We start from the raw sequence: 51,831 nt of genomic DNA on the forward strand, positions 1-51,831 counted from the left end.
CCCGAGCAAGTGACAGCCACCGGTCCCGAGCAGGTCTGGGTGGCAGACATCACCTACTTGCCCACCCAGCAAAGCGTCGCGTATGTGAGCCTGGTGACCGATGCTTACTCTCGAAAAATAGTTGGTCATCACGTGCATGAAACCTTGCATGCCGACTCGGTTGCCCAGGCAATGCGCAAGGCATTGAGGGATAGAAAAACAGATCAGGTGCTTGTGCATCACTCTGATCGTGGCTCGCAATACTGCTCGGATCTGTATCAGAAGCTGCACGCCAGGCACGGGGTGAGGTGTTCGATGACGGATGGTTATGACTGCTACCAGAACGCGCTGGCAGAGCGGGTGAACGGCATATTGAAGACAGAGTTTCTGCTACATCGCCCGAGAGACCTGGCCGAAGCCAAGCGTATGGTCGACGAATCGGTGGATATTTATAACCGCAAGCGGCCACATCAGGCCTTGAAATACAAAACGCCCGATGCGGTGCATCGAGCGCTTTGAGGGCGAAACAGGCGTAAACCTATTTCAGGACTAGACACGATTAGCCTCTTCACGGTTGAAGTGAGCCGTGAGTGAAGATCGCAGAGTGAATTTAGGTCAGCCTAGGAGACCGAGAGCAGGTCGTGTGAAATGTCTGCTTCTGACCGATTTTTACCCTTCGTGGGCGGAGGCTTCGGGTGAAGGTGAGCAAGCCCCAAGATCAAGTCCGACGCGCCCATGCTGTCGGCCATCGCAGCCTGATCGGTGAGCGCAGTTTGTAGGGACAGAGATGATCATAAATAAAAAGGGGTCGCGAGATAAAATCTCGCAACCCCTTGAATTATATGGTCGGGACGGAGTGATTCGAACACTCGACCCCTAGCACCCCATGCTTGGGTCTCATGACACGCAACCTATTGAAATTACTGCGCTATCTACCTTTTCATGGCCTGCAAATCACGGCGTTTTCTGTGCTTTTGCAAACGAAAAGACGCGGCCTCCAGAGGAGGTTTTGCGCACCTTAATCCGGAGTCATCAGCGTGGCTGCACCCTGTAAAGCAATCGAAATGGCAATCAACGCCGCCGCCCACCGGATAAGTGAACCATATCGCTTTGCATCGTTTTCACCATCAAGCTTGTGGTATTTTTTCTCCTCCTCACTTTCAGTTCTCGGCTTGCCGTCTCGCGCAGATTCATACACCTCTACGAGATAATTGGCGGGCAAATCTTCCTCGGCCCGGCTAAGGGCAAGCGCCTTCAAATCAATTCGGGTTGCAAGTAAAAGCGCGAGGAGCTGCAATGCGTAGGACGTAAGATTCAGAGTTTTTACGACGGTCATTTAACAATCTCGACTGGGATTTCGTGAGTATATTGCCACCCTCTCCGGCGTCTTGCCGTCATTCATCCTCCCCCTTTAGTTGCACTTCACAGTCCATAACTGATCCAGCCGCGTGGTGAAGCTCTGGCTCATCAGCTCGCGCCGCATGGCCCACTCTGGATTCGCCGGCACGCTGGCCGCCCGTAGCGTCCCCCTCCCCCAGCGACCATTGATCTCATCCAGCACTCCCATCACCTTCCCTGCGGCAACCGGCTGGGCCTGGGCAAACAGGTCGTCGGTGAACTCGCCTGGCTGCCGAAGATCCATCAGCAGCACCTCGGCTTTGCTGTATTTGAAGCCGGGTCGGAACAGTCGATTGACGGCTTCGGTTGCAGCCTTGGTCATCAGCCGCACGTCGTTCGTTGGATACGGCAGTTCGACGAGCGCGCCGTTGGCATACTTCGCCTCTTCCGGATTGAACATCCCCGTCCGGATGCTCACCCTGATCTTTTTGCACATTGATCCCTGTGCCCGCAGCTTTTCGGCGGCGCGCTGGGTGTATGTGGCCACGGCCTCTTTGATCGGCTCGATGTCGGTCAGACGGCTGCCGAACATCCGGCTACAGCAGATTTCTTGCTTCGGCGGATCAGCCTCGCCCAATTCAAGGCATGGAGTCCCAGCCAGCTCGCGCGCGGTCTTCTCGATCACCACGCTGAATTTCTGCCTCAACGTCCAGGCATCTGCTTTAGCCAGATCCATCGCGGTCTTGATACCCATGAATTCCAGATGCGCTTTCATCCGCTTGCCCACGCCCCACACCTCCCCGACCTCTGTATTGCGCAGTGTCCAGTCACGTTGTTTAGGGTTACAGATGTCGACCACGCCGCCGGTATGCGACAGCAGGCGTTTCGCAGTGTGGTTTGCGAGCTTGGCAAGGGTCTTGGTTCGGGCGATACCGACGCCGACCGGGATGCCGGTCTCTTTGAAGATTCGCGTGCGGATCTCCCGGCCAAACCGCGTAAGGTCGCCCGGGATACCCGTCAGGTCCGCAAAGCACTCGTCAATCGAATAGACCTCAGTCGCCGGAACCATGGCCTCAATGATCGTCATCACTCGTTCGCTGATGTCGCCGTACAGCGCGTAGTTGCTGCTGAAGGCCACCACACCGTTGCGCCGGAGATGATCGCGGATTTGGAAGTACGGTTGCCCCATCTTCACAAAAGGCTTTGCGTCGTAACTGCGCGCGATCACGCAGCCGTCGTTGTTCGACAGCACGACAATCGGCGTTTTCGCCAGATCGGGCCTAAATACGCGCTCACAGCTCGCGTAGAAGCTGTTGCAGTCGATCAGCGCGAAAACCGGATCAGGCTTTGTCATGATCACGAACGCTGTATTTCACAACGCCCCATATGACCAATTCATCTCCTTCCATGACGTGCCGCGCCGGAAACTTAGGATTCTCCGACTGCAGGATGATCTCGTTCCCCCGCATGTGCAGCCGCTTGCAAACCGGCTCAGTGTTGAGCGCGGCAATAACGATGTCGCCGTGTTCGGCGTAAACGCTCCGGTCCACAATGACCAGGTCGCCGCAGTAGATTCCGGCGCCCTGCATCGAATCCCCCTCTATTTTGCAGAGGTAAACGTGTGGCGCACGGATATCGAACAGCTCGTCTAGGGAGATGTGCTTCTCGATGTGATCCGCCGCCGGAGAAGGGAAGCCCGCGGGCACATGGAAAGAATATAGGGGCAACCGCTCGCCGCCCGCCGCGACCGGGCCGATTATGGAAACGCTCATGATGCATGCCTTTGGTAATTTAACTGTATGCATATACAGTTAACGTTCTGGATCGCTTGCGGTCAATCTGATGTGTAGGAAATTTCGACGGGTGACAGCATGTGCGGACGTTATTCGATCTACGAATCGATGGACCATTACCTCAAGGAGCTTGCGCCAAAGCAGTTGGTGATCAATGGCTATGACCTTTGGCCGATTGAGCGCTACAACGTCGCGCCGTCGACGCGCGCTGAGATCATCCGACCGGTTGCGGGCGGCCTGAGCGTCGACAAGGTGAAATGGGGCTGGTCGCCGTTCTGGGCTAAAGGAGAAGGCAAACGCCCGGCGCCGATCAATGCCAGGGTCGAAACGGTGATGACAGGGAAGTTTTTCAAACAGCTTTGGCCGAACGGCCGAGCACTCGCCCCTGCCAATGGCTGGTTCGAGTGGGTGAAGGACCCTGACGATCCCAGAAGGAAGCAGCCGTATTTCATCCGGCTGAAGGAGGAAGGACCGATGTTCTTCGCCGCGCTGGCTGAAGTGCATCAGGGGTTGGAGCCAGACCCGCAGGACGGGTTTGTGATAATCACTGCGGATTCAGATGAAGGGATGGTGGACATCCACGACCGGCGGCCCGTGGTGCTGAGTCCAGAGCACGCACGTGAATGGGTTGATCCAGATACGACGCCGGAGCGCGCCGCAGAGATCGCGAAAGAATGCTGCAGGCTGACTGAGGAATTCACTTGGTTCGAGGTGAGCAAAGATGTGGGTAATGTGCGGAATCAGGGGAATGAACTGATTAAGCCTCTGAGGATTGCCGAGAGCGGAGAAGGCTAACTTCCGCCCACTTTAGATCGCTTAGTTAGGTGTACAAGTACAGGGTTCACATCCTATTGAGCCACAGGGAGTACCTGACGCATCAGTAGATTGAGTACACCTAGCCTGAGCTCTGGTTTTTCGGTATCCGGCGCCGCACTCTCCACAATTTACATAGGTGACTTTGGTGCCAACGCCGCATGATGTCGCGGACGCTGATACCTGAAGCTGGTCCAATACCAAACCAGGCCTTGGCTGAAATTTCTCGATGAGACTTTCAGCTGTGGTCACTCCAGATGTTGAGTCAGAGGCAATCCCTACTTCTGAGACAAAGAGGAGCCCAAGCAGTATGACGGCCATTCCTTTCATGCGAACCTCCATTACGGTTAAGTGTGGAGTATGAACGCTAGATCATGGCACGGAGCCTCGTTACAACCAATTATAATAGCTTGGTGTTTTCTTATTCTAAGCGTCGAGACAGGCTAATCCTCAGAACGCTGGGTTACGCGAGTTGACCTGTGAGTTTGTAATGCTTGGTAAGATCGCTCGCACGCCAGACCGGCTATTCTGGCTTGGTCATAAGCTCTTGCCAGCTCTCCCGCTCTTTTGTCAGCGCGCTGGAACAGGTCGGAGAGCACCATGGCGGCGCGGGTGGCTGACGCGCCTCGCTCGGCAATTCCGGAATCGCCGGGGGTGCAGCTTGCTCCGGCAGCCAGTTTTCCTGCTTGGTCGCGCACCCGCTCACCAGCAGCGTCAGCGCTAGAAGCATCAGCGGCCACAGCCGCGTGTTGTTGTCTTGCATCGCTTGCCACCTCGTTGACCGCCAATTGGCGGCGCTTTTCTTCGATTCGGTTTGCGGTGGTAGCCGCTGCCAGTGCTTTTGCCTGGAGCGCCTGCTGATCCGACCACTTGGCGTTCCAGCGCAGGTCGGCAGCCGCATCTCCGCGACTGTAGGCACTCGACAACGCCCACCACGCGAGACCTATTGCGGAGATCATTGCCAGCCCATAGGCCAGCAGCTTGATGCGGGCATCTGTCACGCCAGCGCCCTCTGCACACCCTCGGCAATCACGGACGCTGCGTACGGCACGCTGCCATTTTCGTGCTGGATGATCCCGGTGGTGATGGCGATCAGCGTGCGGAAGTTGCGCAAATCGATAGGCTGATTCGGCGCAACTCCCACGCCAGCGGCCACCGCTTTGATATAGGACTCGGTGTCGTTCTCGACGCCCGGCGCCCAGCGATTGATCACCTCCCGTACCGTATCGATGCCAGTGCCACCGACGCCCGGCATTCCGTCCTTTCCCCGGTACGCCAGCACCAGCTTGGCCAGCGCGCGAATACCGTTCTCGGCAGTGTCGAAACGGGCGAAGCGCTTCTCGATCGTGGGATCTGGCGGTAGCTGACCCTGCCACGGGTTGCGGGGGTTGTAGTCGATATTGCCGGGGTTGTTGTTGCGTACCCCTCGGGTGACTGTTGGCATTCACTTTTCTCCAGACGTAAAAAACCCCGAACTTGTCGGGGTCGTTGTGTAATGTTTGGCACCACCTATTCGCACGCCTGCCCAGAAGAGCCAAGCTCGCCATCGGGCGACACCTTCAGCACGCAGGGCGCGGTAGAGAACGGCGTCGGCACGCTTCCGGCTGAACTGCCCGGTGGTGTACAGCCAGTCATGCACGGGCGCCGCGTAGTTGCCGTAGCCGGAGACCAGGGCGAACAGAACGAAGAGGAAGGCGTTGTGCAGCACCTTGATGCTTGCGAAGTCCGTGCTGAAACCGGCGGGCACGGTGATGACCTGCTCGTCATCGTCCGCCAACACTAGGTCATCGAGCAGCACATGCGTCCACTTGCCGATCTGCTCAGTTTTCAACGTTGTGATAAACCGGCTCATGCTGGGAGCTCCAGCACCGGAAGGCTATCAAGGAAGGTCTCAAGAGTCGGCTGCGTCTTCTGGCCCGACAGCACCAGCTCAAGCTGCTCATTTGCGTAGGCCCAGACATTGCTGCGCCACGCCCGAAAGGCTTTTCCCTCTTCCTGGAACTTTGCAACGGCTGGCTCTTCGGCGTAGCTGATGGCAGTCATCAGGCCGTCGTAGCCCGCTGCCTGTGCCTTGCCGTCCATGAATGCCTGGGTGGCCTTCTCAAACTGGCCTCTAAGAGCGGCATTCGCAGCCTGAGCCTTCATCTGCGCGGTGATCTGCTTTGAGAAGTCAATCATGCCGCGAATGCCTCAGTAATATCTGTAGCAGGCAAAGGCTGCGGTAGTGCTACCGGGCCATCAGGAACATCAATCAGATCCGCTGGGAATGCTTGCTCGGGGCTGTAATTGGCAGGCAACGGAAGCAGCAGCGTTACCACCAGTTCACCATTGATGCGCTCTATGTCACCACAGAACCAATGGATATCAACCGCCTCGGCAGGCAGGCTTGCGCCGTCGGGGAGCGGAGAGAAATCGAAATCAAACCCGTTGATGGTGAGCATGTCGCCGTTCTTAATGATCTTGATATTGTCGTTGCGACGCTGAGGAGAGAGTGTGATGCGCATTTAAAACCACCGCCCTATTCCAGTTATCGTGAGAGTACCACCGGTCGCTGTATTGTCGGTTGCCAAACCGCGCCAAGAACCCGCACTACTCAAGTTCCAGGCGACCCAGCACAGAGGCCATTTATTATTGCCCGCCTGCGAAGGGGCCAAACCGGCAGAGACGCGCAAGGTGCCAGCGACAAAGTTTGCGGGCCAATTAGCTGCATACGCATCGCTGCCGAAAACGTTGCCAACTGCGTAAGTTCCTGTACTGTTAATCGAAAGCTGAACAGTGCATATCTGAGTGCCGTCAGCAAACCTAACGTACTCGCCATTAGCGTTTGACCCACGCTCTATAACTGCACCGGTCGGAATCCCGTTAGCTTGACCCACTGTACCAACGATATTTCTCGAATCAAAAACCACTGCCCAAGGTCTAGTTACAGTCCCAGTGCTGCCGGACATGGAAACAAGCTGATGCCATATCAGCCCTTCAACACCGTAGTAAGTTTGATGAACTACGCCACCATTCCATACTGCTGATACTTGGATAATGTCTCCATTTCGAGCAGCGCCGTATGGTGTTCCCGTATTTCCGGTATCAAGTCTATAGGCTCCGACAGTACCTAAGTCCTTTACGTTTGCTTGCGTGCTGGCTGGAGATACTTGTGATCCGGGGCCGCCGAAATCACCAACCTTCATAAGGCGACCGGCAGTATTGTCAGTGGCCGAGCTAGTCACCTTCAGTAGAGACATCGCATCAGCAGCAGTGAAATACGGAATACTCCCCGCAGACCCCGAGACACCTGCCAGCGCGTTGATAGACGCCGCGGCCGCAAGGGTGCCGAACTTGTTGACGAGTATCCGTAGCTGATCGGCTGAGTCTTTGACATAGCCCTGCATCGGTGCCAGCGCATACGTGCCTGAGGCATTCGCCCCTTGATAAGCGGGCAGAATTGAGATCACCGTATCGCTCGCGATATTAGCGACTTCGTACCAGTTGCCATCGGGACCAAGAAACGCATCGCCGACGCGGGAATTGGCGGCGAATGCGGTATTCGTGCCCGTGACCGTGGTCGAATTTTGGACGACAGAAACCGTCCCGGCTTTGTACCAGGGCATGTGTGACTCCTTTGGGTTTGGAAAGGTTAAGCGACGAGTCTTGCAAACAATGCTGGCACGTAGAACCCGCGAGAGTTTGCCGAGGACGTTGTCACTGCATACAGGATGCCATTGGGAAAATCCCACAGACTGGAGATAAGACTCCCACTATTAGAACCACCGATAACATTCATACTGTAGTTATTGATCAGCATATAGTCAGTTTCGTTGAGCGGTTTCGGATTGGTAAAGAAGTTACTGACGCCGATGTCTAGAGTTTGTGTGAACGCATACGTCCAGTTCTGATATGCAACAGTGAAGACAGCGCATGGATTGCCACTGTCAAAGAGTAAATTCGCAGATCCGTCCCAAATCTGCATACCATACGTGCTGACTGCCTGAGCTTTGAAAGCGGCGGTGAACCAGCGCCCGCGTGGCTGCAAGTAATTATTAGATCTCGACCGAATACTGAAGCCTGTCCAGGCACCGGGGGAGCCGTAGATAATCACGCTTGAGATCGCGGAAATCCCGTTCTCTGTCGTTGGACGAGCGAAGATCAGGGGAGGCTCTTGGGACATGATGACTCTGGAGAAATTGACAACCGCGTTAATTCCGCCATCAGAGTTCGGCACATAGTTTCCACTCTCAAGCACCACCATTCTGGCAAACTCGGAATCAAGCGTGACAACATTGCTGTTGTTCACAAACTGGAAGCCGAACGACATTACGAAGTCCTCACAACAATTAGACGCATAGATGACACAGTCGCCGGACCTGATCCCTCACGCGCGCGATTGTAATTATAAATCCTTACGACATCAGTCAGAACCTCCGTCTCAAACTGAGTAGTAGTGCCCGTGAAATTTGCGATTGGGAGAACGGTTGCAATGGCGTTAGAGCTGTTAATGCCCGGGCAGCTGATGTCTTTATAGCCGGATCCGTATGTACTATTCACGATAGTCCAGCCAGTATTATCTACAAGCGCTGAAAGGACTACGCGAACAGTGAAAGAGTTCTCATCCATGCGTAAAACACCATTGGCGTCCCACACTCTCATCCCGTAGCTCATGCCAGATTTCCCAACTTCACGCGCATGACACCATTGCCGTCATACACAGCGACGTACTGGTTGTTCACGACCAGACGCCCCTGTCCTGCCACGGCCCCATTGATCTCAAGCGTGCCGTCCTTGTTCAGGCGCCAGCCCGTCTGCCCGGAGACATAGTTCGTCGAGCTGATGAAGCTGCCGATCTTGGCATTGGTGATGGTGCCGTCTTGGATGTAGGCCTGATTGAGAAAGACTTGGCCGCCCTGCACGGCAAACGGGACAGAAATCGCCCCGCCTGCAGGAGTGTTCACGATGGCGAACCGGTCCGCCGATACAAGGAACTGACTTTGCAATCCGGCCGGGCCGTTCTCGATGCCCAGCCCGATGCCCGCCGCCACATATTGGCCGTTGGCGTTGAGCTGCATCTTCACAGCCCACATCGTCGACAGCTTGCCGTCAGTGCTGGCTTGCGCCTGCGAAACTTGCTGAACGAGCGCTGTGTTGTCACCGACCGAGGCCTGCAGCGTGTCGGTTACTGTGACAAGCGCCTGATCTTGAGTGGCACGCACGACCACCTCACGGCTGTATGCCGCCTGGGTGTCCCACATCTTCAAGGCGTCTTGTAGATCTCCCTCCCCGCTATCATCCCGGTACGCTGCCCGAAGGGTATGTGTGCTGCTCACCTCTGATTTGAGGTCGTCAACATCGGCTTTGGTTTGATCCAACTCCTGTGCCAGACCATTGGCCGTTTCTACGCTCTGGCCGACGTCAACCCAGTGAGAGGGGTCGGGTGGCGGCGTGTTGACTGGTACGTCGCCAGAGGCCTGATAGATCCTGCCATCCTCGATTACCATCTGGCCATCGGTGTAGGTCTGGTCGGGGTCGTACCCCTTCAGCCCGTCCAAGGCGTCTATCTGATCCTGCAGGCCGTCAATCTTGTCCTTAAGGTCCTGCCCCAGTTCGGTTTCGCCGATCTGCCCGGCAATCATGTCGAGGATCGGCCCAGCCTCAGAACTGCTCTGCCCCATTACGCCAATGCCCACCGGGTACCACGGCCCGATGTTGCCCGTCCGGTCGACCAGCCGCGCCCAGAAGAAGAACGTCACGCCAGCCAAAAGGCCCTGCATGTTGTACTCGGACTGCGGATAGGCCAGATCGCTGAGCTTCGTTGCGGCTTCGAGATCCGTTGTCGGGCCGTACCAGATTTCAGTCCGCTGGGTGTCTTCCGCACCTGGTGGGAAAGTCCATTTCAGGTTGATGCCGAAGATCAGCGGCGTGGCCACAAGCGAGGTGACTGCCGGTGGCAGGCCTTCTTTGCCGTTGAGCTGGGTCAGGATCGAGGTGCGCCAGATCGACGAAATATCGTAGGCACTGACCGCCCGGACGCGAGCCAGATAGGCCCCCGCGTAAATGCCCTCGATGTCCACGCTCGTCGCGCCAGTGCGCTGCACCTTGATCCAGTTGCCGTTGTCCTTGCGCCACTCCACGTCGTAGCCGACGGCGCCGGTGACCGCAGGCCAACTGATCGTCATGGTGGTGACGGCAAGGCCCTGCGCGATCGCTGTGTTCGAAGTCAGCGTGACGCTTGCCGGTGCGAGAACGACGGTGATCGGGATTACGCTGATCGGGCGCTCTTCCAGGCGCGCGCCGGTGTCGATGTAAGGGAACTTGCTCGGCTCGAACTGGATCGCTGCGATCTCGTAGTTTCCCTCAGTGGTGCGCTTGGTGCTCAGCACGCGGTACAGCGGAATCGCGAGGTCGTCAGCATCCAACGCCCACTGCAACTGCTCCGATGGTGTTTCGCTGTAGGCTGTGGTGACCGTAATTGCACGCCCGGCGACAGACTGCACCGTACGCCCCTCGGCCTTGCCGCTGGGCAGATTGATGATCAGGCGATCGCCCGCCTTGGCCTGGGTGTCACGGTCCAGCGTCACGACACGCCCGGCGGCGTCAGAAATACGACCGCCTACCTCACGCCCGGCCAGCAGCGAGTCGGCCACCGGAATGATGTAGCCCGGCAGCGGGATCGCGCCTTCCATACCGGTTTTGAAGGTGACAGTCCGGTCCTGGTTGTTGCTAATCACAACCCATTTGCCGCGCCGCTGAGCTTCTGATGCACGGGTACAGGCGATTGCACTGAGCTCGACTGGCTTGTCGCCAAAGCGGCGTTGCAGGTCAGGATCTGAAAAGGCGGTGACATCGGTGTCGTAGTTGTTCGCCGGGTTGTCGTAGCTGACGATTGCACGGGTATAGCGGGTCTTAGTCGACGCACTGCCGTAGGAGAACTTGCCATCGATAACGTTTGCGCGGGTAAAGACGTAGTCGAAGTCCTGCGCACGCGGCATATCGGCTTGAGCAACCAGCTGGCCTTGCGCCCAATACGTCATGCCCCGGTAAATCGCCGAGATGTCGCGCAACAGGGTCCACGCGTCGGCCTTGCCTTGCAGGTTCATGTCGCAGAGAAAACGAGGCTCCTGCCCGCCAGCACCGTTGCTGACCAGTTGATCGCAGTACTGGGCGATGCGGTACAGCTCCCATTTGTCGACCATGAAGGGCTTGATGCGCTTGCCCAAGCCGAACCGGTCCACCGTGCAGATGCCGTAGGTGGTCCACGCCGGGTTGTTGGTCCACGCCTGCTTGAAGGTCCCATCCCAGACTCCGGTATAGCTGCGCGTCACCGGGTCATAGTTGCTAGGGACTTGCCACTTGCGCCCGTTGCAATCCACGGTCACCGCCGGGATGTTGGTGAATTGCTCGGCGTCGAACTCGATGTAGAGCAGTGCGGTGTTGGGGTACCGCAACTTCGCGTCGATCACCTCGGTGTAGCCGGCGATCAGCATGGTGTCGGCGGTCTTGTTGCTGTTTTGATTCGGCGTCAGGCGGCGAACACGGATCTGCCAGCCTGTGGTTGCGGCAGGAAGATCGATGCGGCGCGAGCGTTCATAACGCGTGGTCGTCTTGCCGTCGACAGCTTCAGTGAGAATCTGCTGATAAGCGCTACCGTCAGTGGCCACGTCCACCGCATACTCGATGCGGTAGCCGCCGACGTTGCCATTGTCGTCCTGCTGTTGGAGCGCGGGCCACGCAAAGCGCAAGCGCACGGCTGAAATCTGGGTATTGGTCAACGAGCGCACCCACGCTGTGTCGCTGCGTAGCTCGACGTTGACGGAGGTTTCGTTCTCAACCGATGGAATGCCCGGGATGTAGGACTGATCGACCGCGCCGGTACGCCATTCCCATTTCACGTTTGGGAAGTTCACGTTGCCGCTGGCATCGTTGATCGGCGTGTTGTCCAAGTAGATGTTCTGCGCACTGGGCACGCCGTCGAATTCGCCCTCGCCCACCGCGATCAGGATCTTGGCCAGGTTAGTCGAGCGCAGGCTGTCGGCAGCTTCGATTGGCTGTTTAGGGCTGCTGCTGCCGCCCTTGGCGCCGGTAATGTCGATTCGTTCAACTGCGCCCATGCTTTTCTCCAGGCGAAAAAAAACCGCCCGGAGGCGGCCTGTTTGATCGGTACGTTTAGACAGCGATGTCCGTTTGAATGTAGGTGGCTTGTTGTGAGTGGTCGTAATGCCACTGGAAGATGCTTCCGACGAGTTTCGCAAAGATGACGAGTAAATCGACAGACTCTGGCACTTCCAGCCGGTTCGGATCGGGATCAAGCACGCAGATAGACCCAAATAGGCTGTCGTCTCTCAGGAAGATCGGAATGGAGATTGAGCTTTCAAAGCCGTACCGTCCTGCAGCAATATTGCCTTTGTGCATGAAGTGCCCGCTCACACAGTCCACGACTAGAGCGGTCGGATTCGTCAACAGGTTGCTGCACATGGAGTACTCAAGCGGGAAGTTCTCACCGTTCTTTATGCCCAAACAAATCTCATCATTCACACAGCACGCAACCCAATCTTCCTCACAAAACTTTACGATGGCTGCGAAGCGCAATCCTGTAACGCGGACGATAAGCTTGAGAATGTTGGTGGTTGCCTCGATTTCGGCAATAGCGTTGAGCTCCTCCAGCGTGAGCTGGGTATTTTGCGTTTTTTTCATGTTGATGACCTCGACCACATAAAGCCGTCTCGATGTATTGACAGCTATGGCGCCGGTATACCAGAAGCAGTATCTACTGGCAACGAGCCATCATCATGAAGGGATGACCGGTCTAGACCTTGTCCTCCGCATAAATGCTTGCGGAAATGATCGCTCCGCCCCAGCGACGGCGGCCGATGCAGATCGGGACCGGGTTGCCGCTGGCCGTGGTGTTTTTTGCGCTGCCAAAGGCGTAGGACGGGAGGTTTTCAGGTGCAGCGCTCTGTTTAAGGCCAGAGGCTTGAGGGCTGAGCATTTGGATGACGCCGCCTGCGACCAACCCGATACCAGCACCAATCAAGGGGGTCCCAAAAGGCGTAGCCGATAAAAATACGCCAGCAACGATAAGCACAGCACCGACTATCGTCTGAAGAACGCCACCCCGTTTGCTTCCTCCGATGATGGGAACGATCCGTAGCTCCGACGTACCACCCAAGTCGAATTCCTTTTCGTCCACGTTCTTGCGATTTCTGAAAATGGCAAAACGCATTCCCAACCCGTCTAATCGTTTGATCTCTTCCGCAAAGCCGTCGAGCGTTGCTTTAAGCGCTTTGAAAGCCTCCCATGCCTGACCAGAGTCAAGGAGCCGGTAATGAGTTCTCCCAAATTTGGAGGCTAGAGATCCTGAAAGTTTTATAGTGGTCATTGGTTGCATGACTTCTCCGGACAACAAAAAACCGCCCGAAGGCGGCTTAAGATAAAAGAATCACTGATAATCGACGTATGGTCCGATAAAGAATCCGCTCATATCTCCACTGATGCGGAGAAGGCTTTCTTTCCCACTAGAAACATTCGCTGAGATGGTCCGAATCGCGGCTCCGGCACACAGACCGGAGCCTGCGAGACCAGCACCAACATTAGTGGTACCTGGCGGAAGATAGAACGAGGCTCTCTGCGAAGTGCCGACTTTCGCTGCCCTGCGACCGTCGATGTAGACGACTATGTCGCAGCCAGAGCCTACCATTCCAGAATCCCGCACTACAGTGAGCTTACCGCTATCGCCCTTTGGCTTTACTTGGAAAGCGTAAAGTTCGTCTGGTGGCACAGGGTCTGCTTGGTTTACAGGTATCGCGGTTGAAGCACACCCCGCCAGCAGCGCAACTGCAAGCGCCCCTATCAAAATTCGCATGATGATCCCTCATTGAGAAAGGGCCGAGGGTAGCATTATGCTCAGATGCGCAAATAGCCCAGCTCTGAGCATTCCCCTCACCAGATAACATATCGGAGACGTCACCAGTGAATGAGCAGCTCAAAAAAGGCGACTGGGTCAAACTGACTCACATCGAGCCGACTGCAACGAGCCGAGTTGACTGGATGAACACCAGAGAAGCGGTACCTGGTGACGTTGCCATCGTTGAGGAGCTGTACGAACACCATGCTCAGCTACTTTGTGAGCCGAATCCCGGCTTCTTGGAGTGGAGGACCTTGTTTATGATCGACGGGCTGTCTTACGTGGTTATAGCTGCACTCGAGATCTGAAGCAAAAAGCCCAGCGCGGGGCTGGGCGATCAGGATCTAAAGGGATGGTTCTACCCCTTGGACGCTTCGGTCTTTCGCAAAAAATAGAGGAGACTGCCGGCGCCACCGTCATAGATCATGTCGTCATAGAGCATGGTCGACTCACGATAATGACCATTAAGCAACTCAAGCACATCACAAATTGACGTCAAACTCGCTGTGATGCTTTGGCGTGTTGCAGAGGGCAGTGGATTCGCGGGGCGGTTTTGAATGTGGACCAAATCGTTGTGCGCAATGCGTTTGTTGCGATGCGTGCGAGCGAACTCGGCAGTCGCCTTGGCTGCATTAATAGCAGCCTGCACTCGCGCTCTCAGGTTTTGATCAATTACCAAGGGCGGAAGCGCACGGATTGTGAGGGTCTTCTTGCCAGCACTTAAAGGGGGATCAGTCAGCCGAGAGATGCCGAGCATGACGCTATCCCACAACTGCTGCTGAATGACGCCGAAAAATAAAGGGGCTGTGTTGTTCAGCAGCTTCACTGTGCTCTCGTCCGCACCGAAGAGCTGCTCGAACTGCTTCCAAAGCAGAATGATGTCGAGCAAGTGATCGTTGAGATCGCAATACATCGAGCCTAATTCTGGTCCCATGTCTTGGATGCAAAGATCTCTCTTTTCTTTCGCGCTTATCACATTCAATCCTCTCCCTTGATGCTAGAGCCTGCCACGCAGCATGCATGCATACAAGCGCTGTCCAGCCATTCAGCATGGACAAACGATCAGTAACGAACCTGATACACGGCGTAGTAGCGTTGCGCCTCCAATGAACCGCCTCGGTCCGTTGCCTGCAAGCCCATGGACCGGGGCAATTTGACCTAGGAGGTCAGTGTGAGCAATGGAGCTTCTGGAAAGTGGGGATACCGAGCAGGCCCCAGTGACGAAATGAAACAGGAAATCGGCCAGATCGTCGTCAACCACGCGCACTGCGATCAGCCCCTTTTGGATCTCTTCGTAGCGCTCTCAGGCGTAACTTCCGGAACTGCCAACATTCTGGTGCAGTCCCTTAATTTGAAAGCCGGAAGCATGACCAAGGCCATTCTTGATATGGCCAAGATGCGGGGAACGGGGCTTCATCCGGATATTTTGGGCCGACTAACGACAGCTATCAGCGACTACCGCAAACTCTCCCTCCTACGAAACGAGGTTGCTCATTGGCAGTGGAGTCCATCGCCAGACGGTACTCAAGCGGCGGAAGTGTCCAATATCATGCGGAGGGACGCCGACGGCTCAGTAGTTTCAAAGGAATTTACCCTACACCAGCTTAAGCAGCTTTCAGTTGGTCTAATTGCGACGTTCTCAGCGTTGGACCTATGCGCGAGGCTAACCCCGTATTCGGATTTTCCCGAGCAGGCAATGAAGCAGGTGTTTGCCAACCTCGACAATGTTTCTACAAAAGTGAAGGACGCCCTGCTGGCTCTGCCAGAACCTTCGGCTGAAGAACTGCCATGATACGGAACACCTCTTCCAAGAGGTGTGTCGAAAGCAGCGGGTCATACATGCTTTGGATGTAGGCCATCGCCGCCTCAGTCATCGTCTCAGTCACGATGACCTGTTTAAGCTCCGTCGGTGGCCTGCCTGCGAATCTGGCGAGTTCAGCAAGGCTTTGCTCTTGCAACCAATCGAAAGTGCCGCCCATTCCGCGCTCCTGCGGCCTTGCCGCTCATTGTTTCGCGTCTTTGTGCCTGAGGATCAGGCGTGTTCTGTCATGCCATGGACCGCCAAAGACGATGATCTCTGATGGTTTCCCGTACATGTGGTGCAGCAGAAAGGGACCGGCGCCGTGCACTGCCGGTGGCTCTCCGGGCAACTGCGGATCAGCACCAAGGTAGATGCCCGCATGGTTCGGGTGCTTGGTGCGCCCTACTTCCATGACGATCATGTCGCCGCGCTGCGGGGTGCCAACGCGCTCGAAGCCTGCAGCCTCGTAAGCCTGCTCATACAGACTCGGCCCGTCGGCCTCCTCCCACCAACCGTCCTCGCGTTTGAAGGCATCGAACTCCAGCCCCCATTCGCGCTTGTACCAGTCTGCGCAGACCTGCCAGCAGTCCCAGGCGCCGTGCACGAACGGCCGACCCAGCAGCGGTGTATTGCCGGTGGGCAGGATGGTTCGCAGATCACCCTCCGGCCAACTCAGGATGTGCCAAGGCAGTTCGGTCGCCTCACACATGGCCAGATCACGCGGGGACGGCCGACTGGTGGCGTCAGGATGCGAATGAACAATGCCAATCACTTCACCCAGGTCCTCGGCCGCTGCGTAATCCTCCGGGGAGATGCGAAACTCCTCGTTCGGCTCGGTCGCGGTGTTGGCGCACGGGATGTACTGCTGCTTCCGACCGATGCTGATCAGCAACCCGCAGCACTCGCGCGGATACACGGCTGCTGCATGCGCCTGCACAGCCTTGAGGATGTGTTTCAGCATGGTCAGCTCCGGGCAATCAGTGAAACAGCGGGGAATCCACCGAATGGAAGTTCGTTGTTCGCTCCCCAACGCGGCTCGCAGCCGGTGGTGAGCAGGCCGTTGCATTCGTCCAGTTCGGGGTTGTCGGTGGGGTTTCCGTCCTTGTCGAAGTACGGCCCGGTGTAGCCGCAGTTCGGCCCGCGATAGCCACCGGTGAGGCACCAGTGGCACAGCGTGGTCATCTGGCGCCCTATGCTCTCCCCGCCCACATCACCCGGACTGGCCAGCTCCCACGAAACAGTCTCGCCGTCCTCGTTGGTCTTCTGGTCCAGATACCAGACTTCGATGGATTCTTGCGTCGGATCGGCCTCGGCGTTACCGCTTGAGAAGTTCTCTGCATCCAAATACTTTCCAAGCGTGTGCCGCATGGTCAGTTTGAACTCCAGCAGATCCTCAAACGCCAAGCAGAGTGCGGTGATCCGGCCGTTCACGTTACCGACTGACAGCGTTGGGCGGACAGCGGTACCGTCGCCATTCGCCTCGATGCCCTCGATCTGCATAGGCCAGGCACCGTACTCCTCGCCCTGCCACCAGATCGATTTCGCGGGCAACTGATCGGCATCGACGCCAGCGGCCAGTAGCTCCTCCGGCGTATGCGGAATTGCATGGCCGTGGAAACGCAGGATATCGGCACCATAGTCGCTGCCATCCAACTCAAACAGCAGCACCTCGCTACCCGGCTCCAGCACCATCAAGTCGTTAATCAGAGGCACTACCGACTCCTTGTGGATGGAAAGCTTGGTTGAAGGTGGCTGTCAGCTTGAACTGCCCACCGCCAATGGGAGTGGGCACGGGCTTCTCGCAGGTGTAGAGCCCCAAAACGCCAAGTGGAGTGGTCCAGAGGAAGGCTTTGGCACCGGCGTGGCGATCGATGAACGCCATGATCTCCAGTACCTTGGCCTTCGTGCCGGTGTAGGTGATCGGGTACGAGCCTTCTTTGTTGTTCGGACCGTCCGCGACAATCTGCTTGTAGCCGTCACCGAACTGAGAGGTTCGCGTCCGATAAGTGATATCGGGCGAGTCGCCAGTTTGAGTTGGCCAATTGAAGGTTTCGATCGCCATATCAGGTCCTTGTCTGTCGGAAACTCACGCCGCCCGGTCGCCATGAATCGGCAACAGCTTTCTCAGCCGCTTGCTTGATTTGGGCTTGCAGGTTTTGCGCGAGGGCTGTTTGATCCAGTTGCATGCCTTCAGAGCTGCGATCCTCGAAAGTGATGCTCACCGGCGCACTGATCTGAACGCTTGATCCACCTGCGCTCGCTCCGGCGCTTCCTATAAGCGAGGAATAACCAGAACTCAGCGGCGTCACGCTGCCTCCATCAGCACCGGTCATCAGGTACGACTTACCGCCCTGACTGAAGAGCTCCGGGCCGTTTTCGTTCACTTGATACAAAGTGTTTGGGTCGACCGGCCCGCCGGATGCGCGCCCGCCGCCGTAGCTGATGCCGGATGTATCGAGCTGAGGGTTGAAGGTGTAGCTATCAGATCCAACACTGGTTGTAGTGGTAGAGGTCGTACCGCCGCCTGCGAAGTAGCTAAGCCCAGCACCGAACAGCGAACTGAGTAGCGACGACGAGGCCTGACGCGTGGCAATCCGCGCCATGTCTGCCAAGATCGATTTCGCGAAGTCGGAGAAGCTCAGTTTGCCGGTCATCGCGAAATTGACGATCGCATCCTCCATACTGCTGAAGGCATTGGTGAACAGACTTTTGGTCTGCCCGGCGATATCGCGCGCGCTGTCGAGGTAGTTCTCCCAAGCAGCGCTTGCACCCTTCGTCCAGTCGCCTTGGGCGGTCTGCACGTCGGCGTAGTTCTGCCGGATCTGGTCGGTTGCCTTTTTGTTGGCATCTGCCAGCGCCTGAGACTTCTTGGAGAACTCTTCTTCCGACATGTTCCGCGACGGGTCGGACTTCTGATTCGCTAGGTCCAGCGTCTGCTGGGCGAACCGATCCTGCTGCGCGTTCAGTTGAGCATCTAGCGCGTTCTGACGATCACCGCGACCAACACCCAATACAGCGCGCTGCCCTGCCAGCTCCAGCGCCTTCTGCTGCTGATCCAGCGCTTGGATGTACTGGGCAATCGAGCGGGTCTGTTTGTCGATCCGGCCTTTTTCGTTGTTGGCCAGCACTTCCAGTTGGGTGTCGGCATCTTTCTGCGCTTTGACCATGCTGGTTCGGGCGTCAGCGATCTTCTGGTCGAGCTGGATGCGCTGCTGCCCGGTGGTCGAAGACTTGTCGCGAATAGCCTTAAGGGCTGCGATCTCAGCCTCGTAGGCAGCAGTGACGTCGCCCTTCTCCTGCTCGACGATAGCAACACGCTGGCTGCTGTAAGACTCAGCCGATACCAGACCAGCTTTCTGCGCTGAATCTAGTTCCTTTTCCAGGTTTTGGTAGTAGCCGGTGATCGACTTCAGATTGTTCTGGGCGTCGTTGAACCCGGTCAGATCAAGCTGATTGGCGGGGCCCTTCGGATCCTTGAACTTGTCGTTGATGTTGGCGATGTTCTTGTCGACAGTCGCCTGATTGAGCCGGGAATCATTCGGATCGGTCTTCCGGATGTCGTCCAGCCATTTCTTGTATTCCTTAATAGCGTCAACGCGCTTTAGTTCGTTTGTCCATGACGACTTTTCTAGAGCATCGACCTTGCCCATGGCCTCGATCGAGTCTTGCTCTGCCTTGACCCGGTCACCGACGTACTTGGTCCTTGACGCCTCAGCATCGCGCTGAAGGAGAAGGAAGTTGAGCCTGGACTGGTCCTCTTCTTTGGTCGTGCCGGTTTTCGTTAGATCGGGATTGTCCTCGCCGATGATGGGAAGCGTTGAATAATTTGACTCGTTCCCAAGGCGCTTCTGAAGCTGCTCGATCTGCTGCTGTAGCGTCTGCTCACGACCAACGTTAAGAGTGGCATCCAGCGCGCCCGCAGCGGCGCCCTCAATCGCATTCCAGCCACGCTCAATCAGTCCAAGGTTTTTGGTGATCTCACCAGCGCGCGTTGAAACCGTCTCTGCGTAGGTGTCAGTGATCAGCTTGGTCGCGCCGATAGTGTCGCCCTGCTCCTTCAGCGCGACGATCTGCGAATAAACCGAAGCGGTCAGAAAATGGTACTGATCGTTAAGCGATTTAGCCGCTGCTACCGGGTCTTCCGCGATCTTCACAAACTCGGCGATGGTGGAATCGACCGACTTACCGGTTGCCTTCTCCATCTCCAATGCGGCTTCCGCAATTTCCTGAAAGCCGCCACTGGCCACTTTTCCGGTGCTCGCCAATTGAGCGAGCGCAGAGGCAGCAGCGCCAGTGGTGCCCACGGTCGCACTGACTTGGCGGGCGACATCCGCAAGTTGTGTAGCACTGGTGCCCGCATAATTGCCGGTAAGGATGAGTTGCTTGTTGTATTCAGCCGCTTCACCAGCACCTTTCTCGTAGGCGACAGCCAAGCCGATCACCCCGGCTGCTACCAGAGCGACTGGCGCAGCAATGGCTGCAATACGCAGTGCTGAACTGCCCGCGCTCGCGCCGATCTCCAGCAGGTTGTGCGCGGCTACGCGGAAGTTGCCTTCAGCAAGCGCATTGCCAAGCTGCAGAACGTTTTCACGCGCACCCTTGGTGCTCAGACTGAACTTCGATGTGTCGTCGTCCAGGCCTTTAACCTTTTGCCGGGCACTGTCGATACCGGCGGAATAGGTTTTGTAGTCGTCGTCGCTGATGTTTCCGGCCGCACGATGCTTGTTCAGCAGTCCCTGCTGCTCATCAAGCTTCTGCAAAGCGGCAAGAGCCGGACTGATCTTACCCAGTAGCGCCTGCAAGCCCTCCGCCTGCACGCCGGTGGCCGCTGCGGCATCCTTGGCGGCCTTGGCCTCATCCTGCATGGTGCCGACGAGCGCGTCAGATTCCGCCTGCATGCGCTTTTGCAGAGCCAGCAGGCTGGCGGTTGAATCCCGGTTGACGTCCATTGCGCCGGCAGTGCTGGTAACGCTGCTGGTCAGCCGCTGGTAATACTCACTGTTCTTCAGAGAGGTCTGGGCAGTCTCCAGCAGCCGCGCCTTGGCATCTTCGGTTGCCTGGGCTGCTTTGGCCTCGGCTTCAGCCAGTTTCTCAGCCGCGTCAGCGGTCTTTTTGAAGCCAGTGGACACACCGTCCGCAGCTTTTTCAGCCTTTTCACCTACATCGGCCAGCTTATCGAGATCAGTAGAGGCCTTCGCAACGTCCGACGTATCGATGCTGATGCCGAGCGATGCGATATCCATTGATTCACCTTGGTTCGCCGCTACGGGCTGGTTTCTCTACCTTCAGCCATGACAGCCAAGGCCTCGGCTTCCATCACCCTAAGGTCACGGAACACCTGATTTCTGGTTTTTTTGGGGATGTCGACGAGAGACATGACAGAGGGCACGACGGCATAGTCCAGCCCTGTGGCGCCACCCATACCGGCGCGCCACTGGGTGCCCATCGCCTCCAGGACGAGGAATGCTGGCCAATTATCTGGAAGCACCTCGACGGTATCGTCCATGTCCGCAGAGGAAATGCCGAAACGGGCAAGCTGATCTGGCGGTGGCGGAGGCAGATACAGCGCCTGCGCCACCTCTTTCAGTTTCCCGTCCGTACCACCGAGAAAGCGTTCTGGTAGGCCTTTACGATTGCATCACCGGCACCCGCAGAGGTTTCGACCAAGGCTCGGATCGACTCAGGCGACAACTTGTCGTCGAAGCCCCATCCCACCACAAGCTCCGACACCTGCTTGATTTGATGCTCAATATGCGCATCGGTGATGTCGACAATGGTGATGTCACTGCCCTTGTCCTTGAAGCTTTCCTGATCTTCCTTGAGAGCCTGATCCCAGCCAGCGAAGAGCTTCGCCAGCTCCTTGCGGTCGCGGTACTTAAACTCAAAGGGAACGGAAATCACGGCCCCGCCCACGCGGGGGATGTCAACGTCAGCCTCAAACGTCGGGTTCTGCGCAATCTTGAACTTCGCCATGGATTAGGCCCCGGCCGCTGCAGTGGTGTAGCGGGTCGGCTCGGCCTGCAGAGCCAAGTTCACGGTGCGCGCCATCAGGTTGTTGCGAGTGACGGTCGGCTGCTTGGAGAACGAGGTGTACGTGCCGTAGAAGATGGTGTCGTTACCTGGCAGGTTCATGCGCGCAGCTTGGATCTGCTTGCCCGAGTCCGCCTTTGACAGTACCGCGTTGTGCGGCAACAAAGGGTCGTCCGCAATGGTCAGCGCCATGCTCGACGCAGCCTTGTCGGTTGGGATCTGGCGACCCTGATCATCTTCCAAGAAGACCACGTCGGTGTAGTTCTGGTCTCCACCGGAGTACGCCACGTCGGTGACCTGAGGGACTGCAACCCAGGTGAGCACCTTCTTCAGAGTGCCAGCGCCACTGCCTGCCGGGTAAAGCTGAAGATCAGTGGTGTCGATCGCTTCCAAGGTGATCGCAGTCGCGGTTGCAGCTTTGACGCGCACCACGCGGTTGTTGAGACGAGACCATGCCGACGTGACCAACACGATATCGCCAGCCGACAAGGTGGCTCCGACAACAGTGGCAACGGCTTCAGCGGCGTTGGAAATAGCGGAGAACGCCAACTCAGTGGCGTAGGTCGCGCCGTGCTGGATGGTGGCGCCGTTGGGGAGTTTGTAGCCCATGGGGTTGGTTCCTCTTCACAAATGAAAAACCCCGCACTTGGCGAGGCTCAGGGTTGCCCAATGGGCGGGTTAGAAGGTGTCGGCGCGATAGCGGAACGAGGTCGGCAATGATGTGTTGGTATCGCCTTGAATGGCACCTGCAGTCGAGAGTGGTGACATGACGTAAACCGTCAGGCCGGACTGAGTCAGCGCTAAGTTGTTCGGGAACAAGTCGCGAATCTCGTCAGCAATGGCCGACGCCGCGCCCCTGCCCTGACCGGCCGCCGTCACAATGCTGATCTGAAACACGCCTTGGTGCAGGGTATGAGCGCCTTCCAGATCGGTGCTATCGGTGTTCGACGGCAGCAAATAGGCCTGCAAATACGTTCCGCCGTCTGCCGGAGGCGTGAATTCCACATCCTCGAAAGCAATTGGCAGGCTTGGGGTTCTGGCATTCGCCCAGGCGTACAGCCGAGTTTCTAATGTGGCTCTGATCAGGGTGTCACTCATTTATCGAGCCCCGAGACTGCGTTGTTGATGTAGGTTTGAAGCTCCGTGACCGATCGGCGAACCATCCCGGCGGGAGCCTGCTTCGACCAGGCTTCGTACTCAAGCCGGTGGCCGTATGGCAGGTTGTTCATGATCCAGATCGTGCCGACACCAGCGTCGAATTTGTAGATAACCTCGGCGGCGGCGTTTGAAGTCTCACTGCTCTTACCATCAACCCTGTCGATAGTGGTTGTAATTGGAGCGTCAAAGCTCACCTGCCAGTTACCTCGGAACCGGCCACCGACGTAGCCCTTACCGGATACCAGGCCATTCACGTCGAAGTTCTGCACGCGCTCGGCTTTGGTCAGGGGCTTCGCGTACTTCACCCCCCGCTTCAAGTTGCCGTTGCGAGTGAAGTTGCTGGGCGTCAGCGCAGTGATGACGTTACGCACTTCGACGTGAGCGTCGTAGGCATCCGCCTCGGCTTTGTTCTTCGCTCGATACGCCATGTTCGCGGCCCATAGCTCCGGATTGCCTACCGGCGAGCGATCGATGACCGAATAGGCAAGGTCCAGGGACACCTTCTTCACCACGGTTTCCGCGTTCGCCTTGGCCTTCTCCACGAACGCTTTGAGGTCAAGGCTGAAGCTCATTTTCTGGCCTGTACGCTGAAACCGACCGCTAGGCCGGCGTAATCCCAAGGAGTGACGTCCTGCACGGTATAGGTGTCGCCATCGAAGATCACTTTATCCTGCGTCTTCGGCAATGGAGTGTCCGTGCCGTCGAGCAGGAGCGGTGAAATCAAGATCTTGAAGTCGCCCTGCTTGATACGAGTGCCGTCGATATCCGACTGCTTGTAGCTTTCGCGCAGCCCGGAGCCTTGGAAGTTTTCGACGGTTGGCGTGCTGCTGCCGGTGCCGGGGTCATACTGGCCTGGAGTGGTACGGACCAGCGTCAGTTCAAGCCCTTTCCCACCCTTCGAGCGGGGTGCCAAGTTGCGGGCCGCAGATGCTTTGGCCCGGTCGTAGATATCTGCCATCAGGATCTGCTCAGTTTGACCTGACTGCTCGCCTCAACCAGTCCGGTGAATTGCGCGTACGACTGCCGGATGGCTGCCGCCTTGGTGACAATGGTGCTCGCCGACGCGAATGTGGTGCTGATCGGCCCGACTGTTTCGGACACGATCGCGCCCTGTTTCGTCGCCGGGTCGACCAGGTCGTCAGCATAAATCTCCGTCGCCAAGGCCATCTGACCGGCTTTGATCTGAGGCGGGATCACGTTCGCCGGAATCTCCCAGCGCTGCCGACACACGCCGCCCCGCGGCCACGCCAAAGACTGCGTGGAATACGTGGCCTGCCCCTTCCAAGGCAGCGATTCCATCTGCAGTGCCGCTCGGCGCAGAAGCGCCTCCTGCGTCAGAATGTCATCCGGGATGGTCCGCCCGAAGTTCGCGGCGTAGGTAACGAGTTCGGCAGCCGTCGCATAGCTTTCGGCACCGGGGACAATGCTGCCGTCTTCGATTACCAGCGCCATGGGTTACTCCTGCGGCAGCAGAGCTTTCAGCTCGTCGAGCGAAGCGCCTTCACTGAAATCGATGCCCTTCTCGCGCAGTTTGGCCTGGAGATCGGCAACCTGCGCACTTTCGTGGGCTTGATCCAACAGAGCTTGCAGATCGGCTTTCGACGCGCCTGCCTTGTACTCAACACCCAAGGCATCAAGCTTCGCCTTGATGTCGGCTACGGAGCCTTCCTTGATCCCGCCTGCGGGATCGAACAGGGTGTGGATGCTCTCATCGAAGACAGATGCGTCGATCACAACGAACTCGCCCTGGTCCTTGCCCCACGGTTTAACTTTCAGCGTTTTGTCGCTCATATCCTTCTCCTTGAGAAGCGGTCAGCACCAGTGTGCCGACCGTTGCAGGTGGTGGGATTAGCCCAGCAGGCTGGCGATGTGCTCAGGCTTGACCGCCTTAGCGCCCCAGGCCAGCGACACTTCGTACTGCATCTGGCGGTACTGGGCGTACATGGCCACTTCGAAAGTCAGGCCGCTGATCGGATCGGTGATCAGGGTGCGGTCGATTGCCGAGTCGCCCTGTGGCGGCAGAGCCGGAGCGCGGGTTGCGAGAGCGATTGCCGAGCGCGCGAAGCCAGCGCTGCGAGTGCTCGCAGAGATGACGGTGATCGCTGTTGCTGCGGCAGGGATCGCTTTGCGCAGGCCAGGTGCCGCCAGAGTGATGACACCGCCATTCGACACATCGGTATCGCCTGCTGCCACCACATATTTGTTGGTGTCGCCTGCGAAGGTGATGATGTCGCCCGCCAGCACGCCGCCAGTGCCCGCCGAGGCGATGGTGATGGCGGTGGAGCCGACAGCGTAACCGGCGGTGTTGGTGGTTGCGGAAGCAGCGCTACCGATCACCGGGGTTTTGACCTGCGCAGACTCGCGGATTGCGAAGCCATGCACGTCCAGCAGCACGCCACGGCGCAGCAGGCTGTCGTCGTTGGCTTCGTTCGCCTTCGACAGTTGAGTCAGCGTGCGCATGTTGGCACCGGCCGAGGTGTCGATCACCAGTTGCAGGTCGCCCAGCGGTGCGCCGTTGTCGGCCAGGATCTGACGGACCTTGGCGCTGTCTGCCAGGTTGCTTGCGAACGGAGTGGTGCCTGCGGTGCCGTAGGCGCGAGAGGCGTTGATCGCAACCGAGGCGAGGTCAGCTTCGACTTCGTTCACCAGAGTGCGCATGCCCTGTGCCATCTGGTCACGAAGGATGACGTTGAACGAGGCGCCGTTGTTGTCCAAGCCCAGTTTCTCTTCGCCGTTCCAGCGAATCGGAACACGACGGGCCTTGTTGATGGTCATCGACACACTGCCGATGTTCTGGTCACCGTCGTTTGGCGGGGTAACTGCCGGGACGATGTCGCTGGCGGTTGCACCATTGGTCACCGGAGAGGTGACAGTCTGGCCGACAGCGGCACGCTCGAAAGTCATGTCCGAAGACACAGCCGGAATAAAGCCCACCATCTCCCGCGACACAACATCGAGCGCGTTGTACAGAGTTGGAATCAGGCCAGTAAGGGTGTTAGCCATTTGGATCTCCTAAGGATCGGCGTTTGGGGTTGGGTAATACGGGTCATCCGACCCAAGCGCCGATCCCCATCCGGGGACGCGGCAGAGATTGGCAGCGCGCCTTAGTCGCTGAGGGTGCCGCCCGAGCTCATGAACGAAGCGCGTTCAGCCGGGTTCATCTGCTCGAACTGCTGGCGAGGGATCGACTTTTTGCCGCTCTTGCCGCCATTGCTATTGGGCGCGCCACCACCGTTACCGCCACCGCTCTTGAGGATGTAATCCTTGTGCGGGTAGCGCTCGACAAGCACTTCCAGAGCTTCGTCGAAGTCAGCCAGCTCGCCCGCGCGGACGCGGGAGAAAATCTTGTTGCCGTCGTCGCCGTAGGCCACGACCTTGCCTTCCTCGACCTTGAAGGCCTTGCCGAAATGGGACTCGACCATGTCGGCCGGGATGGCGAATTTTTCGCTGATCAGTTTGGAACCCTTGAATGAACCGCCGATCAGCAAGTTGTGGATGGTCTGGTCACGCTCAGCCACGCCTTGCTGAGCCTTGGTGAGCTCTTCGGCGTGTGCCTTGCTTGCGGCAGCGACCTGGTCCTGAGCGGCCTTCTGAGCCGCCAACTTGATCTCTTCCACCTTGCCCGCGGCAATCAGCTTGCCTTCGTCGATGTTCTTGATGGTTTCCAGCGCTTTGCGGGCCGCCTCGCCATCCTCGATGCCATCGAACAGCTTCAGCTTGCCCTCGGCAGTTTCGGCGCGCTCGCGATGGGACTTCGCCTCACCGTTCAGGCGAGTGATGGTGTTGACCGTGCCGACAGCGTCGAACGGGACTTCTTTGCCGTCATCGTGGACGTAGACCGGCTTGCCGTCCTGAACAACTGCATGGCCTTGATCATCGACTTTCAATTTCATGTGGGACTCCGGGCATCCGCCCAGTAATGAGCGGCATCCGCCGCGGTGCACCCTGACTCATCCGAATCGCGGGCATAAAAAAGCCCCGGCGGGGGCCAGGGCTCGCAAGCAAAATGGTTGGGCTGAGATCTTATCGATGTACTCAGTTACAGAAGGTAGAGTTGCCAACTCGGCTACAGGTTGTACCGTCCGATCCGTAGACCGTGTTTCCAATGCGGGTAGCGCTCGATCCGTCCGAGTTGTACATCGTATTGCCTATCTGAGTGCTCGTTTCTCCGGATGAGTGGTAGATGTTGTTCCCAATGCGGGTGGAAGTCTGACCATCTGATCCGTAGGTTGTATTACCAATCTGGGTGTACGTAGTGCCATTGGAGTCGTAGACCGTGCTCCCGACGTTGCTGTAGGTCGTTCCAGGTTGGCCGTAAAGGTAGGTTTGTGCGCTGGCTGAAGAGGCCAAGAGAAATGAAAAGATAGCGAGGTAAGTCCGTTTCAAGATGAACGCTCCGACAATGGTGCCAAAACGCTACCAGATGCTAGATACACCGGGCAAACCCAATCAGACGAGCAGTACTCGCTCTCCTTTCAGCAAGCAGCCAACACACAGCAACTGTTTCGTACCACCCACAGGCTTGCCGTTTTTCATCATCACGCCAGTCTTCGTCTCGATGACCTCGCGCCCGCCGCACCGGTGACACTGAACCATGTAGGCAGGCTTCGGCATTGCGCGCACACGCTTGCGCACCTGCTCAGCCGAAGTATCCAGAGTGGGCGTGCCGTGAATAACGTGGAAGCGGTGTTTGTCGGTCATGCCCCCATCTTAGCGAAAGCCTTCGCGTCCCGCTCCTTCAATTGTTCGATGCTCAGCCATTCGCCCGTCGGGCTGTAGAAGCTCTCCAGGCTCTTGCCATCCTTGTACATCTGGTAGCGGGTCGGTCCAAGCACCTCGATCTGGCGCGCTGATGACTGACGCTCAAGCCACTGGCTGTAGTTCGTCTCGACCGGGACGGTGCCGTCCATACTCGTCCGCTGCTTGTCGGTCATCTCGTCAATCGGAATGCCCAACTCGCGCCACGATTTCGTGCGCGGCGAAGATGTGGAGCGGCAATTGAAGTGGAGTCGGCCCGGCCCTTGAAGCCATGGCACGGTGTGGCCAATCGGCTTGTGGGTGCCAACCTCGAAGGGAAGCTTGTCCCGGATTCGGCAGGGCTCGCTGGTCTTGGTGTCCAAGGTGCTAGTCCAGTCTTCCGCCTCGATCACATCAGAGTTGGCCTGATACAGATTCTCGCGTGCGATCGCTGCTGTGTGACTGACCGCAGACCGGATGATCGTGGCCAAGTCCTGCCGTGGACGCTCAAGGAAGCCGTCAGCGTAACCAGCAGTCCGAGTGCCGCGCACGCTGCGAATGATCTGGTCAGTGGTCTTGCCCTCAAGGTAACCGGTGCGGACCGCATTGCGGACCTTCACCATCCGGTCAGCCTCAATAGTCTTGGCCCAATCGCGAAGCAATCGACCTTGAAACGGCCTTGCCATCGCAGCGGCGTAAACCTGCTCAGCGCTGATCCGCACCAACGGGAATCGCACCAGTACCGGCTCCGGAATAGTGGCTTCTAACAGCTTTCGCTGCCAAGTCACCTCGTAGCCGGAAAGCTCAGTCAGGTCGGCCTGTAGTGCTTGCGTGATCTGAGCATAGGCGGATGCATTGATCTGCCGTACCTGATCCAGCAGAGTTTCCAGCCGCTCGACGGTGAATGATTCGGCGGGCAACCGCTCCAGCGCCCTGCCCAGCTCTTCCACCAACTGAGAATCCGACCGGTTCAGCAGCGCGATGATGCGACGAACCACTCCGACCTTGTACTTCTCCAGCGAGATAGCGTGCGCCACGCTCTCATCGGCGAGCAGTTCGTTGACGGTTGGCATTTACAGCGCTCCGAGTGCTGGCCCTTGGTCGGCGATCTTCTGCTTTTCTTCGTCCCATTTCAGGTCCGTAGAGACGACGCCACGGCGCTGGTACTCGGCGAACAGGGTCTGATCGGAGAGCCGACCTTGCGCAGCCATGTTCAGCAGCAGCGGCAAGGTAGTTTCCGGGGCGAAGTCGACGTCGAAGTTGCCGTTCACCTGGATATGACCGCCCTCGGGCTGGCCGATGTACAGAGCGAACAGTTGGAGCATCTGGTCAAGCGCATCCTCAAGCTGACCCGCCATCGTTTCCAGCGGGCTCATTTCCTGAGCGGCCTCCTCTTCGGCCTGCGTGGCCGTCTTGGTGACTTGCTTGTCCTTCTGCAGCAGTTTGGCGCCCGCGATGCGCATTTGATCTTCCAGGTCTTGCAGCGAGGTGCGACCGGCATCAATCGATTTGCCAGTGTGCTCGACCCACTTCATGTCGCCCTCACGGGGCAGCTTGGTCGCCGACGCGGTTCCGACCTTCAGCTCCCAGGTATCATCCTCGATGCCGACGATGGCCAGCATCGGCACCCGGGCGACGTGCAGGATGTTGTCCTGATCGCTTTGCGACTGCCAATGTTTGACGTTCAGGTGGGCCAGTTCCAGCAAAGGGGGCTTGGCCGTCATGAAGCCGGTACGGTGGGTGTAGTACGTGACCAAAGCGATGCTGCTGATGGAGGTCGAGCCTTCATCGTAGAGAAGCCAAGCCTCCTTACCCGCCTCCTTTTCCTTGCCCTTGCGGTAGGTCGCCCACCGGCCAGGCCAGAGCACACGGATCTGATCGATGGACTTTACGCCGAACTCCCCCTCGTCCTCGTCTACCGACTCCATGTACCGGAACTGGGTCAGGATGGTCTGACCACCCTCGCCCGTCGACCGCCAGCCGATTACCTGCTGAGGTCGGATCATCACAGCATATGGCCGGACCTTGGCTTTGATCTCGTCGGCCTTGGTCACGATGATGGGCTTGCCCTGCTCGTCCACCGTCTTAGGGTATTCGACGAGCACATGGCAGAGGCCATGCGAAAGCGCCGTAGCGAAGAAAGACTGTGCCCAGACCTGCAGGTTATTTCCTTGCCGATCGATGTCCTGCGCGAAGCCTTGAATAGCTTCCGGCACATCAGCCCCTAGCACCAATGGCTCAGCGAAAACACGCCCGGTGTTGTTCTTCACCGTCTCGCTGTAAGCCGGGAGCAACGTGGACTGCTTCAAGCGGACGTCATAAGCGTCATGCTGTTCATCAGGCCACTTAGGCAGCAGTGCCGTACCAGCTCGGCGCATATCGCTGGTGCCACCCATGAGCGGATCGACGATTGCCCAATTCTCACGCATGTCGTCGACAGCGCGTAGCGTTTTGCTTGGGTCATCGGACATATCAGAGTCTCAGAGCATGGGAGGAAGCGCTGCGCTTCACAATCGGGAATTCTTTATGGATGAAGTAACCGCCCGCGTCGTTCGCGTGGTCGTTACCCTGGGTCTTGTCGGGCTCACCGTTTGGCGCCCAGATTTGCTGCTCCAGCCCGTCAGCGTATGTCGGACAGGTGAAAGGATTGACTAGGTATCGCCGCTCACCCTGCGCGTTGCAGAACACGGCGTTCATGGCGTTGATCCGATCCTTCACGGGCGGGTTGGCTGCCGGGGCGATGACGTTGAAGCCAGCCTGCCTCAGCAGCGCGATGTCGGTCTCACTGGCATTCACCGACTTGCGAGAGTCGCCTGATGCGTCCGGGTAGATCCGGATTTCGCATGTCTTCTGGAACTGGTTGCCGTCGTGCTTCCAATACCGTTCTTTGATGCGGCGAATCATGTCAGGCGTGTCGTACCCATTCATGAGCTCGTCGACAGCTCGCGGCAGCCCATCACGTTTCACATGGACGACGGCCGCCATCTTGCCGACGTTGAAGTCCATGCCGATGAACAGCGGCTCACCTGCCTGAACCGTGTCCATGCACTGATTCAGCTTGCGGTCGTATGCGGTGTAGATAGACCCAGAGTTCAGGTTGACGAATCGGCCATTCAGGTAGGCCATGATCAACTGTTCGGGGTAGGACTCCATCAGCGAGGAGATGTAGTCGTCAGGCAGGTTCAACTCGTTGTCGAACGTGCTGGCCTGGATGAGCCCATACATTGAGCGCAGATGAGGCTTCTCGCGAAGCTGCTTCTCGAACTGCTGGTAGACGAACTTAAAGCCTTCAGGCGTCGTCGTCACGTCAACGCCGTTCTTCAGTCCGGGCACGTTGTAGCGCATCCGGGCAATGATCTTGCGCCAAGCCTGCTGGGCCTTGAGCGCTGGCAACACGTCGAGTTCGTCTACCAGCGCGTGACCAATCTTGAAGCCCACGATGGTCTGAGGCTTCTCCATCGAGCGACAGATCGTTGTGCTGCGGTACTGCTTCCCGCTGTAGAACTCGACCTCTTTGTCGCTCTCCTTCGTCTTGACCCTCAGGCCCCAATCGAACGCAACCTCTTCAATCGTTGGGAAGAAGATGTCGCGGATCTGCGGATAAGTCGGAGCGAAGTAACCGGAGTTGATACCAGGCCATTCCCAAACGTGCTTGCAGAGCGCTGCGCACCCTACCCACGTCTTGCCAGAGCCGAAGCCGGCGACGAACCCACGAAACTTGTGCGGCAGTTGCAGGAACTCAGCCTGGGGAACGTTCAGGCTCGGCATCCCGCTTCCTCGCATCAATCACTTGCACAGTTACGGAGGTCGGAACAACCGGCTCGCTCTCGTCGTCGGCTTTCTTCTGGCGGTTGACGTACATATCACCGGTTTCTTTGGCGGCCTGCTCCAATACCTGAAGCGCGAGTGCGATGTTCTTCATCGTCTCAGCCCTCTCAACAAACCGGTTCATGGCGCGCAGGCGAAATGCTCGGTTCGCAATGGGTATGTCTGCCGTCTCCTCACGAAACCTTGTCCGGCACTGATGAAACAGGTCAGCCCACTTCTGTCCGAGCTTTTGCCCGGCATACTTGGTCGGGTCGTGCGACTCGACTTGCTGGCGGGTGATATCGATCCCGAACTCTGTCTTGACCGATGCGACAACTTGAGACGGCGTGTCGAAGCAGGCCAGAGCCTGAACTATGAAGGCCTTGACCTCGCTTCGTAGCACTGCCATATGGGATTCATCCGTCAAAACCTGTCAGGGATTCAGGCCGACTTGAGCAGACAGGTTCCGCAGGCCCTCGAAATATTCAGTTTGCCCACCTCGGCGGGTTTGTTTGCAGCGTCGACCATTGCCTGAACTTCAGTGCTTGGGCCGTAGCGACGGACCACACCGACGAACTCCTCGACGTCGTGTCCTTGCAGCTTCAGCTTGGGCGCGCCTTCCTTGGTGAAGGCTGGAGCCCCGTACTGATCAGTGGCTTGAGCCAGGTGATAAAGTTCATGCTCGATGATGGCGCAGAACTCGGTGTCGGTACAGGTCGAGCAGTAATCGGCAGCGAGCGTGATGATGAACGTCGGTACATCACCGAACCAATCACGCATCTGCTGTTCCATCCGCGCTTTCTGCCAACCGCCTGCACGGAAGGCGACTTGCTCTGCTTGGCCTAGAACTATGCGCCCTGCCTTCTCGAAGCCGGACGATGCCCACATCACTGCAATGTCAGCATCGATCAGATGGGCATGATCAGTGTTATGGATGCTGCCAGTGTCGGCGAGGATCTCGGCTTGAATCCACTCCCACACTTCAGGTGCTGGTGCCAATCGAATACCAAGCAAGGCAAGGTCGGAAAGCTTCAACAGATGGTTTGGAGGCTCAGGCCTGTTCATAGGGTTCTACTCGGCCTGGATGAGCGGGGCGAAGAATGTGCCACTACTTGAGTGGCACGACGTTTAAGTATGTGAACAATAGAGCGGGCATTCACAAACAAGGAAACCTGCATGCCCAACCCCACGTCCGCTCTCTTCCATCTGTTTCTTGCTTACGGCGTCCCATTGATGCTCTGCGCGGGATCAAAGCGCCCTCGATTCATGACATACGCCCTCGCCATGCAAGCGCTGATGTTCTTTGTTTGGAGCCTGAATCAGTAGTAATCGCATGTGCCGCACTTACCCTGCGGCACTTCCGCAGCCTTCAACCTACTGACCAAACGCGGTCAGGATCGCGAGAAGTAGCTTCGGGAAGCTATCCCGGTAAGGAGCGAATAGGTCGAAACTGTTTTCACTACTGTCGCCATGCGTGACATTGTCGTCACCGTCGATTCGGAATTCCCAAACTGGACTCCATGTAGCACGGTCATATTGATCCCTTCCTAGCCGCTGAATCTCGTAGCGCCCATAGATCCCCCGCTCTCCGATACGAAAGGACAACTCAGCCCTGCCTTCGCCGAAAGGAGTGACTATTTTCGCGCTAGCGTTTCCGTCCGGAATTACCGAGATGCCCCAAGTCCTGACAATGAACTCGTCTGCACTGCTTTGCGCCAGCTTGTCCAACACCGTTGTCGCCCGACTCCGTATCGCTGCTATCCGCTCCACGGCGTAGCGCGAAGAATCCATCTGCTCTGAGAGAAATGCTTTGTGCCCCATACCCACCTCCTTTTGAATGAAGTCAGAGTATGGCGCGACGAACAAAGGTTATGTAGGGATGTTTTCTGGCTTGAATGACAGGGAGGGTATCCGAACCATACCGCCCGTACTCGTATCCCGCCTCTTCGCCATCTCCACCGCCTCAGCAGCAGTGGCGCCCATGTCCATGGCTGTTATAGCGTGATCAGATCCGCTGCCCATCACATACGGACGCTCGAGCCAGACCGGCGTTTTGCAGAGCCCGTGCTCGGCGTTGTACGCGGCGTAGCACAGCGATTTGCCGTCGAACACCAGAGTCGAGCACTCCACCCTTCCGGTTACCAGCTCACCGAACCAAGCGCCGAGCAGTTTCGAGTAATCGCACACGTAGCCAGTCATGACGAACTTTACGCCTTCGCGCTCATGGCACTTTTCGTAGTCGTCGTAGGTAATCGCGCTGCCGTTGCAGATGAGCGAGTCGTAGGCAATGACGCCGTCTTTGTAGACGATGGTCGTCATGCGGACCTCAGTTGAAAGGATCGTCGGGCTTGGCAATCGACCGTACGAACCACATGAAGCCTTGTTGGAGGTTGGTCTTCGCCAGAGCGAGCAGACGCGGATCCACGCCTTCGATCTGTCCGATCTGCTTAAACAGTTCGCCGGTGTCGGCTTCCAGAGCCTTGATTGAGTTCATACCGTCGATCTCGGACTGAGTCAGATCGCGGTAGCCGGTGATCTTCTTGTGCTGGTTGTCCATGGTGTTGCCCTCTGGGAGTACTCGCGCCACGAAATGGACGCATGCGAAATCGTGGCGCAACACGGCGGAGATATCAGAGAATTGCCCAGACCAAGCCAGCGCACACAAGGATTAAAACAGCGCAGCCGAAGTACTCCAGATCCGCAGCAAAATCCAATTCGTCATCCATCACAGCACCCTCCATGGGGATCAAGATGGATTGATTGATCTTGCCGGTTTTGGGGAGTTCAGCGAATTTTGAGCGAGAAATGATCGGTCTCAGTTTCGACCATGCGGTCAGTTCGTGCCGGTCGCTTTCTCTACTGCTTCGGTTGCCTTCTGCGCAGCCTGGTCGGCCTTGTCAGCAGCAGCCTGCACCTTGGGCGTCACACCGCGAATCAGGTCGATGTTCGACTGGTTGAGTTCACGAATTCGGGCAACGCGAATGGCGTCTTGGCGTTCATGGGAGTCAACCAGCACCTTCACTGTCTGCGCGGTACTGGCCGCATTGAAGGCGCTACCGGCCATGAAACAGCAGATGCCGACAAAGCACAGCAGCAACCAGCTACCGTGATGGTCCCAGAAACGGCGACCCCGGCTCATCCGGCGTTTAAGTTCTTCGTCACTCATTGAGCAATCCTCGATTGGATCTGAGTTTTGAGGCTCGCGATCTCTTCGGTGAGGTAGCCGATCTGAAGCGTCATCTTGGCGTTCTCTGCCTTGATGTCTGCGAACTCACGGATCAGCGCGTTGTTTTGATCCCGTGCGGCGTCGCGTTGGCTTTCGACGTCTTTTCTCAAGGCTCGCTCTTCGGCAAGCGCGGACACAAGGCGGTCGATTTCGCGGTTGTCACCACGACGCTCTGACCAAGCCTTGGGGAAGTACAGGACGGCCGTCACTCCGGCGGCAGCAACCCAACCGAGCCAGCCCGACAGCGTTGTTGGCAAGGTATCGAACATCGAGCGTCCTTGGTGAATCCAGTAAAAGGGTTATTGGTCGTCATAAAGCAGACCGCACCCACACCGGGCTCACGGACTTCGAAACAATTTAAAACGGGTAACTCATCAACTTGCCAGAACCTATTGAGATCCGGCTGGGTCGCATTTGGAAACTTACCGAGTGGTGAATGTAATGGCAGTAATCCTGAAGAAACTTGAAAACGATGAACGTCCTAAATATTTCCGGGTTCAGAAGGTGGAAACCGTATTTCAGGTCTCAGCGGCGGACGGCGAGGTCTTTTATCTGGATTCAGAAGAAGATGCTGCCGCCCTGGTTACCAAGCTCCACCTCAAGGATCAGCAAGAGGCGTCCGGGGCTAACTGATCCCATGCAAACCCAGAAAACGACAAAGCCCGGCATGATGTCCGGGCTTCTTCGGTTGGTGGATACCTACTGACCATTACTCGGGCATTTTTTCATTGCTCTCTTCGCCCGGTACCGCTTCGCGTGAAATCGGGTCATTGCTCGTCCGGGCCGGATGGAGCGGATCAACCTGCGGATCAGACACATCTGGCGAATCTGGGTCGAAGCCCAGGTCATCATCGGCGTCAGTCCTTGCAGTTCCATTGTCCCGATCTACCTGCGAGTCCTGGTCTGACCCGGGATTGCCAGGCGGCGGATTCCAATCAGCCGGTCTTTCGCCGTTTCCCTGTTTTGGCTCTGAGCTGGTTTGTTCCAGACCCGACCCATGATCTTCGCCCGTATCTAGCGTTTTCTCGTCCGGCCCCGGATACGCTGATTGGGGTCCATTGTTTTCGATGCTCATGATTCTCTCCCACGTCAGGCGCAGATTTTCCACGCATACAAGTGGGAAAAGAGTCGTAGTCGGGAGTGCGGAGCGATCGACGAGCGGGCGCCTACGCCATCCATTTGCGAGGCCGTCAAACGCACGGTATACGCAGATGGATAGAGCTTGTAATTCGATGTTTAAAAAAGGGAATTTTTTCTTTGTCGGACAATCTGTGGTGTGAACCCAACCACATGCCAAGGAGCGCCCGACATGGCACAGGAGCAACATTACAGGATCGACTACTTGCTGAACGGAGCCTACAAAACGCTCTACGTGCGTTCGGCAAAAATGGACAACGCTGAGGCGTGGCATTGGGCAAGCGTGGATTCTGGCTTTGGCCAAATTCCTAAGTATCGATTCGATCCCGCGCCGAAGCTCACCAAACCTCAAGTCGAGAAGTTTGGAATTTCAGACGTGGAATGGAAGAAAGCTTGAGCCGACCAGACCTCGTTTGAGCAAGCGAGGGTCTTTCCCCTCAGTCCGCCAAAGGCGTCACCATCGCTGGCACCCTGTTGCACCAGTCTCGACGGCTCACCTCGCGCAGCAGATGGAAGCATGAGGTCACTGCTCGCGGGCTGCCGGTGTTTTATGCAGCACGGCACTACCGGCTTATCCGTGTCCAGATGCCCCCCGAAGGGCTGCTCTGGCTGCAGGTCAAAAAAATCGGGTATAAAAAAGCCCCGCGAGTAGCGAGGCTTTTCCGACACAGGCGCTCAACGAAGCGTTATTTCGAGATGGCCATCACAACTCAGCAAGGCCTGTGCCTTTTTGTCGCTGTAATCGAACGGAACAACCCACCAGTTGTTATTGGAGTCATACCTGGCCCCAGGACGAAGTGTATAGCTTCCATTTTCGATAGCCTGTGGGTGTTTCACGAAATAACTGTCCAAGGATTGTGTGAAAAAGGCTTCACCTTCATTTGAGCATTCCTGCTTGCTTTTCTCCTCTCCACAGCCAGCCAAAACCAGACCAGCACAGAGCATTGCGAGTAGTCCATACGCCTTTTTCACAGAATTCCTTACCTTGTTCCGGAGTACTGAAGAGTCTGAGCACCCAAGATATTGATGTAATAGTCGGTGTGACCAAACGTATCGCCGAGCGCTTTCAAGAAAGTGGTCAGAGCCTCCTGGCCCCAAGTGCGATTGCTAGCATCGGCGTCATAGAAGTCACTGTTCAGCTTAAAGCTTCCGCTGAAAAAATACGTGCCATTCGGCTGGATATCAAGTGTTCCTTCAACAGTCCCACTCACCCGACCAAGCATGCCAGCAGCAGGCAAATTAACCGCCCCCTTGCTGAACGTGTTGTAACTGAACGGCTGATCGGCAATGACAAATCGCCCTACTTTCGATGGATCATTCAAAAGAGCCGTGATCGGAGGGAAGTCTTGAACATCCATTTTGAGGTTCAGCGATTCAATTCTCACGTTTCGTGGCTGACCGCCACCCCAAAGCCAGTAGGCGATCGCACCGAGAGGCATATTCGGAGCGCCATAGAAATCTAGCGTATGGGTTTGAAACGGAGTGCTGTAGTTGATTGGCAGCGCCCCAATCAGCACGTTTCCGTACACAGGCTCCAAAAAATCCCCACGACCATCACCAATGTAATATGGTTCGGCGTGAATATTTGGATACCAGCCCAACTGGAATTGAGCGGTATCGGCGTGAATTTTGAGCTGCTGAAGCACCAATTCCTTGGGCTGATTGCTCAGGCCTTTGAATGCCTCAGCCATCACCGTAAGGCTGTTGTTGGTACTGATCGCGGTGAAGACACCATCACCGTTCAAGATCATGTTGCGGCCAGCGGCGCCGATCATTTCGACCTCTGCCTGCTCGGCAGGGACGTCGATATAATCGTTTGCCCATCCGCTGTCCAAAGAATACCCACCTGGCGAACCAGGATCAAAGGGGTTGATGTACGTAGGGCCGATTTCGATTGGCATAACTTACCCTTGAGTCGAATGAATGGTCGCGGAGAATTCCGCTTTCATGTCGCTCAAAGGCGATAGCTCGGGGCTCGCGGCCCTCACATGATTCAACGTCCCGCACCGGGAACACTTGATCTGGAGCTGAGTGAACTCACCCACTCGGGCGAGAAGTCTTTTGCATTTACCGCATCTGCAATCTTTTAACATCTGCAAAGCCTTATGGTTTTCTGCTAGGCTCCGCCCCGCTCGCGCGAGCAGCGAGGGCCTTGGCTGGCTTGCAGGCTTGATCTGCTTGTTGGCGTCTCCCTTGGGTGTTGCTGCACCCTCTGGAGTCGCCCTCTCTTTTCCGCGCACAAATGAAAAAGCCCCGATCGATTCGGGGCTTTGTCGTTTTTGGCGGGCACAAAAAAACCCGCTCGATGGCGGGTTTTCTGTTTCGGTTCGCCAAAGGCGAAATTATCACTATGACGAAATAGTGCCAGAATGCTCCTCAAATCGTCAAGCGGCTATTTCATGGTCATTTTCTGACCCTTCACGCATTGCTGCAACGACTGCCGAAACAGGCTTGAGCGCTTGCCCGTCTAGCTTGTCGACGTGAGTGCAGAGTGCGTTCCAAATCTCTTCCCAGTCGCGCGCCCAGTTCTGCGGGTTCATCTTTTCGCCCGTTCTATCCTCGACGAACATGCAGACCGCACCCGGCCCCATACCCTGCCCGCCGTTGACCATCATTTTGTGGGACTGGAGAGCCGCCATCGCCATCCAGTACGCGCGTTGTTTCTTCCGGTCAGTCAGCGATTCCATACCGCTACCCAGCCAAACAAGCCCGTGAGCAATGCTGAGGTCGTTGCCGGTGGCCACGGGTGAATACATGAAGTGGCCGAGGTGACGGAGGGACTTTGGTAGCGTGTCGATGGCGCGAAGGACAAGGCCCGCGATCAGCATATGAGCGCAGCGCGATTCCGAGAGGCGACGGCCCGAGCGAGTTTCTTGGACGCCCTCCTTCCGAACCTCGTAAACCCGTGCGACCTCTTGGCCGTCATGGTTTTCCAGCATCACCATGATTTTGGTGTCGCCTGAACCGCTCTTCTTGCCGATCAAGGCCTGTTCAGCCGCCACGGCCAACGCGGATGGCCGGTGTTCGTGCAATGCGTCGTGCCAGGCTTGGCGTGCTCCAATGATTTTCATGCTACTTCTCCCCGTTTCAGCTCTCTGGTCAGTGCTCTGTAGTGCGCGGTCAGCGCCTTCAGGTCTTCAATCGTGTATTTCTTCGGTTCGTGTGGGCCTTCCAGCCAGGCGAGCTTTTCCGCTCCGATCTTTTCGAGCAGCCTTGGTCGATACCCCAACAGGTTCCCCGACTGGCCCATGTTGCAGTTGCGGTTGCATTGCAGATGGACGTTCAGCGGCTCGAATCGAAGCTCAGGAGCGGCGGCGGTTGTACGGTAATGCCCGGCGCAGTACTGGACGTCCGCCGTGGTGCCGCAACTGATGCACGGTTGGCCAGCGTCACGCTCACGAATCCAGGCATTGAAAGCTTTCTGCGTGTCCTTGAGGTGATCCGCCCTGCTCTTCAGCTTTTCCTTCCGGGCCTTGATCTCCCGACGCTCGACATCTGCAATTGCCTTGCGCGCCCGGTCTTGATTGGCAGGCGCAATAGCCAAAGCACACTTCGGACTGCACACCACCTGTGTCGTCGAGAACTCCGGTACGAACTTGGCACCGCAGGCTTTGTTTGCGCAGGTCTTGGCCTTGATCGGTTTGCGCTTCTGAATGCCTGAAGCCTTGATCACACACCACCTCCGTTCTGGAAATGAGATGTGGCCGGCTCGGCGTAAGCTTTGGCGAGGGCGCTGATGAGGGCCTGAATGGTCTTCATGCTGCCACCTCGCCGAGCAGGTCGCCGAAGTACACGCCCTTGCCCGTGAAGTCCGCGACAATGCGGTCGGTGTAAGAGATACCTTGGGCGCGATTGAACAGGCTCGTCACCGGGAAACCATCCGGCCCGAACAACTTGCAGTCGCCCATCAGGTCGAGCTTTTCCTCGTAGACCAGGTGCTTGGTCGTGCGGTGCCAGGCCGCGCGATAGTCCTCGTCTTCATTTATGAGTATCTGCACGCCGTGGTGAAGCTTGCAGTACTTGCGAGCGCCACTGGCGTCGCCGATCTGGGTCATTTCCGCAATGCGCTTGTAGAAGGCGAACCACAGGGCGTTCTGATCAAGAGTGCGATCTTTCCCTGGGCGCAGACTCACCACCACGAACTTCTTCTCGCGGTACATCGCCGTCATGCGAGTGATCGCTTCGGTGAGCTTCGACTGACAGTTGATGCTGATCTTGTCGGTCATCAGACGGGCTCCTTCGATTGCAATTGTTCTGCTTGGCGCTGGAGTAACGCCCGCCGGGCTGCCAGATCGTTCGCGGCTTCAATTTTCATTTCGAGACGGCGCTGAGCGTTCGCTGCTGTCATCGCGGTCATCCCGTCTTTGATCGCCTGAAGCTTTTCGCGGACGCGCGCACTGGGCCGGGTGACGTTGCCGGTCAGGAGCCCGGCAAGTGCACGGCCGTCTTCGGTGGTCGGTGCAATGCTCATGTCGGCCAGATAGAGTTGGCCGCGCTCTTGCGGGATGCGCTGTAGTTGAACGGCTTTGGTGATCGCTTCAACGCGGCGGTTGGCATCGAAGCCAATGGAGACGTGCCAGTTGACGGGCTTGCCGTCTTCGCGAGCCTGATTGACCAAGCGCTCGTATGCGCTGATGAACGACATCCGGGCGCCCACCTTGTCGCCGCCGTCGAGCACCGGTTTGGCAGCAGCCAGCGCGAGCTGGATTTCGTCGGTCAGCACGACGGTTTCGTGCTCGTCATTGGTGGTCAAGGCGATCGCCCATGCCTCGTCCTTGCCGGGGCGCCCGTCAACCGCCTGGATACGGCTCAAGATGGCGCCGGGTGTCAGCTTCCCGGTAAGTTCACGGCGGCATGCCTTGAGCGCGGCGGCGACGGTATCTGCTGGGTGCTCGGCAAGGTCCTCAGCCAGCATCTCTGCAGCATCAGAGGTCATCGACTGCCCCAACAACTCCGCCGTCGCGACAATGGCCAAGGCCAGCCGGGCGATTTGGTCCGGCTCCATGCGGTTAGAGGAATTCATTCGCCTGCCCTCCTGCGCGCTGCAAAATCCGGTTGGCAGCGTCTTGGCCCGCGGTGAGGTTCGCCTGCTTGCGCTCGATCTGCTGGGCCGTGGTGCCGGTCATCTGGCGATTGGTCGCCCACTGGGTGTGGTAGGCCTCTGCCTTCAGCAGCAGGTCGCCGATGCTGTGCATGTTCCCTACGACCTTGGCGTCGTTGATCAACAGGAAGTAGGCCGAGACGTGGTGAGCGACCTCGATGCCGAGGCGGTCAATGATCTGGCTCACCTGCCCTGCGACCTTGGCGTTCCAGACCGGCCATGCGCCGTGACGTTTACGGTAGGCCATGGCGTAGTTCGCCCAGGTCTTGAACGTCTTGCAGGTTTGGTCTTTCGGGCCGGGCATGTCGTCGGGGATTGCGCAGCGTGGCCGGTCACTGGGAACAAGCACCAGAGTCGCGGGTTGCGACGGCGTAGCCGGGGCGCCCTGCAAGTTCTGACTGGTATCCTGATTAGTACCCTGATGATTGGTATCCTGATTTGTCGGAGATTTTTCCGACCCTTGCTCGGATTTTTCTCCGACCTTGCTCGGAGAATTTTCCGAGGTAGAGCGGATTTTTTTCCGACCCTCAGTTTCAGGTGGGGTCGGATATTTTTCCGACCCATCCAGTTTCTGGTTCCACTCTGCAGCCTTGGCTGTCAGTCGGAAGAGCGTGATGTTGGAAGTGCTCGACAACTGGATCAGTCCAGCCTCTTCCAGAGCTTTCAGCATGCGATACGCGGTGTCTGGCTTATCCGTGAGTAGCGGAAGCTCTTCAATGATCTTCGCTTTGCTCAGCGCGAAGAAAACGCCATTGTCGGTGGTGACTGGCTTTGTCCAGCTCGGGCAGCCGTAGACGAACGCGAACAGCAGGGCCTGCTGAGAGTTCAGCCCCCACTCCAGCGCCTTCACCTGGTTGATAGATACCGTGAACTGCATGTCAGGCCTTCCCGACCAAAGCGGCCAATTCAAGGAAGCGGTCGACGTACCAATGAGGCTGAGTTTCGCGGGGGGATTGAGGGCTGGTGAGGTTTTTGCCGAAAGCCAGACCCTTATCAGTGATCGACCAGAAAGGCACGGTTTCCTGCTTGGAGTTCTTGCGCGTCAGCACTTTGAGGTAGCCAGCAGCCTCAAGCTTTTTGTTGAAACTCACGACGGAGCCGCCCAGGCCGAAGTCCTTGAGCAGAGCTGTAGCTGATTTGGTTGGCATGGAACTGCCGCCAGTCGCATCGGGCGCGGCGTCTACGGCATAGCCCGACAAGAACTTCGGATCGAGGCCGTTGTTCTCGGCGATCTTGGTCAGCATGAGCATCTGGCTAGATGGCGCAGGCTTCAGCAGGCGCGTGAAGCACTCCATGATGGCGATCTCGCCGATCACCTTCGTTCCGTTGAACGCAACCGCCTCGCGCGCGCCTTCCTTCTGCTCCAACTCAGCCCAACGGCGAATCACTGCTCGGCGCATCTTGGCGCTGTAGCCGGTCAGCAGCGTATCGGTAAGCTCCCGATCAAGGCGATATTCAATCTGTTCACGATTCTGACCGTCCAAATAGATGTGCTCAAAACTGAGCACATCTTCTTCAAGGTCAGTGAGCATGGAGACAATGTCGCGCTTCACGTTGTTGTGACGCTTGCCCGTGACATTCGCTATCTCACGCGAGGACATCGTGCGCGCCACGTTTTGCTGATTGTGAAAACGTGGCGCGACTTGCTGGGTATTGATCGGGGATTGGTGACTATGCATATAATTTCTCCACGCAAATCGTTGTTTTGAATTGGCCCGCCTCGTCCGCGGGCTTTTTCATGCCTCGTATTTCTTAGGGGGTTACTTCAGAGTGGCTTCGCATAGCCCCCTCTTTTGGCTGTCCGATCGTTAGATTTTTGTTTTCGGTCCTCCTTTTCCGCGCATGCGCGGAAATATCAGGCGACCTTCACGGACTGCTTGAACACTTCCAGGCTGACGATCACCTCTTCCGCCTCTTTCAAAAGCTCGGTCTTCTCACGCAAGCACACGCGGCCATCGGCCTGAGCGTCGAAAGCAAGACGGGTCACGTCTGCCAGATCGGCATGCAGGCGCAGCAGCGCGGAATTGAGGTCTGTAGGCGTAGGCTTGTCGCGGGCTACTAGGTCAAAACCGAAGTCAGACGCCAGCGCGATCAGCGGGCGCATATCGCCGGTGTGCAGCAGCACGCCGTACAGGTGCTCGATGGTCAGGTGGTGAGCGTCGTTGTCGGGATTCGCTCGCTGTAGCAGGCTCACATGCGGCACGCCCATCTTTGCCGCGAGCGCCTTCGGCTCATTGCCCTTCACCGCTGCCTGACAGGCATCCAAGAACTCTTCCATTCGTAAAACCTCGTTACGTTTTCCGTGGTGGCTCAGTGCCAACACAGCGATGATTCGGTTACCAACTGATCAGGACACATCCATGACCGACTCTTCCGAACTCCAAGGCGAGATAACCGCCCTCTGCTGCTTTGTGGGTGCCTTGGCATCCACCCTACCCCTGTCTTCTCAGTTGAGGCTCTGGCCTGCGTTCGAGCAAAAGGCCAGTCAGTTGCGTGATCAGTTGAGCGATGAAGCCCTGCGCGGGTTTGAGCAAGCGACGGTTTCGCTCAGCTCGAAGCGCGGTTAGGCGGCGGTTTTCTGTGGTGCGAGCTGGCAGGGAAACGGACGGATCTCTTCCGCCGTAAGCTTCCCGTCTTCATGCTCGATCACCAGGATTTCCCGAGCTGCCTTGAGGGCCTTCGAAATGGCCGGAGCACTGACGCCAAGACCTTTGGCAACTGCGGATTGACCAATTCGCTCGACCAGCTCTGGCAATGGCGTCTTTTTCATTTCTTTGCCTCAGCAAGCGATGTATGCCTGCGATATTAACCGGCGGTTAGCGTTTGATCAATACCGGCGGTTAGCGCAAACAACTTAACCAACGGTTAAATTTCACGGATGACGAAAAAGAAAGAGCTGTCCCCGGAACTAAAGGCTGAATGCGACGCCGCCAAGGCGCTTTTCGTGTCGAAGAAAAACGCCCTCGGCCTGACTCAAGCGAGCCTAGCTGAAGCGGCCGATATCTCGGCTGCAGCGGTTGCCATGTACCTGAACGGTACGAATCCACTGAACGCGAAGTTCGCCTCGGTTCTTTCTCGCGTGCTCGGCGTGCCGGTTGAAAAATTCAGCAAGCGGCTGGCGGTAGAAATCAGCGGTCTGACTGCCGCAGCAGAACAGCCAGCCGCCAGCGGCGAGCCAGCATCAGCCGCAGATCTAGTTCGACAGATGCTTGCCAAACAAGGGAAGAATCTTCCAGAGGAAACCCGCCAAGCCCTTCTCGCGGTGGCTGAGGGTGGGGATCCTGAAGCGTCGGTAAATTCCCTTGTGCACGATGCCTACAAACCAGGCGTGGTTGGTGATGAGGTTTGGATCGCTCACTACGATGTCAGGGGCGCGCAAGGTGGCGGCGAGGTCGTGCATGACTTCCCGGAGCTTCTTCAAGACTTACGGGTCAGCCCCTCACATCTCAGGATGATGGGAATCCAGTTTCGAGAGCACTTTCACCTCAAGATCGTTACTGGGTGGGGCCAATCCATGACCCCAACAATCAAGCACGGCGATCCGTGCCTAGTGGATGCCAGCATCAAAAACTTCATCGGTGACGGGATCTATTTCTTCTCGCACCAAGGCTTCCAGTACATCAAGCGCCTGCAGATGAAGGGGAAGGACAAATTCAAGATGATCTCGGACAATCGGAAGCACAAAACCGAAGACATCCTCATCGAGGAAACCTACATCCAGGCTCGTGTACTTTTCGTGTGGAATGGAAATTTGGTCTGAAGCGAAGATGCCCCCGTTACGAAGTTTCAGATAATAATCTGCTACGGGGGAATAGCCGACTATGTTACATGTGCAAAGACAATGCTAGGGACAGTTATCACAAATGCAAACACTCACAACAAATACACTCGAAAAACAATTTCAATTTTCAAACTCTGACTTTGAACCTTTTATCAGGCATATGAGGTTTCCGAAATATAAAAACTTGGAAGCGGGCCTCAGGATAGAGTTCTCCCATCCCATTACTGCTTTGGTTGGAGAGAACGGAACTAACAAAAGCTCTATTCTCAGAGCGTTGTATGGCGCTCCCTCCGACAACTCACCGGGGTCATTCTGGTTTTCAACTTCATTAGACCCAATTGAAGAGGATGGTGGAGCCCCTAATTGCTTCATATATGGATACTTTAATAGCTCAGCGGACGAGATTGTAGAGGTCTTAAAAACGAGATCTAAATACGACAAAACTGAAGCTGGGCAAAACCCTGACTACTGGGAGCCATCACGACCAATTATTAAGTATGGAATGTCGAGGATGCCAAAGATCGCACCCGGTGATCCTCTGCCAGAAGGAAGATCCAAAACAAGATGGAATGTGATTTCCAAAAATGTCAAGCTGCTAGATTTTCGAACTGAGCTTAGTGCTTATGACAAATTCTTTTATCATGGAGACTTTTTCAAAACTGACACGCTGAAAACCAAGCAAGATTTCATCAGGCATAAGTCTAGCCACCTTTTTCAAGCGATTGAATCAAAATCTCCCACTTATATTTATTATGGGAGGGAAAAGATCGAAGATAAGCTAAACAGGAATCTTACAAAAGAAGAGATAGAGGGAGTTTCTTATGTGCTTGGCCGTACTTATCTAAAGGTGGAATTGATCGGCCACAACTTTTTCAAAAACGCTGGAAAAACTGTGCGCCTCACCCATTCAGATATTCGTTATTCTGAAGCCTTTGCAGGTAGTGGGGAGTTTGCTGCAGTCATGCTAGTGGTAGGCATTCTTGAGGCACAACCCAATTCGTTGATACTTCTTGATGAGCCTGAGGTATCTCTGCATCCCGGGGCCCAAGAGCGCCTGATGAAGTTTTTAGAAAGCCAAGTATCGCAAAAGAAACACCAGGTGATTCTTTCGACTCACTCGCCTGCAATCATTAGAAACCTACCTTCACACGCAATAAAAACCCTGACGCTTGACAGTGCTTCGAACAAGGTCGTGTTAGTTGCGCAATCTTTATCTCCCGACGATGCATTTTTTTATATCGGCGAGCCGTCAACTAACATAATCACTATTGTAGTCGAAGACCGACTTGCGAAGGCGATTGTAGAACGAGCCTTGAAGTCGGACGGAGTCAACCTGGGTCGATACGACATAAAATACATACCCGGTGGCGCTGACACTTTATGGACGACATACATCCCTATATTCGCAGCTGCTGGCAGGAATGATATTTTATTCCTGTTGGACGGTGATAAATTTAAGCCAGCAATTCGCCGCTCGATTGATATCCCTGAAAGCGAAAACACCAAATTAGGCGACGAAATAAAAAAACTAACCGGATGCACAATATCCTTCAAAATTGATGGAAATGTTAAAACTGGCGGGAACAAAAATCAGCTATACAGCATGCAGCGCAATTTCATTGATTGGGCCTCCGAGTACGTCGACTTCCTCCCAATGAAAACCGCTGAAGATTTTATTATCCAGAATTCTAAAGAACTTGCAGCGAACAGCAAAACTCAAGACTCAAAAGAAATATTTAGAGATTTTGCGAGACAAAAGCTTGACAGAAAGCCCAGCGAAATAATAAAATCAGATGAAATATTTACCATTCAATGTATCGAACTCGCTACTGTACCTAAAGTCAATCAAGACTTTAAAACCATCCGCTCGAGAATTAAACGTATGAATGGGCCTTCTAAAACATGACTATAAACGTGTTCGATTTTTTCTCTGGCTGTGGCGGTACTAGCTGCGGCTTCCGGGAGGCAGGGATGAATATCAAGCTTGGGCTAGATGTCGATTCCGAGGCTGCGAACACTTATAGATTCAACTTTCCAGAAGCAACGTTTTTGGAAAAGGACATTCGTACGCTTCCAGCAGAGGCGCTGTCTAGCTCCATTTCTCAAACAGAGGGAAGGATACTCTTCAGTGGGTGCGCTCCATGCCAACCTTTCTCCAAGCAAAATCGTCATCAGAACGAAAATGATCCGAGACTTAACCTGCTGGGCGAGTTTGGGCGATTTATCGAACATTGGTTACCTGATTATGTTTTCGTTGAAAACGTGCCCGGGATGCAGAAGGACTGCATGAAAAGTGAAACTTTCCTAACCTTTACGAATCTCTTGAATAAGCTAGGTTATTCATTTGATGCAGCGATCGTGCAAGCCTTATGGTTTGGAGTGCCACAAACTCGTTCTAGATTGGTTCTAGTAGCATCTCTGCATGGGGAAATTAAAATACCAAATGCAACTCACGGGAATGGCTTGAACCCATACACAACTGTCAAAGAGTGGATCAAAGATCTACCAGCATTAGGCGCTGGCCAAACTGACCCCAGTGATAATGACCATTCCGCTATGAATCTGTCAGAGCTAAATCTCCGCCGCATCCAATCAACTTTGGAGGGAGGAGGCCGAGAGACATGGCCGGAAGAGTTGTTGTTGAAATGTCACAAGAATTACTCTGGGCATAGCGACGTTTATGGACGGTTGGCTTGGGACAAACCAGCTTCTGGTCTGACCACCAAGTGCCTAAGTTATTCAAATGGTAGATTTGGTCATCCAAGCCAGCCACGCGGCTTGAGCTTGAGAGAGGCTGCTTCATTGCAGACGTTCCCAAGATCATACCGTTTTTTTGGCTCGCTCCAATCTCGAGCTCGACAAGTAGGAAATGCCGTCCCGCCCCTAATGGCGCGCAGCATTTCAAAAGCATTTATTTCAGATGCGGCGACTTCGGTATCAGTGTAGATATCTGGTGTACTACAACTCGCAGATCGGATATGTGTTCGATAAGCCCGCCATCTACGCGGGCTTTTTTATGGGCGTAAGAAAGGCGCCGACTTCTCTGTTTCCAACGGCTCGTCACCTGCTCGGGCTTGGGCGTCTGCCTACTGCAACGTCTGCTTGGTCGGTTTTCTGGGTCGGCTGGTCCTCGCAGGATTCACCAAGGAGGCGTCGAGACTTCCTTCCCCGCCCTCTTTCGCAGCAACCAATGATACTCCCGTGACAGCGATAGCCAGACCAGGTAGTCCGGCACCCGACTGACCCGTAGGCGAAACCGTGGTGCCGGAGGCGTTGAAGTGCACTGTGAGACCCCAGTGGCCAGTGTGGATATTTTGGTCTCGCAATAAAGCGATAATTAGGTCGCGCACTGGGAAGGTCCTATCCTTTGTCGCCATCTGCCTACCTCCAATCAACAAAGCTGAAAGCGTAGGCGATATGGACCGCGGGCGCCTCGGAAGGCGCGAGGCTCCCGGCATCTATCCTTCAACGCCTGCTACGCTTCCCTCTCCACGCGGAGGGTTCGCCATGCGCAACTTGGACATGCTTCCTAGCCTACTGAAGGCTTTCAACGACAACCAGATCGCCCTGGCTGCGGCAATCGACGAGATTGCTGACTGGGCTGAGGATTCGGGCAATCTCGCCTTAGCTGCGAAGGTGCGGACCGCTCTGAGGCCCATCGATGACAACTTGAAACAGGTTCTGCTGACGTTGGTTCTGCTGGAGGACTGATTACCGTCTATTGCGTCCGCCAGTGCGCAGCGTCGTGTATCCGCCGGATTCCGCTCTGCACATCCTGCGCCATCTGCACGTTTTCAATGCGGAGCGCAGCTGGGCTGTCAACCAAGCCGCTTTGAGTGCCCTCACCTCTTGGGATACGAAAACGAGTAAGAGTTGCAGGCATCACCAACGCTTTTCCACGTTTTAAAATCGATGATGGTTTTCTGAGCGTTATAGGTCAGTTCAAGTCGACATTCCTTGCCGTAGTTCTCTGTGTAAGATCGCGGCGTCACCGTTACGCTTCCCGCAGTGGGTCCGGCTGATAATTCGTTGTATCCCTGGGTGCGGGAATATTGAGCTGTGTAGATCCACCTGGCGACAGGATTACCCTGTGCATCTTCCACCGTATCGCTCGGAGCACCAAACGTTTTGATGGCTTGCTGAAGCGGTTTCCCCTCCCAGTCTTTCGCATCCATCATGTCGGGGATGCTCTGGAAATAATGAGAACAGCCCGACAGCAGCGCTGCGGTGACCGCACCGACGAGCAGCAGAGATTTTGCAGACATACATGATCCCTCATACGGACTACTTTCCAAAGATCGGCCGCTTCCAGAGCGATGATGCCCAGTACGCCGCGACCACTCAACAATGAATATACCGACCGGGTAAGACCAACCGCAATTCCGCAAAGGATTGGGCCCTGGAAAGCCCGGTGCATGGCGGGCAGTAGACATTCAGAAAGGCGCTGGCTCGTCCGATTCAAATGGATCACCGACCTGAACTGACCTATCGTCGTCCAACGATGGCTCCCACCTCAGCGTCACCGATTCGTCATCGTTGAACGACATTTCGATTTCATCGACCTCCGATAGCACTCCCATCACTTCTCCCCACTCACGATCCCCGTCCGTATCCAAGCGATGGATCGTCACCCACCGCTGAAGCTGTGCGATCGGGTGATTGATCATGTTCGACACCCTCAGATTCAGCCGTTCGATCCCGGACAACTCAACGCGCTGGTGTTGTTTTTGTTGCTGTATCGCACCCATCTACTGCTCCTTGATAGCTGTACATCCATACAGTGTTAGAAAAAGCATACCGCAGCCGCCTGAAAAATAAATTAACCGCCGGTATTGACGATAAAGAAACCGGCGGTTAATTTACACCCATCGCAGCGACACACTGCTCCGAACCGCTCTTTAACAGTTAGCGCTTCAAAGAAATACCAACAGACCGCATTGCCTCTACCGGCGACCGGCGATCAGACGGGTCAGATAGCCCGCCCACGACAGGAACAACCTGTACGGCTGATCGAGAGCGAAATGCTCGAACCGAGCGAACGACCCGGCACGCAGTGCGCACCGCCATCCCGGCGGCAGATGGGAGAGACACCGTATTGAATTAGCGCCCCGAGCTTCGGCATTGAGGGGCGCCGGACCTCATGCACCCTGCCCCATCAACCGGGCAAACGAGCTGCAGCGTGCATGTTGTAGGGACCTGTGATCCAAGGCGAACAGATGCTGATTGACGCCATGGGGAGGAAGCTCACCGCCCAAACCTAAACACGACCGGCCAGCCCTGCAATCAACAGCGGGTAACTGGCCAACACCACTGACGCAGCAAGCCGCGACCGACGCCAGTAGCGGGTCGCGGTGCAACACAGAACGATTCACTGAACCACCTGGGCGACCGGGTGCTTTGGGAATCCACTGGGGGTATCCATGAAAAGAAAAACTCAAGGGCACACAAAAACGGAAACTCTGACTTTTAGGGTGAGCCCTCGAATGAAGCACCTGATGGACGTTATGAGCAGGCGTCAGCGCCGTTCTCTGACCGCCATTTCCGAGTGCGCTATTGAGAACATGGCTACCCAGGAGGAGCTGCGGATAGCCGATACCACTTGGTCAACGGATCAGCACGAACGCACGCTGAACCTCTATCGCACTGCTCCTAACCTCTGCACTTACGACGAAGAAATCGAGGCCAAGAAGCATTTGCCATGAACCAGGGATTTACTGATGCCGCTTCTATGAGGCGGCATTGGAAATCAACGGAGGCAATGCAATGCGACCAGTAATGACGATGAAGGCGCTACACGATGACCGAGGGCGCCGGACAGGTCTTGAAGATTCGGCCGAGGGCAAATTTCACGGCTGGGGCGTTGAATACGAAGAGTTCGAGAGCGGGCCAGGCAACTACACCGTGGCCATAGTGGAAATGGCTGACGGAAAGGTTCAGACCTTACCACCGTTTCTTATTCGGTTCATCGACAGCGACATCGCAAACAATGAAGCGATGGATCACGCCTTCGCCAATCCAATTATTTGCGGCTGATCCAGTGATCTTCACGTCAGCGCCTGCATCAGGCGCTTTCGGAAGACAACCGGAGGAGCTCCCGATGAACGAAGCACAAACCGCAACAGCCGTTAACTGCACCCGCTGCCGTCAGCCGGTCGAGAAGCCGATCTATCGGACAATCATCGATCAGGCTTGGGACCCGGTACGCCGCAAGAAATACGTTCGCAGCCAAAGCCTTCCGTTCTGCAGTGAAGAACACTACAGCCATGAACAGATGAGCCGCGAAGGCTGAACCATTCAGCGCATTTCACAGCCCGCCGTGGAGTAAACACAGGAGCATACCCGATGCAGATCAACCAAAAGAAAACCGTGCAGGTCGACGTGACGTTGCTCAATTTGTGCCTCAAGGTAAGCGACCGCTTCAGCGCAGATCTGGTCGACGCCCAAGGCGAAAAGGTCGGAAGTTATGAAGGCTATGTGCCCAACTTCTTCCCCGGCGATCACTACGGCGACTATGTGGAGCTGGATATCGATCTGGAAACTGGCCAGATCAAGAACTGGAAGAAGCCAGTCGCCGCCGACATCGAGAAGATGCTCGAACCGGAAGAGGACTGAGAGGCTCATAGAAGCTCATATCGGCTCATAAATTCATCACTCCTGCGCGTTCTCAGAGCGCGCAGTGGGGTAATCGCCCAGGTAGAAAAAATGAATTTGTGACTTGCCCGTCAGGTCAAGAATTATGAACGCAGTAAATCTGACGAGGTGACAGTAATGACTATCCAAGCAGAGACACTCGTACAACTGACCGAAGCGCTACAAGAAAGAGGAATGAATCTGGTTGCAGATGTTCACTTTACTCGAGCGCCCTACCGGCAAAATCATCGCTGGATCTGCATCGTAGAGTGACACTGCTCTCTGCCGGTGGCTCGGACTAAGACTGCACCACCGGCCCCATTCTCCGCTACACCGTTTTCCCCTTCCTGTTGCATCAACTGAATAACCCCACTCCCTGACCGCATCAGCAGGTGCCAGGCCAGTCGTCGTTGGCTGGGTTTGGTCACCCGCGCCTGGCATCTGGCTAATGCGGTCTCAGCTCGCCATGGAGGCGATCATGAACGTAGCAACAAAGGTTTTCCCTATCGCGCTTCGTCCAGAAGTGCCAAGTACTCCGGCTGAGGCTGAGTGGATCGCCGACGCAGCAGAACACTTGCTCAATCGCCGCGACGTTCAGTTCAAGCGTCGCC

Annotated in this window: 69 protein-coding genes and 1 pseudogene (1 of these 70 only partly in view); 16 read left to right on the top strand and 54 right to left on the bottom strand. The window is 56.3% G+C overall.

Annotation, left to right across the window (positions count from 1 at the left end; all coding sequences use genetic code 11):
• Nucleotides 1–532 (top strand): annotated as a pseudogene (locus tag ACI2KB_RS00005) (IS3 family transposase); the annotation flags it as partial.
• A gap of 465 nt (nucleotides 533–997) precedes the next feature.
• On the opposite strand, the gene ACI2KB_RS00010 reads toward ACI2KB_RS00005, so the two are convergent.
• From ACI2KB_RS00010 to ACI2KB_RS00020, 3 genes are all read right to left on the bottom strand, one after another.
• The gene (locus ACI2KB_RS00010; protein WP_404630178.1) at nucleotides 998–1,315 is read right to left on the bottom strand and encodes a hypothetical protein; all 318 of its coding nucleotides are present in this window, start codon (nucleotides 1,313–1,315) and stop codon (nucleotides 998–1,000) included.
• 75 nt (nucleotides 1,316–1,390) lie between these two features.
• Nucleotides 1,391–2,671 carry a translesion error-prone DNA polymerase V subunit UmuC gene (gene umuC / locus ACI2KB_RS00015; protein ID WP_404630179.1) on the bottom strand — a complete coding sequence of 427 codons (1,281 nt, stop codon included), beginning with the start codon at nucleotides 2,669–2,671 and terminating at the stop codon, nucleotides 1,391–1,393.
• Nucleotides 2,658–3,089, bottom strand: a complete 432-nt coding sequence (locus tag ACI2KB_RS00020) for a LexA family protein (protein WP_404630181.1) — start codon at nucleotides 3,087–3,089, stop codon at nucleotides 2,658–2,660. Before ACI2KB_RS00020 ends, umuC begins: the two co-directional genes overlap by 14 nt.
• Nucleotides 3,090–3,188: 99 nt before the next feature.
• Here ACI2KB_RS00020 and ACI2KB_RS00025 point away from each other — a divergent pair, with 99 nt between their 5' ends.
• Entirely contained in the window at nucleotides 3,189–3,905 is a 717-nt protein-coding gene (locus tag ACI2KB_RS00025) for an SOS response-associated peptidase (RefSeq protein ID WP_404630183.1), read from the top strand.
• Nucleotides 3,906–4,366: 461 nt separating this feature from the next.
• Here ACI2KB_RS00025 and ACI2KB_RS00030 read toward each other — a convergent pair whose 3' ends face one another.
• The 11 genes from ACI2KB_RS00030 to ACI2KB_RS00080 all read right to left on the bottom strand — a co-directional run bounded on the left by ACI2KB_RS00030 (nucleotide 4,367) and on the right by ACI2KB_RS00080 (nucleotide 13,770).
• Nucleotides 4,367–4,882, bottom strand: a complete 516-nt coding sequence (locus ACI2KB_RS00030; RefSeq protein WP_404631672.1) for a DUF2514 domain-containing protein — start codon at nucleotides 4,880–4,882, stop codon at nucleotides 4,367–4,369.
• 38 nt (nucleotides 4,883–4,920) lie between these two features.
• Nucleotides 4,921–5,367, bottom strand: a complete 447-nt coding sequence (locus ACI2KB_RS00035; RefSeq protein ID WP_404630185.1) for a structural protein P5 — start codon at nucleotides 5,365–5,367, stop codon at nucleotides 4,921–4,923.
• A complete protein-coding gene (locus ACI2KB_RS00040; RefSeq protein ID WP_404630187.1) occupies nucleotides 5,368–5,775 on the bottom strand; it encodes a DUF1353 domain-containing protein in 408 nt (135 codons plus the stop codon).
• Nucleotides 5,772–6,101, bottom strand: a complete 330-nt coding sequence (locus ACI2KB_RS00045) for a hypothetical protein (RefSeq protein ID WP_404630189.1) — start codon at nucleotides 6,099–6,101, stop codon at nucleotides 5,772–5,774. The genes ACI2KB_RS00040 and ACI2KB_RS00045 overlap by 4 nt, the downstream gene beginning before the upstream one ends.
• Nucleotides 6,098–6,427 (bottom strand): hypothetical protein, encoded by a 330-nt coding sequence (locus tag ACI2KB_RS00050; RefSeq protein ID WP_404630191.1) that lies wholly within the window; start codon nucleotides 6,425–6,427, stop codon nucleotides 6,098–6,100. The genes ACI2KB_RS00045 and ACI2KB_RS00050 overlap by 4 nt, the downstream gene beginning before the upstream one ends.
• The gene (locus ACI2KB_RS00055; RefSeq protein WP_404630193.1) at nucleotides 6,428–7,528 is read right to left on the bottom strand and encodes a hypothetical protein; all 1,101 of its coding nucleotides are present in this window, start codon (nucleotides 7,526–7,528) and stop codon (nucleotides 6,428–6,430) included.
• 26 nt (nucleotides 7,529–7,554) lie between these two features.
• Nucleotides 7,555–8,232 carry a hypothetical protein gene (locus ACI2KB_RS00060; RefSeq protein WP_404630195.1) on the bottom strand — a complete coding sequence of 226 codons (678 nt, stop codon included), beginning with the start codon at nucleotides 8,230–8,232 and terminating at the stop codon, nucleotides 7,555–7,557.
• Nucleotides 8,233–8,572: 340 nt separating this feature from the next.
• On the bottom strand, nucleotides 8,573–12,019 hold the full coding sequence (locus tag ACI2KB_RS00065; RefSeq protein ID WP_404630197.1) for a host specificity protein J: 3,447 nt from the start codon (nucleotides 12,017–12,019) through the stop codon (nucleotides 8,573–8,575).
• A 55-nt stretch (nucleotides 12,020–12,074) separates the two neighbouring features.
• Entirely contained in the window at nucleotides 12,075–12,602 is a 528-nt protein-coding gene (locus ACI2KB_RS00070) for a GAF domain-containing protein (protein ID WP_404630199.1), read from the bottom strand.
• A 112-nt stretch (nucleotides 12,603–12,714) separates the two neighbouring features.
• Complete coding sequence (locus ACI2KB_RS00075; RefSeq protein ID WP_404630201.1) at nucleotides 12,715–13,296, bottom strand: tail assembly protein; 582 nt, start codon at nucleotides 13,294–13,296, stop codon at nucleotides 12,715–12,717.
• A 51-nt stretch (nucleotides 13,297–13,347) separates the two neighbouring features.
• Nucleotides 13,348–13,770, bottom strand: coding sequence for a hypothetical protein (locus tag ACI2KB_RS00080; protein WP_404630203.1), 423 nt, complete (start codon nucleotides 13,768–13,770; stop codon nucleotides 13,348–13,350).
• Nucleotides 13,771–13,877: 107 nt separating this feature from the next.
• Between ACI2KB_RS00080 and ACI2KB_RS00085 the strand changes: the two genes are divergently transcribed.
• Nucleotides 13,878–14,120 (top strand): hypothetical protein, encoded by a 243-nt coding sequence (locus ACI2KB_RS00085; RefSeq protein ID WP_404630205.1) that lies wholly within the window; start codon nucleotides 13,878–13,880, stop codon nucleotides 14,118–14,120.
• A 50-nt stretch (nucleotides 14,121–14,170) separates the two neighbouring features.
• Here ACI2KB_RS00085 and ACI2KB_RS00090 read toward each other — a convergent pair whose 3' ends face one another.
• A complete protein-coding gene (locus ACI2KB_RS00090) occupies nucleotides 14,171–14,788 on the bottom strand; it encodes a hypothetical protein (RefSeq protein ID WP_404630207.1) in 618 nt (205 codons plus the stop codon).
• 249 nt (nucleotides 14,789–15,037) lie between these two features.
• Here ACI2KB_RS00090 and ACI2KB_RS00095 point away from each other — a divergent pair, with 249 nt between their 5' ends.
• Nucleotides 15,038–15,604 carry a hypothetical protein gene (locus tag ACI2KB_RS00095; RefSeq protein ID WP_404630209.1) on the top strand — a complete coding sequence of 189 codons (567 nt, stop codon included), beginning with the start codon at nucleotides 15,038–15,040 and terminating at the stop codon, nucleotides 15,602–15,604.
• 211 nt (nucleotides 15,605–15,815) lie between these two features.
• Here ACI2KB_RS00095 and ACI2KB_RS00100 read toward each other — a convergent pair whose 3' ends face one another.
• The 25 genes from ACI2KB_RS00100 to ACI2KB_RS00220 form a co-directional block, all read right to left on the bottom strand.
• Complete coding sequence (locus ACI2KB_RS00100; RefSeq protein ID WP_404630211.1) at nucleotides 15,816–16,574, bottom strand: C40 family peptidase; 759 nt, start codon at nucleotides 16,572–16,574, stop codon at nucleotides 15,816–15,818.
• Nucleotides 16,575–16,576: 2 nt separating this feature from the next.
• Nucleotides 16,577–17,326 (bottom strand): phage minor tail protein L, encoded by a 750-nt coding sequence (locus ACI2KB_RS00105; protein ID WP_404630213.1) that lies wholly within the window; start codon nucleotides 17,324–17,326, stop codon nucleotides 16,577–16,579.
• A complete protein-coding gene (locus ACI2KB_RS00110; RefSeq protein ID WP_404630215.1) occupies nucleotides 17,313–17,675 on the bottom strand; it encodes a phage tail protein in 363 nt (120 codons plus the stop codon). Before ACI2KB_RS00110 ends, ACI2KB_RS00105 begins: the two co-directional genes overlap by 14 nt.
• A 1-nt stretch (nucleotide 17,676) precedes the next feature.
• Nucleotides 17,677–20,856 (bottom strand): phage tail tape measure protein, encoded by a 3,180-nt coding sequence (locus tag ACI2KB_RS00115; RefSeq protein ID WP_404630217.1) that lies wholly within the window; start codon nucleotides 20,854–20,856, stop codon nucleotides 17,677–17,679.
• A gap of 20 nt (nucleotides 20,857–20,876) precedes the next feature.
• Nucleotides 20,877–21,191, bottom strand: coding sequence for a DUF1799 domain-containing protein (locus ACI2KB_RS00120; RefSeq protein WP_404630219.1), 315 nt, complete (start codon nucleotides 21,189–21,191; stop codon nucleotides 20,877–20,879).
• A 5-nt stretch (nucleotides 21,192–21,196) separates the two neighbouring features.
• Nucleotides 21,197–21,586: a phage tail assembly chaperone gene (locus ACI2KB_RS00125; protein WP_404630221.1), complete on the bottom strand. Its 390-nt coding sequence runs from the start codon at nucleotides 21,584–21,586 to the stop codon at nucleotides 21,197–21,199.
• Nucleotides 21,587–21,589: 3 nt separating this feature from the next.
• Nucleotides 21,590–22,252, bottom strand: a complete 663-nt coding sequence (locus tag ACI2KB_RS00130) for a phage tail protein (RefSeq protein ID WP_404630223.1) — start codon at nucleotides 22,250–22,252, stop codon at nucleotides 21,590–21,592.
• A 69-nt stretch (nucleotides 22,253–22,321) separates the two neighbouring features.
• Entirely contained in the window at nucleotides 22,322–22,741 is a 420-nt protein-coding gene (locus tag ACI2KB_RS00135) for a phage tail terminator-like protein (RefSeq protein ID WP_404630225.1), read from the bottom strand.
• Nucleotides 22,738–23,373 carry a hypothetical protein gene (locus ACI2KB_RS00140; RefSeq protein WP_404630227.1) on the bottom strand — a complete coding sequence of 212 codons (636 nt, stop codon included), beginning with the start codon at nucleotides 23,371–23,373 and terminating at the stop codon, nucleotides 22,738–22,740. The genes ACI2KB_RS00135 and ACI2KB_RS00140 overlap by 4 nt, the downstream gene beginning before the upstream one ends.
• The gene (locus ACI2KB_RS00145; RefSeq protein ID WP_404630229.1) at nucleotides 23,370–23,759 is read right to left on the bottom strand and encodes a hypothetical protein; all 390 of its coding nucleotides are present in this window, start codon (nucleotides 23,757–23,759) and stop codon (nucleotides 23,370–23,372) included. The genes ACI2KB_RS00140 and ACI2KB_RS00145 overlap by 4 nt, the downstream gene beginning before the upstream one ends.
• Nucleotides 23,759–24,253 carry a DnaT-like ssDNA-binding protein gene (locus ACI2KB_RS00150; RefSeq protein WP_404630231.1) on the bottom strand — a complete coding sequence of 165 codons (495 nt, stop codon included), beginning with the start codon at nucleotides 24,251–24,253 and terminating at the stop codon, nucleotides 23,759–23,761. Before ACI2KB_RS00150 ends, ACI2KB_RS00145 begins: the two co-directional genes overlap by 1 nt.
• Before the next feature lie 3 nt (nucleotides 24,254–24,256).
• Nucleotides 24,257–24,592, bottom strand: a complete 336-nt coding sequence (locus ACI2KB_RS00155; RefSeq protein WP_404630233.1) for a HeH/LEM domain-containing protein — start codon at nucleotides 24,590–24,592, stop codon at nucleotides 24,257–24,259.
• Nucleotides 24,593–24,649: 57 nt separating this feature from the next.
• A complete protein-coding gene (locus ACI2KB_RS00160; protein WP_404630235.1) occupies nucleotides 24,650–25,804 on the bottom strand; it encodes a P22 coat - protein 5 family protein in 1,155 nt (384 codons plus the stop codon).
• 101 nt (nucleotides 25,805–25,905) lie between these two features.
• Nucleotides 25,906–26,694 (bottom strand): DUF6651 domain-containing protein, encoded by a 789-nt coding sequence (locus ACI2KB_RS00165; protein WP_404630237.1) that lies wholly within the window; start codon nucleotides 26,692–26,694, stop codon nucleotides 25,906–25,908.
• A gap of 556 nt (nucleotides 26,695–27,250) precedes the next feature.
• Nucleotides 27,251–27,502, bottom strand: coding sequence for a hypothetical protein (locus tag ACI2KB_RS00170; RefSeq protein WP_404630239.1), 252 nt, complete (start codon nucleotides 27,500–27,502; stop codon nucleotides 27,251–27,253).
• Nucleotides 27,499–28,611: a hypothetical protein gene (locus tag ACI2KB_RS00175; protein WP_404630241.1), complete on the bottom strand. Its 1,113-nt coding sequence runs from the start codon at nucleotides 28,609–28,611 to the stop codon at nucleotides 27,499–27,501. Before ACI2KB_RS00175 ends, ACI2KB_RS00170 begins: the two co-directional genes overlap by 4 nt.
• Nucleotides 28,612–30,009 (bottom strand): DUF4055 domain-containing protein, encoded by a 1,398-nt coding sequence (locus tag ACI2KB_RS00180; RefSeq protein WP_404630243.1) that lies wholly within the window; start codon nucleotides 30,007–30,009, stop codon nucleotides 28,612–28,614. It lies immediately after the preceding gene.
• A 1-nt stretch (nucleotide 30,010) separates the two neighbouring features.
• Complete coding sequence (locus ACI2KB_RS00185) at nucleotides 30,011–31,306, bottom strand: terminase large subunit domain-containing protein (protein WP_404630245.1); 1,296 nt, start codon at nucleotides 31,304–31,306, stop codon at nucleotides 30,011–30,013.
• The gene (locus ACI2KB_RS00190; RefSeq protein ID WP_404630247.1) at nucleotides 31,278–31,754 is read right to left on the bottom strand and encodes a DUF2280 domain-containing protein; all 477 of its coding nucleotides are present in this window, start codon (nucleotides 31,752–31,754) and stop codon (nucleotides 31,278–31,280) included. Before ACI2KB_RS00190 ends, ACI2KB_RS00185 begins: the two co-directional genes overlap by 29 nt.
• 32 nt (nucleotides 31,755–31,786) lie before the next feature.
• Entirely contained in the window at nucleotides 31,787–32,410 is a 624-nt protein-coding gene (locus ACI2KB_RS00195) for a putative metallopeptidase (RefSeq protein WP_404630249.1), read from the bottom strand.
• A 309-nt stretch (nucleotides 32,411–32,719) separates the two neighbouring features.
• Complete coding sequence (locus ACI2KB_RS00200) at nucleotides 32,720–33,166, bottom strand: hypothetical protein (RefSeq protein WP_404630251.1); 447 nt, start codon at nucleotides 33,164–33,166, stop codon at nucleotides 32,720–32,722.
• A gap of 48 nt (nucleotides 33,167–33,214) precedes the next feature.
• A complete protein-coding gene (locus tag ACI2KB_RS00205) occupies nucleotides 33,215–33,664 on the bottom strand; it encodes a proteasome subunit beta (protein WP_404630253.1) in 450 nt (149 codons plus the stop codon).
• A 7-nt stretch (nucleotides 33,665–33,671) separates the two neighbouring features.
• Nucleotides 33,672–33,902 (bottom strand): hypothetical protein, encoded by a 231-nt coding sequence (locus ACI2KB_RS00210; RefSeq protein ID WP_404630255.1) that lies wholly within the window; start codon nucleotides 33,900–33,902, stop codon nucleotides 33,672–33,674.
• Between the two features lie 276 nt (nucleotides 33,903–34,178).
• Entirely contained in the window at nucleotides 34,179–34,511 is a 333-nt protein-coding gene (locus tag ACI2KB_RS00215) for a hypothetical protein (RefSeq protein WP_404630257.1), read from the bottom strand.
• The gene (locus ACI2KB_RS00220) at nucleotides 34,508–34,840 is read right to left on the bottom strand and encodes a hypothetical protein (protein ID WP_404630259.1); all 333 of its coding nucleotides are present in this window, start codon (nucleotides 34,838–34,840) and stop codon (nucleotides 34,508–34,510) included. The genes ACI2KB_RS00215 and ACI2KB_RS00220 overlap by 4 nt, the downstream gene beginning before the upstream one ends.
• A 172-nt stretch (nucleotides 34,841–35,012) precedes the next feature.
• On the opposite strand from ACI2KB_RS00220, the gene ACI2KB_RS00225 reads away from it, so the two are divergent.
• Entirely contained in the window at nucleotides 35,013–35,204 is a 192-nt protein-coding gene (locus ACI2KB_RS00225) for a hypothetical protein (RefSeq protein ID WP_404630261.1), read from the top strand.
• A gap of 76 nt (nucleotides 35,205–35,280) precedes the next feature.
• Here ACI2KB_RS00225 and ACI2KB_RS00230 read toward each other — a convergent pair whose 3' ends face one another.
• Entirely contained in the window at nucleotides 35,281–35,415 is a 135-nt protein-coding gene (locus ACI2KB_RS00230) for a DUF6021 family protein (RefSeq protein ID WP_404631674.1), read from the bottom strand.
• Between the two features lie 465 nt (nucleotides 35,416–35,880).
• On the opposite strand from ACI2KB_RS00230, the gene ACI2KB_RS00235 reads away from it, so the two are divergent.
• Nucleotides 35,881–36,105, top strand: coding sequence for a DUF6555 family protein (locus ACI2KB_RS00235; protein ID WP_404630263.1), 225 nt, complete (start codon nucleotides 35,881–35,883; stop codon nucleotides 36,103–36,105).
• 278 nt (nucleotides 36,106–36,383) lie between these two features.
• On the opposite strand, the gene ACI2KB_RS00240 is transcribed toward ACI2KB_RS00235, so the two are convergent.
• From ACI2KB_RS00240 to ACI2KB_RS00285, 10 genes are all read right to left on the bottom strand, one after another.
• Nucleotides 36,384–36,680 carry a hypothetical protein gene (locus ACI2KB_RS00240; RefSeq protein WP_404630265.1) on the bottom strand — a complete coding sequence of 99 codons (297 nt, stop codon included), beginning with the start codon at nucleotides 36,678–36,680 and terminating at the stop codon, nucleotides 36,384–36,386.
• An 8-nt stretch (nucleotides 36,681–36,688) separates the two neighbouring features.
• Nucleotides 36,689–37,609 carry a lipid II-degrading bacteriocin gene (locus tag ACI2KB_RS00245; protein ID WP_404630267.1) on the bottom strand — a complete coding sequence of 307 codons (921 nt, stop codon included), beginning with the start codon at nucleotides 37,607–37,609 and terminating at the stop codon, nucleotides 36,689–36,691.
• Nucleotides 37,610–37,612: 3 nt separating this feature from the next.
• Nucleotides 37,613–37,801 (bottom strand): Com family DNA-binding transcriptional regulator, encoded by a 189-nt coding sequence (locus ACI2KB_RS00250; RefSeq protein WP_404630269.1) that lies wholly within the window; start codon nucleotides 37,799–37,801, stop codon nucleotides 37,613–37,615.
• Nucleotides 37,802–38,092: 291 nt separating this feature from the next.
• Nucleotides 38,093–38,779 (bottom strand): hypothetical protein, encoded by a 687-nt coding sequence (locus ACI2KB_RS00255; RefSeq protein WP_404630271.1) that lies wholly within the window; start codon nucleotides 38,777–38,779, stop codon nucleotides 38,093–38,095.
• On the bottom strand, nucleotides 38,776–39,381 hold the full coding sequence (locus ACI2KB_RS00260) for a recombination protein NinG (RefSeq protein WP_404630273.1): 606 nt from the start codon (nucleotides 39,379–39,381) through the stop codon (nucleotides 38,776–38,778). Before ACI2KB_RS00260 ends, ACI2KB_RS00255 begins: the two co-directional genes overlap by 4 nt.
• An 82-nt stretch (nucleotides 39,382–39,463) precedes the next feature.
• Nucleotides 39,464–39,934: a hypothetical protein gene (locus ACI2KB_RS00265; protein ID WP_404630275.1), complete on the bottom strand. Its 471-nt coding sequence runs from the start codon at nucleotides 39,932–39,934 to the stop codon at nucleotides 39,464–39,466.
• The gene (locus ACI2KB_RS00270; RefSeq protein ID WP_404630276.1) at nucleotides 39,934–40,731 is read right to left on the bottom strand and encodes a hypothetical protein; all 798 of its coding nucleotides are present in this window, start codon (nucleotides 40,729–40,731) and stop codon (nucleotides 39,934–39,936) included. The genes ACI2KB_RS00265 and ACI2KB_RS00270 overlap by 1 nt, the downstream gene beginning before the upstream one ends.
• On the bottom strand, nucleotides 40,718–41,686 hold the full coding sequence (locus ACI2KB_RS00275) for a phage replication protein (protein WP_404630278.1): 969 nt from the start codon (nucleotides 41,684–41,686) through the stop codon (nucleotides 40,718–40,720). Before ACI2KB_RS00275 ends, ACI2KB_RS00270 begins: the two co-directional genes overlap by 14 nt.
• Before the next feature lies 1 nt (nucleotide 41,687).
• The gene (locus tag ACI2KB_RS00280; protein ID WP_404631676.1) at nucleotides 41,688–42,410 is read right to left on the bottom strand and encodes a Rha family transcriptional regulator; all 723 of its coding nucleotides are present in this window, start codon (nucleotides 42,408–42,410) and stop codon (nucleotides 41,688–41,690) included.
• 254 nt (nucleotides 42,411–42,664) lie between these two features.
• Nucleotides 42,665–43,087, bottom strand: coding sequence for a phage regulatory CII family protein (locus ACI2KB_RS00285; protein WP_404630280.1), 423 nt, complete (start codon nucleotides 43,085–43,087; stop codon nucleotides 42,665–42,667).
• Between the two features lie 82 nt (nucleotides 43,088–43,169).
• Between ACI2KB_RS00285 and ACI2KB_RS00290 the strand changes: the two genes are divergently transcribed.
• Nucleotides 43,170–43,376 carry a hypothetical protein gene (locus ACI2KB_RS00290; RefSeq protein WP_404630282.1) on the top strand — a complete coding sequence of 69 codons (207 nt, stop codon included), beginning with the start codon at nucleotides 43,170–43,172 and terminating at the stop codon, nucleotides 43,374–43,376.
• Here the strand turns inward: ACI2KB_RS00290 and ACI2KB_RS00295 are convergent.
• Entirely contained in the window at nucleotides 43,373–43,579 is a 207-nt protein-coding gene (locus ACI2KB_RS00295; RefSeq protein WP_404630284.1) for a Cro/CI family transcriptional regulator, read from the bottom strand. The genes ACI2KB_RS00290 and ACI2KB_RS00295 overlap by 4 nt on opposite strands.
• A gap of 108 nt (nucleotides 43,580–43,687) precedes the next feature.
• On the opposite strand from ACI2KB_RS00295, the gene ACI2KB_RS00300 reads away from it, so the two are divergent.
• The 4 genes from ACI2KB_RS00300 to ACI2KB_RS00315 all read left to right on the top strand — a co-directional run bounded on the left by ACI2KB_RS00300 (nucleotide 43,688) and on the right by ACI2KB_RS00315 (nucleotide 48,301).
• The gene (locus ACI2KB_RS00300; protein WP_404630286.1) at nucleotides 43,688–44,569 is read left to right on the top strand and encodes a helix-turn-helix transcriptional regulator; all 882 of its coding nucleotides are present in this window, start codon (nucleotides 43,688–43,690) and stop codon (nucleotides 44,567–44,569) included.
• Nucleotides 44,570–44,672: 103 nt separating this feature from the next.
• The gene (locus ACI2KB_RS00305) at nucleotides 44,673–46,496 is read left to right on the top strand and encodes an ATP-dependent nuclease (RefSeq protein WP_404630288.1); all 1,824 of its coding nucleotides are present in this window, start codon (nucleotides 44,673–44,675) and stop codon (nucleotides 46,494–46,496) included.
• Nucleotides 46,493–47,536 carry a DNA cytosine methyltransferase gene (locus ACI2KB_RS00310; protein ID WP_404630290.1) on the top strand — a complete coding sequence of 348 codons (1,044 nt, stop codon included), beginning with the start codon at nucleotides 46,493–46,495 and terminating at the stop codon, nucleotides 47,534–47,536. Before ACI2KB_RS00305 ends, ACI2KB_RS00310 begins: the two co-directional genes overlap by 4 nt.
• Before the next feature lie 561 nt (nucleotides 47,537–48,097).
• Entirely contained in the window at nucleotides 48,098–48,301 is a 204-nt protein-coding gene (locus ACI2KB_RS00315; protein ID WP_404630292.1) for a hypothetical protein, read from the top strand.
• A 131-nt stretch (nucleotides 48,302–48,432) separates the two neighbouring features.
• Here ACI2KB_RS00315 and ACI2KB_RS00320 read toward each other — a convergent pair whose 3' ends face one another.
• Both ACI2KB_RS00320 and ACI2KB_RS00325 read right to left on the bottom strand, forming a co-directional pair.
• Nucleotides 48,433–48,855, bottom strand: a complete 423-nt coding sequence (locus tag ACI2KB_RS00320; protein ID WP_404630294.1) for a hypothetical protein — start codon at nucleotides 48,853–48,855, stop codon at nucleotides 48,433–48,435.
• Nucleotides 48,856–49,023: 168 nt separating this feature from the next.
• Nucleotides 49,024–49,338 carry a DUF1654 domain-containing protein gene (locus ACI2KB_RS00325; protein WP_404630296.1) on the bottom strand — a complete coding sequence of 105 codons (315 nt, stop codon included), beginning with the start codon at nucleotides 49,336–49,338 and terminating at the stop codon, nucleotides 49,024–49,026.
• 735 nt (nucleotides 49,339–50,073) lie between these two features.
• Between ACI2KB_RS00325 and ACI2KB_RS00330 the strand changes: the two genes are divergently transcribed.
• From ACI2KB_RS00330 to ACI2KB_RS00350, 5 genes are all read left to right on the top strand, one after another.
• Nucleotides 50,074–50,292, top strand: coding sequence for a hypothetical protein (locus tag ACI2KB_RS00330; protein ID WP_404630298.1), 219 nt, complete (start codon nucleotides 50,074–50,076; stop codon nucleotides 50,290–50,292).
• Between the two features lie 37 nt (nucleotides 50,293–50,329).
• Nucleotides 50,330–50,623, top strand: a complete 294-nt coding sequence (locus ACI2KB_RS00335; RefSeq protein ID WP_404630300.1) for a hypothetical protein — start codon at nucleotides 50,330–50,332, stop codon at nucleotides 50,621–50,623.
• Nucleotides 50,624–50,687: 64 nt separating this feature from the next.
• Nucleotides 50,688–50,879 (top strand): hypothetical protein, encoded by a 192-nt coding sequence (locus ACI2KB_RS00340; protein ID WP_404630302.1) that lies wholly within the window; start codon nucleotides 50,688–50,690, stop codon nucleotides 50,877–50,879.
• Between the two features lie 53 nt (nucleotides 50,880–50,932).
• Entirely contained in the window at nucleotides 50,933–51,202 is a 270-nt protein-coding gene (locus ACI2KB_RS00345; protein ID WP_404630304.1) for a hypothetical protein, read from the top strand.
• Nucleotides 51,203–51,698: 496 nt separating this feature from the next.
• Nucleotides 51,699–51,831 carry the beginning of a hypothetical protein gene (locus ACI2KB_RS00350; RefSeq protein ID WP_404630306.1) on the top strand. The gene runs 272 nt beyond the window's last position, so the window shows 133 of its 405 coding nt (coding positions 1–133); it begins with the start codon at nucleotides 51,699–51,701; the stop codon falls past the right edge of the window.

Origin of the sequence: Pseudomonas sp. NPDC088444 (assembly GCF_044900175.1) — a bacterium.
In the GTDB taxonomy this organism is placed as follows: Bacteria; Pseudomonadota; Gammaproteobacteria; order Pseudomonadales; family Pseudomonadaceae; genus Aquipseudomonas.

Bases quoted from the DNA above. Each gene is read 5' to 3' on its own strand.
- ACI2KB_RS00310 (WP_404630290.1), top strand. From the start codon at position 46,493: ATGACTATAAACGTGTTCGATTTTTTCTCTGGCTGTGGCGGTACTAGC.
- ACI2KB_RS00225 (WP_404630261.1), top strand. From the start codon at position 35,013: ATGGCAGTAATCCTGAAGAAACTTGAAAACGATGAACGTCCTAAATAT.
- ACI2KB_RS00285 (WP_404630280.1), bottom strand. From the start codon at position 43,087: ATGGAAGAGTTCTTGGATGCCTGTCAGGCAGCGGTGAAGGGCAATGAG.
- ACI2KB_RS00050 (WP_404630191.1), bottom strand. From the start codon at position 6,427: ATGCGCATCACACTCTCTCCTCAGCGTCGCAACGACAATATCAAGATC.
- ACI2KB_RS00100 (WP_404630211.1), bottom strand. From the start codon at position 16,574: ATGCTGAAACACATCCTCAAGGCTGTGCAGGCGCATGCAGCAGCCGTG.
- ACI2KB_RS00130 (WP_404630223.1), bottom strand. From the start codon at position 22,252: ATGGGCTACAAACTCCCCAACGGCGCCACCATCCAGCACGGCGCGACC.
- ACI2KB_RS00190 (WP_404630247.1), bottom strand. From the start codon at position 31,754: ATGGCAGTGCTACGAAGCGAGGTCAAGGCCTTCATAGTTCAGGCTCTG.
- ACI2KB_RS00020 (WP_404630181.1), bottom strand. From the start codon at position 3,089: ATGAGCGTTTCCATAATCGGCCCGGTCGCGGCGGGCGGCGAGCGGTTG.
- ACI2KB_RS00125 (WP_404630221.1), bottom strand. From the start codon at position 21,586: ATGGCGAAGTTCAAGATTGCGCAGAACCCGACGTTTGAGGCTGACGTT.
- ACI2KB_RS00160 (WP_404630235.1), bottom strand. From the start codon at position 25,804: ATGGCTAACACCCTTACTGGCCTGATTCCAACTCTGTACAACGCGCTC.
- ACI2KB_RS00210 (WP_404630255.1), bottom strand. From the start codon at position 33,902: ATGGACAACCAGCACAAGAAGATCACCGGCTACCGCGATCTGACTCAG.
- ACI2KB_RS00140 (WP_404630227.1), bottom strand. From the start codon at position 23,373: ATGAGCTTCAGCCTTGACCTCAAAGCGTTCGTGGAGAAGGCCAAGGCG.
- ACI2KB_RS00155 (WP_404630233.1), bottom strand. From the start codon at position 24,592: ATGAGCGACAAAACGCTGAAAGTTAAACCGTGGGGCAAGGACCAGGGC.
- ACI2KB_RS00110 (WP_404630215.1), bottom strand. From the start codon at position 17,675: ATGGCGATCGAAACCTTCAATTGGCCAACTCAAACTGGCGACTCGCCC.
- ACI2KB_RS00305 (WP_404630288.1), top strand. From the start codon at position 44,673: ATGCAAACACTCACAACAAATACACTCGAAAAACAATTTCAATTTTCA.
- ACI2KB_RS00065 (WP_404630197.1), bottom strand. From the start codon at position 12,019: ATGGGCGCAGTTGAACGAATCGACATTACCGGCGCCAAGGGCGGCAGC.
- ACI2KB_RS00320 (WP_404630294.1), bottom strand. From the start codon at position 48,855: ATGTCTGCAAAATCTCTGCTGCTCGTCGGTGCGGTCACCGCAGCGCTG.
- ACI2KB_RS00270 (WP_404630276.1), bottom strand. From the start codon at position 40,731: ATGAATTCCTCTAACCGCATGGAGCCGGACCAAATCGCCCGGCTGGCC.
- ACI2KB_RS00060 (WP_404630195.1), bottom strand. From the start codon at position 8,232: ATGTCGTTCGGCTTCCAGTTTGTGAACAACAGCAATGTTGTCACGCTT.
- ACI2KB_RS00170 (WP_404630239.1), bottom strand. From the start codon at position 27,502: ATGACCGACAAACACCGCTTCCACGTTATTCACGGCACGCCCACTCTG.
- ACI2KB_RS00295 (WP_404630284.1), bottom strand. From the start codon at position 43,579: ATGAAAAAGACGCCATTGCCAGAGCTGGTCGAGCGAATTGGTCAATCC.
- ACI2KB_RS00315 (WP_404630292.1), top strand. From the start codon at position 48,098: ATGCGCAACTTGGACATGCTTCCTAGCCTACTGAAGGCTTTCAACGAC.
- ACI2KB_RS00250 (WP_404630269.1), bottom strand. From the start codon at position 37,801: ATGTTAAAAGATTGCAGATGCGGTAAATGCAAAAGACTTCTCGCCCGA.
- ACI2KB_RS00205 (WP_404630253.1), bottom strand. From the start codon at position 33,664: ATGACGACCATCGTCTACAAAGACGGCGTCATTGCCTACGACTCGCTC.
- ACI2KB_RS00165 (WP_404630237.1), bottom strand. From the start codon at position 26,694: ATGAAATTGAAAGTCGATGATCAAGGCCATGCAGTTGTTCAGGACGGC.
- ACI2KB_RS00145 (WP_404630229.1), bottom strand. From the start codon at position 23,759: ATGGCAGATATCTACGACCGGGCCAAAGCATCTGCGGCCCGCAACTTG.
- ACI2KB_RS00040 (WP_404630187.1), bottom strand. From the start codon at position 5,775: ATGAGCCGGTTTATCACAACGTTGAAAACTGAGCAGATCGGCAAGTGG.
- ACI2KB_RS00290 (WP_404630282.1), top strand. From the start codon at position 43,170: ATGACCGACTCTTCCGAACTCCAAGGCGAGATAACCGCCCTCTGCTGC.
- ACI2KB_RS00010 (WP_404630178.1), bottom strand. From the start codon at position 1,315: ATGACCGTCGTAAAAACTCTGAATCTTACGTCCTACGCATTGCAGCTC.
- ACI2KB_RS00345 (WP_404630304.1), top strand. From the start codon at position 50,933: ATGCAGATCAACCAAAAGAAAACCGTGCAGGTCGACGTGACGTTGCTC.
- ACI2KB_RS00180 (WP_404630243.1), bottom strand. From the start codon at position 30,009: ATGTCCGATGACCCAAGCAAAACGCTACGCGCTGTCGACGACATGCGT.
- ACI2KB_RS00255 (WP_404630271.1), bottom strand. From the start codon at position 38,779: ATGAAAATCATTGGAGCACGCCAAGCCTGGCACGACGCATTGCACGAA.
- ACI2KB_RS00280 (WP_404631676.1), bottom strand. From the start codon at position 42,410: ATGTCCTCGCGTGAGATAGCGAATGTCACGGGCAAGCGTCACAACAAC.
- ACI2KB_RS00300 (WP_404630286.1), top strand. From the start codon at position 43,688: ATGACGAAAAAGAAAGAGCTGTCCCCGGAACTAAAGGCTGAATGCGAC.
- ACI2KB_RS00115 (WP_404630217.1), bottom strand. From the start codon at position 20,856: ATGGATATCGCATCGCTCGGCATCAGCATCGATACGTCGGACGTTGCG.
- ACI2KB_RS00095 (WP_404630209.1), top strand. From the start codon at position 15,038: ATGAAACAGGAAATCGGCCAGATCGTCGTCAACCACGCGCACTGCGAT.
- ACI2KB_RS00220 (WP_404630259.1), bottom strand. From the start codon at position 34,840: ATGTTCGATACCTTGCCAACAACGCTGTCGGGCTGGCTCGGTTGGGTT.
- ACI2KB_RS00215 (WP_404630257.1), bottom strand. From the start codon at position 34,511: ATGAGTGACGAAGAACTTAAACGCCGGATGAGCCGGGGTCGCCGTTTC.
- ACI2KB_RS00340 (WP_404630302.1), top strand. From the start codon at position 50,688: ATGAACGAAGCACAAACCGCAACAGCCGTTAACTGCACCCGCTGCCGT.
- ACI2KB_RS00330 (WP_404630298.1), top strand. From the start codon at position 50,074: ATGAAGCACCTGATGGACGTTATGAGCAGGCGTCAGCGCCGTTCTCTG.
- ACI2KB_RS00045 (WP_404630189.1), bottom strand. From the start codon at position 6,101: ATGATTGACTTCTCAAAGCAGATCACCGCGCAGATGAAGGCTCAGGCT.
- ACI2KB_RS00265 (WP_404630275.1), bottom strand. From the start codon at position 39,934: ATGACCGACAAGATCAGCATCAACTGTCAGTCGAAGCTCACCGAAGCG.
- ACI2KB_RS00150 (WP_404630231.1), bottom strand. From the start codon at position 24,253: ATGGCGCTGGTAATCGAAGACGGCAGCATTGTCCCCGGTGCCGAAAGC.
- umuC (WP_404630179.1), bottom strand. From the start codon at position 2,671: ATGACAAAGCCTGATCCGGTTTTCGCGCTGATCGACTGCAACAGCTTC.
- ACI2KB_RS00195 (WP_404630249.1), bottom strand. From the start codon at position 32,410: ATGAACAGGCCTGAGCCTCCAAACCATCTGTTGAAGCTTTCCGACCTT.
- ACI2KB_RS00070 (WP_404630199.1), bottom strand. From the start codon at position 12,602: ATGAAAAAAACGCAAAATACCCAGCTCACGCTGGAGGAGCTCAACGCT.
- ACI2KB_RS00325 (WP_404630296.1), bottom strand. From the start codon at position 49,338: ATGGGTGCGATACAGCAACAAAAACAACACCAGCGCGTTGAGTTGTCC.
- ACI2KB_RS00235 (WP_404630263.1), top strand. From the start codon at position 35,881: ATGGCACAGGAGCAACATTACAGGATCGACTACTTGCTGAACGGAGCC.
- ACI2KB_RS00075 (WP_404630201.1), bottom strand. From the start codon at position 13,296: ATGCAACCAATGACCACTATAAAACTTTCAGGATCTCTAGCCTCCAAA.
- ACI2KB_RS00135 (WP_404630225.1), bottom strand. From the start codon at position 22,741: ATGAGTGACACCCTGATCAGAGCCACATTAGAAACTCGGCTGTACGCC.
- ACI2KB_RS00200 (WP_404630251.1), bottom strand. From the start codon at position 33,166: ATGGGGCACAAAGCATTTCTCTCAGAGCAGATGGATTCTTCGCGCTAC.
- ACI2KB_RS00035 (WP_404630185.1), bottom strand. From the start codon at position 5,367: ATGCCAACAGTCACCCGAGGGGTACGCAACAACAACCCCGGCAATATC.
- ACI2KB_RS00245 (WP_404630267.1), bottom strand. From the start codon at position 37,609: ATGCCAATCGAAATCGGCCCTACGTACATCAACCCCTTTGATCCTGGT.
- ACI2KB_RS00025 (WP_404630183.1), top strand. From the start codon at position 3,189: ATGTGCGGACGTTATTCGATCTACGAATCGATGGACCATTACCTCAAG.
- ACI2KB_RS00275 (WP_404630278.1), bottom strand. From the start codon at position 41,686: ATGCAGTTCACGGTATCTATCAACCAGGTGAAGGCGCTGGAGTGGGGG.
- ACI2KB_RS00030 (WP_404631672.1), bottom strand. From the start codon at position 4,882: ATGATCTCCGCAATAGGTCTCGCGTGGTGGGCGTTGTCGAGTGCCTAC.
- ACI2KB_RS00185 (WP_404630245.1), bottom strand. From the start codon at position 31,306: ATGCCGAGCCTGAACGTTCCCCAGGCTGAGTTCCTGCAACTGCCGCAC.
- ACI2KB_RS00080 (WP_404630203.1), bottom strand. From the start codon at position 13,770: ATGCGAATTTTGATAGGGGCGCTTGCAGTTGCGCTGCTGGCGGGGTGT.
- ACI2KB_RS00175 (WP_404630241.1), bottom strand. From the start codon at position 28,611: ATGCCAACCGTCAACGAACTGCTCGCCGATGAGAGCGTGGCGCACGCT.
- ACI2KB_RS00055 (WP_404630193.1), bottom strand. From the start codon at position 7,528: ATGCCCTGGTACAAAGCCGGGACGGTTTCTGTCGTCCAAAATTCGACC.